This window comes from Staphylococcus auricularis, assembly GCF_051172115.1.
GTDB classification, from domain to species: Bacteria; Bacillota; Bacilli; order Staphylococcales; family Staphylococcaceae; genus Staphylococcus; species Staphylococcus auricularis_A.
On the sequence record NZ_JBPIZN010000005.1, the window covers coordinates 57,672 to 107,674 of the forward strand.

Annotated in this window: 49 protein-coding genes (1 of these 49 only partly in view); 25 read left to right on the plus strand and 24 right to left on the minus strand. The window is 37.3% G+C overall.

Features of this window, described 5'->3' with window-relative positions; all coding sequences use genetic code 11:
- A protein-coding gene (locus ACSBRB_RS09025) for a glycosyl hydrolase family 28-related protein (protein ID WP_435032510.1) crosses the window boundary here: on the minus strand, positions 1-38 show its start. The gene continues 1,078 nt to the left of window position 1, outside the view; the window shows 38 of its 1,116 coding nt (coding positions 1-38); its start codon is at positions 36-38; its stop codon lies beyond the left edge, outside the window.
- Between the two features lie 281 nt (positions 39-319).
- On the opposite strand from ACSBRB_RS09025, the gene ACSBRB_RS09030 reads away from it, so the two are divergent.
- The 3 genes from ACSBRB_RS09030 (at position 320) to ACSBRB_RS09040 (ending at position 3,507) form a co-directional block, all read left to right on the plus strand.
- Positions 320-874, plus strand: a complete 555-nt coding sequence (locus tag ACSBRB_RS09030) for a cysteine hydrolase family protein (RefSeq protein ID WP_435032511.1) — start codon at positions 320-322, stop codon at positions 872-874.
- Between the two features lie 56 nt (positions 875-930).
- Entirely contained in the window at positions 931-1,857 is a 927-nt protein-coding gene (locus ACSBRB_RS09035) for a manganese-dependent inorganic pyrophosphatase (protein WP_435032512.1), read from the plus strand.
- A 270-nt stretch (positions 1,858-2,127) separates the two neighbouring features.
- A complete protein-coding gene (locus ACSBRB_RS09040; RefSeq protein WP_435032513.1) occupies positions 2,128-3,507 on the plus strand; it encodes an aldehyde dehydrogenase in 1,380 nt (459 codons plus the stop codon).
- 68 nt (positions 3,508-3,575) lie between these two features.
- On the opposite strand, the gene pglS is transcribed toward ACSBRB_RS09040, so the two are convergent.
- Positions 3,576-4,613: a 6-phosphogluconolactonase gene (gene pglS, locus ACSBRB_RS09045; protein ID WP_435032515.1), complete on the minus strand. Its 1,038-nt coding sequence runs from the start codon at positions 4,611-4,613 to the stop codon at positions 3,576-3,578.
- Between the two features lie 208 nt (positions 4,614-4,821).
- Here pglS and ACSBRB_RS09050 point away from each other — a divergent pair, with 208 nt between their 5' ends.
- Entirely contained in the window at positions 4,822-5,226 is a 405-nt protein-coding gene (locus tag ACSBRB_RS09050; RefSeq protein ID WP_435032516.1) for a YolD-like family protein, read from the plus strand.
- Positions 5,227-5,408: 182 nt separating this feature from the next.
- On the opposite strand, the gene ACSBRB_RS09055 is transcribed toward ACSBRB_RS09050, so the two are convergent.
- Positions 5,409-5,579 carry a hypothetical protein gene (locus tag ACSBRB_RS09055; protein ID WP_103170803.1) on the minus strand — a complete coding sequence of 57 codons (171 nt, stop codon included), beginning with the start codon at positions 5,577-5,579 and terminating at the stop codon, positions 5,409-5,411.
- A gap of 532 nt (positions 5,580-6,111) precedes the next feature.
- Between ACSBRB_RS09055 and ACSBRB_RS09060 the strand changes: the two genes are divergently transcribed.
- The gene (locus ACSBRB_RS09060) at positions 6,112-7,152 is read left to right on the plus strand and encodes a C45 family autoproteolytic acyltransferase/hydrolase (RefSeq protein ID WP_435032518.1); all 1,041 of its coding nucleotides are present in this window, start codon (positions 6,112-6,114) and stop codon (positions 7,150-7,152) included.
- Positions 7,153-7,265: 113 nt separating this feature from the next.
- Here the strand turns inward: ACSBRB_RS09060 and ACSBRB_RS09065 are convergent, their stop codons facing one another.
- Both ACSBRB_RS09065 and ACSBRB_RS09070 read right to left on the minus strand, forming a co-directional pair.
- A complete protein-coding gene (locus tag ACSBRB_RS09065; protein WP_435032519.1) occupies positions 7,266-8,117 on the minus strand; it encodes a DUF4097 family beta strand repeat-containing protein in 852 nt (283 codons plus the stop codon).
- Positions 8,114-8,674, minus strand: a complete 561-nt coding sequence (locus ACSBRB_RS09070; protein WP_435032520.1) for an HAAS signaling domain-containing protein — start codon at positions 8,672-8,674, stop codon at positions 8,114-8,116. The genes ACSBRB_RS09065 and ACSBRB_RS09070 overlap by 4 nt, the downstream gene beginning before the upstream one ends.
- Before the next feature lie 496 nt (positions 8,675-9,170).
- Between ACSBRB_RS09070 and ACSBRB_RS09075 the strand changes: the two genes are divergently transcribed.
- Positions 9,171-9,731, plus strand: coding sequence for a thioredoxin family protein (locus tag ACSBRB_RS09075; RefSeq protein WP_435032521.1), 561 nt, complete (start codon positions 9,171-9,173; stop codon positions 9,729-9,731).
- Positions 9,732-9,819: 88 nt separating this feature from the next.
- Here ACSBRB_RS09075 and pmtD read toward each other — a convergent pair whose 3' ends face one another.
- The 6 genes from pmtD to ACSBRB_RS09105 all read right to left on the minus strand — a co-directional run bounded on the left by pmtD (position 9,820) and on the right by ACSBRB_RS09105 (position 13,851).
- Entirely contained in the window at positions 9,820-10,548 is a 729-nt protein-coding gene (gene pmtD / locus ACSBRB_RS09080) for a phenol-soluble modulin export ABC transporter permease subunit PmtD (protein WP_435032522.1), read from the minus strand.
- Positions 10,545-11,420, minus strand: a complete 876-nt coding sequence (pmtC, locus tag ACSBRB_RS09085; RefSeq protein ID WP_435032523.1) for a phenol-soluble modulin export ABC transporter ATP-binding protein PmtC — start codon at positions 11,418-11,420, stop codon at positions 10,545-10,547. The genes pmtD and pmtC overlap by 4 nt, the downstream gene beginning before the upstream one ends.
- A 25-nt stretch (positions 11,421-11,445) precedes the next feature.
- A complete protein-coding gene (pmtB, locus tag ACSBRB_RS09090) occupies positions 11,446-12,177 on the minus strand; it encodes a phenol-soluble modulin export ABC transporter permease subunit PmtB (RefSeq protein WP_435032524.1) in 732 nt (243 codons plus the stop codon).
- A complete protein-coding gene (pmtA, locus tag ACSBRB_RS09095; RefSeq protein WP_435032525.1) occupies positions 12,178-13,077 on the minus strand; it encodes a phenol-soluble modulin export ABC transporter ATP-binding protein PmtA in 900 nt (299 codons plus the stop codon).
- Positions 13,074-13,454, minus strand: a complete 381-nt coding sequence (gene pmtR, locus ACSBRB_RS09100) for a PSM export ABC transporter transcriptional regulator PmtR (protein ID WP_435032526.1) — start codon at positions 13,452-13,454, stop codon at positions 13,074-13,076. Before pmtR ends, pmtA begins: the two co-directional genes overlap by 4 nt.
- Positions 13,455-13,665: 211 nt before the next feature.
- On the minus strand, positions 13,666-13,851 hold the full coding sequence (locus ACSBRB_RS09105; protein WP_435032527.1) for an SE1626 family protein: 186 nt from the start codon (positions 13,849-13,851) through the stop codon (positions 13,666-13,668).
- A 192-nt stretch (positions 13,852-14,043) separates the two neighbouring features.
- Here ACSBRB_RS09105 and ACSBRB_RS09110 point away from each other — a divergent pair, with 192 nt between their 5' ends.
- Positions 14,044-15,333, plus strand: coding sequence for an aminotransferase class I/II-fold pyridoxal phosphate-dependent enzyme (locus ACSBRB_RS09110; protein ID WP_435032528.1), 1,290 nt, complete (start codon positions 14,044-14,046; stop codon positions 15,331-15,333).
- Positions 15,334-15,539: 206 nt separating this feature from the next.
- Here the strand turns inward: ACSBRB_RS09110 and groL are convergent, their stop codons facing one another.
- Both groL and groES read right to left on the minus strand, forming a co-directional pair.
- A complete protein-coding gene (groL, locus tag ACSBRB_RS09115) occupies positions 15,540-17,162 on the minus strand; it encodes a chaperonin GroEL (RefSeq protein ID WP_435032529.1) in 1,623 nt (540 codons plus the stop codon).
- A 49-nt stretch (positions 17,163-17,211) separates the two neighbouring features.
- Positions 17,212-17,499, minus strand: a complete 288-nt coding sequence (groES, locus tag ACSBRB_RS09120) for a co-chaperone GroES (RefSeq protein WP_059107751.1) — start codon at positions 17,497-17,499, stop codon at positions 17,212-17,214.
- Between the two features lie 181 nt (positions 17,500-17,680).
- Here groES and mroQ point away from each other — a divergent pair, with 181 nt between their 5' ends.
- On the plus strand, positions 17,681-18,424 hold the full coding sequence (gene mroQ / locus ACSBRB_RS09125) for an intramembrane glutamic endopeptidase MroQ (RefSeq protein ID WP_435032530.1): 744 nt from the start codon (positions 17,681-17,683) through the stop codon (positions 18,422-18,424).
- Between the two features lie 95 nt (positions 18,425-18,519).
- On the opposite strand, the gene ACSBRB_RS09130 is transcribed toward mroQ, so the two are convergent.
- A complete protein-coding gene (locus ACSBRB_RS09130) occupies positions 18,520-21,150 on the minus strand; it encodes an SdrH family protein (protein ID WP_435032531.1) in 2,631 nt (876 codons plus the stop codon).
- A gap of 195 nt (positions 21,151-21,345) precedes the next feature.
- Here ACSBRB_RS09130 and ACSBRB_RS09135 point away from each other — a divergent pair, with 195 nt between their 5' ends.
- Both ACSBRB_RS09135 and ACSBRB_RS09140 read left to right on the plus strand, forming a co-directional pair.
- Positions 21,346-21,975: a nitroreductase family protein gene (locus ACSBRB_RS09135; protein ID WP_435032533.1), complete on the plus strand. Its 630-nt coding sequence runs from the start codon at positions 21,346-21,348 to the stop codon at positions 21,973-21,975.
- A gap of 166 nt (positions 21,976-22,141) precedes the next feature.
- The gene (locus tag ACSBRB_RS09140) at positions 22,142-22,927 is read left to right on the plus strand and encodes a carbon-nitrogen family hydrolase (protein WP_435032534.1); all 786 of its coding nucleotides are present in this window, start codon (positions 22,142-22,144) and stop codon (positions 22,925-22,927) included.
- 294 nt (positions 22,928-23,221) lie between these two features.
- Here ACSBRB_RS09140 and ACSBRB_RS09145 read toward each other — a convergent pair whose 3' ends face one another.
- The gene (locus ACSBRB_RS09145; protein ID WP_103170786.1) at positions 23,222-23,296 is read right to left on the minus strand and encodes a delta-lysin family phenol-soluble modulin; all 75 of its coding nucleotides are present in this window, start codon (positions 23,294-23,296) and stop codon (positions 23,222-23,224) included.
- A 381-nt stretch (positions 23,297-23,677) separates the two neighbouring features.
- On the opposite strand from ACSBRB_RS09145, the gene ACSBRB_RS09150 reads away from it, so the two are divergent.
- The 4 genes from ACSBRB_RS09150 to agrA are packed head-to-tail and all read left to right on the plus strand — an operon-like array spanning position 23,678 to position 26,434.
- A complete protein-coding gene (locus ACSBRB_RS09150) occupies positions 23,678-24,247 on the plus strand; it encodes an accessory gene regulator AgrB (RefSeq protein ID WP_435032535.1) in 570 nt (189 codons plus the stop codon).
- Between the two features lie 2 nt (positions 24,248-24,249).
- Complete coding sequence (gene agrD / locus ACSBRB_RS09155) at positions 24,250-24,390, plus strand: cyclic lactone autoinducer peptide AgrD (RefSeq protein WP_107392671.1); 141 nt, start codon at positions 24,250-24,252, stop codon at positions 24,388-24,390.
- A 25-nt stretch (positions 24,391-24,415) separates the two neighbouring features.
- Positions 24,416-25,705 (plus strand): quorum-sensing sensor histidine kinase AgrC, encoded by a 1,290-nt coding sequence (gene agrC, locus ACSBRB_RS09160; protein WP_435032536.1) that lies wholly within the window; start codon positions 24,416-24,418, stop codon positions 25,703-25,705.
- A gap of 12 nt (positions 25,706-25,717) precedes the next feature.
- Positions 25,718-26,434, plus strand: a complete 717-nt coding sequence (gene agrA / locus ACSBRB_RS09165) for a quorum-sensing response regulator AgrA (RefSeq protein WP_435032537.1) — start codon at positions 25,718-25,720, stop codon at positions 26,432-26,434.
- 65 nt (positions 26,435-26,499) lie between these two features.
- Here the strand turns inward: agrA and ACSBRB_RS09170 are convergent, their stop codons facing one another.
- From ACSBRB_RS09170 to ACSBRB_RS09185, 4 genes are all read right to left on the minus strand, one after another.
- Positions 26,500-27,465 (minus strand): carbohydrate kinase family protein, encoded by a 966-nt coding sequence (locus tag ACSBRB_RS09170; protein WP_435032538.1) that lies wholly within the window; start codon positions 27,463-27,465, stop codon positions 26,500-26,502.
- Between the two features lie 5 nt (positions 27,466-27,470).
- Positions 27,471-28,946, minus strand: a complete 1,476-nt coding sequence (locus ACSBRB_RS09175) for a sucrose-6-phosphate hydrolase (RefSeq protein WP_435032539.1) — start codon at positions 28,944-28,946, stop codon at positions 27,471-27,473.
- Positions 28,947-29,018: 72 nt separating this feature from the next.
- The gene (locus tag ACSBRB_RS09180) at positions 29,019-29,987 is read right to left on the minus strand and encodes a LacI family DNA-binding transcriptional regulator (RefSeq protein WP_435032540.1); all 969 of its coding nucleotides are present in this window, start codon (positions 29,985-29,987) and stop codon (positions 29,019-29,021) included.
- 195 nt (positions 29,988-30,182) lie between these two features.
- Positions 30,183-30,824 (minus strand): redox-sensing transcriptional repressor Rex, encoded by a 642-nt coding sequence (locus tag ACSBRB_RS09185; protein WP_435032541.1) that lies wholly within the window; start codon positions 30,822-30,824, stop codon positions 30,183-30,185.
- Positions 30,825-30,962: 138 nt separating this feature from the next.
- Between ACSBRB_RS09185 and abc-f the strand changes: the two genes are divergently transcribed.
- The gene (abc-f, locus tag ACSBRB_RS09190) at positions 30,963-32,891 is read left to right on the plus strand and encodes a ribosomal protection-like ABC-F family protein (RefSeq protein WP_435032542.1); all 1,929 of its coding nucleotides are present in this window, start codon (positions 30,963-30,965) and stop codon (positions 32,889-32,891) included.
- Between the two features lie 466 nt (positions 32,892-33,357).
- Positions 33,358-34,980 (plus strand): MutS-related protein, encoded by a 1,623-nt coding sequence (locus ACSBRB_RS09195; protein WP_435032543.1) that lies wholly within the window; start codon positions 33,358-33,360, stop codon positions 34,978-34,980.
- 82 nt (positions 34,981-35,062) lie between these two features.
- Here the strand turns inward: ACSBRB_RS09195 and ACSBRB_RS09200 are convergent, their stop codons facing one another.
- From ACSBRB_RS09200 to tsaE, 5 genes are all read right to left on the minus strand, one after another.
- A complete protein-coding gene (locus ACSBRB_RS09200) occupies positions 35,063-35,485 on the minus strand; it encodes a VOC family protein (protein ID WP_435032544.1) in 423 nt (140 codons plus the stop codon).
- 103 nt (positions 35,486-35,588) lie between these two features.
- Entirely contained in the window at positions 35,589-36,611 is a 1,023-nt protein-coding gene (gene tsaD / locus ACSBRB_RS09205; RefSeq protein WP_435032545.1) for a tRNA (adenosine(37)-N6)-threonylcarbamoyltransferase complex transferase subunit TsaD, read from the minus strand.
- Positions 36,604-37,068, minus strand: a complete 465-nt coding sequence (rimI, locus tag ACSBRB_RS09210) for a ribosomal protein S18-alanine N-acetyltransferase (RefSeq protein ID WP_435032546.1) — start codon at positions 37,066-37,068, stop codon at positions 36,604-36,606. Before rimI ends, tsaD begins: the two co-directional genes overlap by 8 nt.
- Complete coding sequence (tsaB, locus tag ACSBRB_RS09215; protein ID WP_435032547.1) at positions 37,041-37,703, minus strand: tRNA (adenosine(37)-N6)-threonylcarbamoyltransferase complex dimerization subunit type 1 TsaB; 663 nt, start codon at positions 37,701-37,703, stop codon at positions 37,041-37,043. The genes rimI and tsaB overlap by 28 nt, the downstream gene beginning before the upstream one ends.
- A complete protein-coding gene (gene tsaE / locus ACSBRB_RS09220) occupies positions 37,684-38,145 on the minus strand; it encodes a tRNA (adenosine(37)-N6)-threonylcarbamoyltransferase complex ATPase subunit type 1 TsaE (protein WP_435032548.1) in 462 nt (153 codons plus the stop codon). Before tsaE ends, tsaB begins: the two co-directional genes overlap by 20 nt.
- 576 nt (positions 38,146-38,721) lie before the next feature.
- Here tsaE and ilvD point away from each other — a divergent pair.
- The 9 genes from ilvD (at position 38,722) to ilvA (ending at position 49,551) form a co-directional block, all read left to right on the plus strand.
- Positions 38,722-40,407 (plus strand): dihydroxy-acid dehydratase, encoded by a 1,686-nt coding sequence (gene ilvD, locus ACSBRB_RS09225; protein WP_435032549.1) that lies wholly within the window; start codon positions 38,722-38,724, stop codon positions 40,405-40,407.
- 114 nt (positions 40,408-40,521) lie between these two features.
- Complete coding sequence (ilvB, locus tag ACSBRB_RS09230) at positions 40,522-42,192, plus strand: biosynthetic-type acetolactate synthase large subunit (protein ID WP_435032561.1); 1,671 nt, start codon at positions 40,522-40,524, stop codon at positions 42,190-42,192.
- The gene (gene ilvN / locus ACSBRB_RS09235; RefSeq protein ID WP_435032550.1) at positions 42,189-42,662 is read left to right on the plus strand and encodes an acetolactate synthase small subunit; all 474 of its coding nucleotides are present in this window, start codon (positions 42,189-42,191) and stop codon (positions 42,660-42,662) included. Before ilvB ends, ilvN begins: the two co-directional genes overlap by 4 nt.
- 45 nt (positions 42,663-42,707) lie before the next feature.
- Entirely contained in the window at positions 42,708-43,712 is a 1,005-nt protein-coding gene (gene ilvC / locus ACSBRB_RS09240) for a ketol-acid reductoisomerase (protein WP_435032551.1), read from the plus strand.
- Between the two features lie 24 nt (positions 43,713-43,736).
- Positions 43,737-45,272 carry a 2-isopropylmalate synthase gene (locus ACSBRB_RS09245; RefSeq protein WP_435032552.1) on the plus strand — a complete coding sequence of 512 codons (1,536 nt, stop codon included), beginning with the start codon at positions 43,737-43,739 and terminating at the stop codon, positions 45,270-45,272.
- 1 nt (position 45,273) lies between these two features.
- Complete coding sequence (gene leuB / locus ACSBRB_RS09250; RefSeq protein ID WP_435032553.1) at positions 45,274-46,314, plus strand: 3-isopropylmalate dehydrogenase; 1,041 nt, start codon at positions 45,274-45,276, stop codon at positions 46,312-46,314.
- Between the two features lie 15 nt (positions 46,315-46,329).
- Entirely contained in the window at positions 46,330-47,700 is a 1,371-nt protein-coding gene (gene leuC / locus ACSBRB_RS09255; RefSeq protein WP_435032555.1) for a 3-isopropylmalate dehydratase large subunit, read from the plus strand.
- Positions 47,701-48,276 carry a 3-isopropylmalate dehydratase small subunit gene (gene leuD, locus ACSBRB_RS09260; RefSeq protein WP_435032556.1) on the plus strand — a complete coding sequence of 192 codons (576 nt, stop codon included), beginning with the start codon at positions 47,701-47,703 and terminating at the stop codon, positions 48,274-48,276.
- 6 nt (positions 48,277-48,282) lie between these two features.
- Positions 48,283-49,551 carry a threonine ammonia-lyase IlvA gene (gene ilvA, locus ACSBRB_RS09265; RefSeq protein ID WP_435032557.1) on the plus strand — a complete coding sequence of 423 codons (1,269 nt, stop codon included), beginning with the start codon at positions 48,283-48,285 and terminating at the stop codon, positions 49,549-49,551.
- Positions 49,552-50,003 lie beyond the last annotated feature (452 nt).

A 50,003-nucleotide genomic window follows, 5' to 3' on the forward strand; every position in this document is an offset into this window, starting at 1 on the left:
CCACCCTTTAAGCCAAAATCTCTGGCATTTATGATCATCTCATCCATTCTCCTTTAGTTGATTCGAATTCATTCAATCCTTGTCATACCCGTTTTAATACCTTATTTTACATGAAAATTAAAGATTTATCGCCCATATGATGTCCTCATTTTTATAGAAGCTTAACTCGGATTTGGTATTTCATTTTATTATAAACGAAAGGTTCTACATATCAATGAACAGATAAAATTACTCATTTTCAGTTAATTAGCAATCTTTATCAATCTGCGTTATGCTATTGAGTATAAAATTTCAAACTAAGATTGGGAGTTGAATTTTAATGGGAAATAAAGCTTTAATTGTTGTAGATTATTCTTATGATTTTGTTGCAGATGATGGACAACTCACAGCAGGAAAACCAGCACAAGATATTGAACCGTTTATTGTTTCACGCATGAAAGCATACGATGAAGCAGAACAAGATATTTTCATGATGATGGATTTACACTATGAAAATGACACCACACATCCAGAATATAACTTGTTTCCACCTCACAACATTGCCAATACACCAGGTCGTGAACTCTATGGTGAAGTGAAAGACACATACGAAGCGATTCAAGATCACGAACACGTCCACTTCTTAGATAAAACACGCTACGATTCATTTCATGGTACCCCACTCGACTCAATGTTACGTGCAAGAGATATTAAAGAAATCGAAATCGTTGGCGTATGTACTGATATCTGTGTCTTACACACAGCAGTTGGAGGATATAACCTCGGTTATCATATGACAATTCCGAAAAGCGGTGTAGCTTCATTCGACCAAACTGGCCACGACTGGGCATTGACTCACTTTGAAAATTCATTGGGTGCTACAGTAGAAGATTAACACCTAAACGTGATAAAATGAGAGCAATACAATAATAAGATAAGGAGAAGTTAACAATGACAAAAACTTATATTTTCGGTCACAAAAATCCAGATACTGATGCTATTTCATCAGCATTGATTATGGCAGACTTCGAACATCAAACTGGTAACACCGATGCAACTGCTTATCGCTTAGGTGAAGTGGGACCAGAAACACAATACGCATTAGATTATTTCAATGTCGAAGCACCAGAACTACTAACTGATGACCTTACAGATCAACACGTGATTTTAGTCGACCACAACGAAGCACAACAAAGTGCAGATTCCATTCAAAATGCGACAGTTCAACACGTGATTGACCATCACCGTATCGCTAACTTCGAAACAGCAGCACCCCTTTATTATCGTGCTGAACCCGTAGGCTGTACAGCTACAATTCTTTATAAAATGTACAAAGAACGCGGCTTCGAAATTAAACCTGAAATCGCTGGACTCATGATTTCTGGTATCATTTCAGACAGCTTATTATTCAAATCACCAACATGTACAGATGAGGATGTTCAAGCAGCAGAAGACTTAAAATCAATTGCCGATGTTGATTTGGAATCTTACGGTTTAGACATGTTAAAAGCAGGTGCATCAACAACTGACAAATCTGAATCAGACATCATCAACATGGATGCGAAAACATTCGACATGGGTAATTACAAAACACGTATCGCTCAAGTGAATACTGTTGATATCGATGAAGTATTCGATCGCCGTGATGCGTTAGAAAAAGAAATGTTAGAAGTCAGTGCCGATGAAAAATATGACCTATTTGTATTGCTCGTCACAGATATCATCAACAGTGATTCTAAAGTACTCGTTGTAGGTGCAGAAAAAGATAAAGTAGGTACTGCATTTGACGTTGAATTAGACAACGGTACTGCATTCTTACCAGGCGTTGTTTCTCGTAAAAAACAAGTCGTACCTCAAATCACTGACGCTTTAAAATAAGACATACAAAGTCATGTCTTAATATACAATTAAATTATCTTCGACATGACCGAGATGAAAAAGCTGTGTAAGATAGATAAATGAGGCAGTAGTCCCATTTTTATAGAATTGCTGAAACAATAGCATCAATTTCTAAATGATCACAGCTAGACATGTTATGAAGTGGAATACGAAATCTAATGCGGAATCAATTGCTGTTTAAACAGTCACGTTAGATTTCTGTTCCACTTCTTTTTATCACTATTGACTCGCATAAAGGAGGTATCTACGTTGACCTCAGTCGAACATTTATTTAAGCAAAGTAAACAGTATTTCAATACGCATGAAACGAAAGATATTAAATTCAGAAAGAAACGCCTTAAAGCTTTAAGTCACAGCATTCGTAATCATGAGAAAGATTTACTTGAAGCGCTTGCTAAAGATTTAGGTAAAAATGAAGTCGAAGCATACGCGACAGAAATAGGCTTCGTGTTAAAAAACATCAAAACTGCGCGTAAAGAACTAAAAAATTGGGCCAAACGTAAACAGATTAATACGCCTTTATATATGTTTCCAGCGAAAAGTTACATCATGAAAGAACCCTATGGCACAGTCTTGATCATTGGTCCGTATAACTACCCTTTCCAACTCGTCATCGAGCCACTGATCGGTGCCATCGCTGCAGGTAACACGGCAATCATCAAGCCATCAGAGTATACCCCTCACGTGTCTGCAGTCATTGAAACATTGATTAGCGAAGCGTTTGACTCACAATATGTAACGACGGTACAAGGTGATGCAGCAGTGACGGAGACATTGCTCGATCTTCCATTTGACTACATCTTCTTTACGGGTAGCGAAAAAGTAGGTCGCAACGTTTATGAAAAAGCGAGCAAACAGCTCACACCTGTAACTCTAGAACTCGGAGGTAAATCCCCTGTCATTGTGGATGAAACTGCGAACATCAAGGTTGCCAGTGAACGCATTTGTTTTGGAAAATTCGTCAACGCGGGTCAAACCTGTATCGCTCCTGATTACATTCTCGTTGATCGTAAGGTACAGTCACAACTCGTTCGCGCATTGAAGACAACAATTCAAGAATTTTATGGCGCACATCCGCAACAGAGTGAAGATTATGGTCGTATCGTAAATGACAAACATTTCGTGCGTTTAAATGATTTATTACAGACGCATCTTGCAGATGTTGTTTTCGGTGGTGACACTGATCGTGACGACCGGTATATCGGTCCTACACTGATTGAAAATATGACTGCCAATGCGAAGATTATGCAAGAAGAAATCTTTGGCCCATTACTCCCTATCATTACGTACGACACATTTGAAGAAGCCATTGAGTTTGTTCATAAATATCCGAAACCACTTAGCCTTTATCTTTTCAGTGAAGATGAAAATGCGACTGATCGCATACTCAATGAAGTGTCATTCGGTGGTGGCGCTATCAATGATACACTGATGCATATTACCAATCCTTCTCTTCCGTTTGGTGGCGTCGGTCATTCAGGCATAGGTGCTTATCATGGTAAGTATAGCTTCGATACATTCAGTCATAAAAAATCGTATACCTTTAAAACAACACGACTCGAATCGAGCTTACTCTTCCCACCATATAAAGGAAAATTAAAATACATTAAAGCCTTCTTTAATAACTAATAAAAAATAAAGCCATGGTCAACGACAGGACAATCACAATCGTTACCATGGCTTTTTTGCTTGTTAATTTATTTTAGGAATTGGACACATACCCCTTCAGGAGCGGTCTGTTGTTTATCTACTAAAGTCAATTCACCTGTATCTTTATTACGTTTAAATACAACTAATGCATAGTCGTCTTGTTGATGTGCACAGACGAGATAATCATCTGAGTCAGTGATATTAAAATCTCTAGGGAAATCTCCTTCACTTTTCACAATATCTACAAGTTCTAGTGCAGCCCCTGAATCTTGTACTTTAAAGATGGCTATACTGTTATCACCGCGGTTTGAGATATATAAAAATCGTTGGTCATGGGATAATCTCACTGCCGCAAGTTTTGTATCACTTGGTGCATCTTCAGGAATTGTAAGGTGTCGCTCAAGCTCTTCAAATGATCCATCCTCGTACGCTACAACACTCACGTAATTTGACAATTCATGAACGATATATGCATAATGTCCACCTTCATAAAAGGTAATATGACGAGGACCATCACCTGGTTCAAAATCAGTGACTTTATATTCATGTAAGCCATCTTCATCAAATTGATAGGTCACAACTTTATCTGTACCTAAATCCATTGCAACCGCGTAATCACCGTCTGGTGTTTGAGATAAGAAATGCACATGTGAGCCATCTTGGCGTTCTTTCGGCCCTGTTGAGTATTGATGAGCTACTTCCTGAATGAGTCGTTTGATTTCTCCTGTTTCAGGATCAGCTTCGTATATACGAGCCAGTCCGTTGCCATACACCGCTTCAAAAATAAAGCGACCATCTTTTGATACATCGACGTAGCATCCTGTACCACCTTGAGACGCTAAACATTGGTTAATCAATGTCAATGTGCCATCGTCGTTGATACGTAAACTTGCAAGTCCGCAATCCGCACCTTCTTTAGTAATTGCATACAAGAAAGATCCATGTTGTTGCACATATGTAGAAGCTTCAAGTTCATAACCTGTCGTAACCTCAGTTAATTTACCTTGTGCTTCATCGAGTTCAAAACGATAAATGCCTTTACCTTCTTTTTTCGTATACGTACCTACATATCCAGTTGTTGTCATAACTCATCACTCCAGTACCATTTCGTTATTTTGCTTAACTTTATCTTATCAACTACTGAGGATCAGGTCTAGTTGTGCCACTCTCATAAATGACTCAACACATATGGAGTTCGTTAAAGATATCGAGAATTAATTTCTCGTAATACCAAAAATATGTTGCAGAAATACGAACACGTGTTCTATAATAGACTTTGAAAGGAGAATAAAAATGATACCTGAACGTTATAAACATGAAACAGATTATCGTAAGATTCCGCGCCAATACTTGAATCCCAACATTCCTAAAGGGCGGGGTATGGTGAAATGGCAACCGTTCGCTACTTTACCCGAACAGTTCGAACGATTAAAACAATACGTTGCAGATCAAGATAAGATAGAACGTCCAGTGCTCTCAGATGATCAACTTCATGAACTCAACCTCCAACTCCATCAAGCTTTGCATCAGAACTACCCTGTACAAATTGAATACTACGAAGAAGGTTGGATCAGCGATATTGATATGTATATCATTCGCATCGATACTTTAAATATGGTCTTGGAAGGTAAATCTTGTGCTAATGGAGAAAAAGTCTGCTTCTCATTATTTGATGTCATGCGTATTCATCCACTTTGAGTAAAATAAGCAATCCAACTTCATTACGAACATAATCACTCCAAACATACAAAATGGCTGAAATTGGAACGCATTATATGACCATCGCTTCAATTCAGCCAACCTTCACTTTCATGTTATTAATATGTTAAAGGCTGGAACTTCATCAGTCCCAGCCTGCCCTATATGATATTCAAATTGTATTAGTTGTTTGATTCGATATCAGAAACAAGTTCTTTTGTTTTATTTTCAATATCTTCAAAGTCTTGTTTGAAGATGTAAGCGAAAGCAGCTATACCAACGCCAGTTACTACTGTTAAAGTGACAGCAGTAAAGAATACAAATTTGAATAAACCTTTAATAAAATTCCACATGTTTGATTCACCTCAATAAATTTCTAATTTAGCTATCGTTAATAATAGCATAAAAATAAGTATCGATAAATATATACCCTAATAAAAAGAATATAATCACATTTACACGAAACTATTTATTAAGCTTAACATTAAAGAAGTGTGTGTTGTCAATTTTATAAAGAAGTGATTCAAACATCACTTTAGTTCATTTCACCAATTGCTATAAGAATATTCGCTGTGTAAATGGTGTTTAATTTTTCCACCATCTTCTAAATACACCTTTGATCGTATTATAATAATTGCGCATTCATATCACCTCACCAGTGTGAAATATTTAATGTATATGTTTATTGTAAAGGCAGAGATGAAATAATACAATTACTAATCGCTTACATAAAATTACAATTTTGTAAGAAATGGCTAATATAGCGGCAGTATTGTAATTTGATTGCTTTTATATTACATTAAAATGCATAACTAATGAAATTGACAACGTATTTGAAAACGTATGATATAAACGTTGATTCTGATAATGGTAGGTGTTCAACAAATGCAAGATGTACAATCTGATGTCATGTCTTTTAGGGGCTCACATTATGATCTCGGTATCAAAGCCGCTCAATGGATCAAACAAACAAATATTTTAAAAAATAGAGAGAAAGAATGGAAAAAGCGCAAACCACGATTTAATGTAGACGTCGATGAAACGTATCACATATTCCAAATGTATGCACCACAAATTTGGGAAGAAATTAAAGGCATGGAAACAATCTTAGAATTGCCGATGGAACAAATGGTACTTAACTTTGCCAATTATCGCTTTGCACCTCAAAAAGAAAGTGGTTGTACTGTGTTTTTGGGGAATGATTACATGGTACGAAATTATGATTATCATCCAGCTACTTACGATGGCCGATATCTACTCTTTCAACCTAATGATGGTGGCTTAGCACAAATTGGTCCAACTTCCCGTATTACAGGTCGAATGGATGGCATGAACGAATCTGGTCTTTCCATGGGCTATAATTTTATGCACCGTAAAAATCCAGGAGACGGTTTCGTCTGTTATATGATTGGGCGACTCATACTAGAGTGTTGTAAAGATGTAGATGAAGCAATCCGCTTCTTAAAAGAACTTCCACATCGTAGTTCATTTAGTTATATCGTCATGGATCGTCAGTTAAATCACGCCATTATCGAGGCATCTCCACGTGCCATAGATGTGCGGTATGATAAGACGTGTACGAACCACTATAAGTTACTGACACACGAAAACCGTAACTACACGAAAGAATCAAAAGAACGATTACACCGTTTACTTAAACAAACATCCTCAGATTTATCGAAACAAGATGCTTTCAAAATTTTTAATGATCCAAAATACGAAATTTATAGCAAACAATTTCGAAGTTGGTCAGGTACGATTCATACAGCCATGTACGAACCTCAACAGTTAGTCGCTTGGCTCGGTTTAGGTGAAAGACAGACTCCCGCGCGTTTTGACTTCAATGCATGGTTAAATGGAGAAGAATTGACACAAGAAACAATTACAGGCACCATCGACACCCCTATCACTTTTGCGAACGACTAGACCACTCATATAACATAAAAAGACTTAACACTGTGCGTTTGTGTTGTTCAGTGTTAAGTCCCTATTTTAATGATTATGATTGATTTCTGTCATTTAACTGCAAGATATTATTTTTATTCTATGACAATATCTCCTTGTTCAGTATAAAGTTCAAGCTCATTTTCACCATTACCTACTTTATCATTAACGAAATGTTCATTTTCAACATAACTTTTACCTTCTACTGGATTGAGTTTCAGTATCATATTCTCAGGTTTATTTTTAAATGACACATTAATACTACTTTGATGTGTGGAGCCTTTAATGCTTTTTATACCACTAATACGTTCTAAATTAATATCCTCTTCCTTATTGATTAAAATCGCTTTTTGTAACACAGTATCAGTAATATCTAATGGTGCTTGATCTGACTTGATGTTAGCATCTTTAATCTTACTTTTATCAATGTTTAACGCTGTCGATTTTGCATTGAACCGTAGTTGATCAATAACTGAATCCTTAACAGTCACCCATTGTCCTGGTTCATTTTCATTAGATAGTACTACTTTTTTAATATCGATATCTTCAATATCCATACGTCCACCTGATGCCTTAATCTTCGCCACGTCTATTTGTTGTTTAGGTACTGTAATATCTACCGTGTTTTGGGAATTTCTAAATGGATTGAAGTTCAATCCATAATCATCATTCGCTTCTTTGTCTTCTTCAATTTTGACTGTCTGATGTTGTTTCTTTACGTTAACGGCCTTTTTCCCCTTATAGTGAACTTTGAATTTAGAGCCAGGATGTAATTTCACATTAGAGGTAGAAGCATCAATATTAAATTGACTTATTTTCGGATCTTTATACGTCTTTTCTACGACATTCGCTTTATTATCTTGCTTCTCAAAGCCAAACCATAAGATTGTCGCTAGTATGAAACACGTTAAGAAAATGCCCAAGCCAATTAAAAACCACTTTCTCATCTGAGCGTACCTCCTTTAATGAGGCCAATATTCCATCGTAGATATTTAATGATTAATTTATATATATACTGTACAAGTTTTAATATTAATACCAATATCATGATACCGAGTCCACTAAATGAAAATGCAAAAAGATAGTTACTCATCGCGACACTCATATTTTGATTCACAACACTGTGCACAATTAAGAACAGGGGTGCAGATATAAAACCAAACGCCATGAGCATAAAGGTTAAAATAATCAAACCCACAAAAATCATCGGTAATAAAATAATCAATAACGAGACAAGTCCCAAACCTAAAGAAGCGAAGATAGCCTTACCAATTGACTTCATACTCGGTTGTGTTTCCGCATTTTTAATCGCATGATTTGCTACGATTTTCTTACCAATTTGTTTAGGTGAATCTAGTTCTCCCATAATCTGGTATTCATTTTTCCCGTTGCTTTCTTGTTCGAAAAAATATCTCTCATAATCATACATTTGATTATCACGTGTTTTTTTAGACAACGGTGCGAGTTCTTGCTCTAATTCATTTAAAAACGTAATTTTATCCATTTGATTTCCATCCCTCCCTCTCTTAGAAACGGCATCATGTGAATGAAAATATTTAATGATTCCCTCAATACAATACTTGAAGTTTGAAAACGTTATTAAAAGTGGTGTTTACCTCAACCCTTTAATCGTGACGATGCCTCACTAAAAGATCAGCCTGCTCCCATACAAGCTTCAACGTGTTGATTAAAATGTTTAAGCAACTCCATCAGCTATACATCTTCAAACCCTTTCAATTTCGTATTCTAAAATATTGTTATTCCCCAAAAATATAACTTTATTTTTACAGTCATCATATTATGTTCTTTTAAAATACGAAATAATGAATGAATTTTAAGCTCAAAAATTTTAATTTTCCATTTTAATATAGCATAGAGTAAGGGTTGTTTCATCTTTTTGCTAAAAAAGAGAACTGTAGTTTGTATGTAAGCGCTTCACGTTTCTTTATTTTTTAAAAATTGTTATAATTAATACAATAAACTTAGAGGAGGGGTTTCAAATGACAACTTTAGAAAGCTATTATAAAAACAGTCAACCGGTGGAGCAATATATTGATGACATGACAGAAAATAAAGAGAATGTATTATCAATTTACCAAGCGTTTTCACTTCCTCAAGATGATGAACGTTTAGATCAATTGAAATCTTCGAGCTATAGTAAAGTACTTGTAATCTCAGAAGATTGGTGTGGTGATGCGATGATGAACCTACCTATTCTCAAACATATTAGTGAAGCTTTAAATCTCGAAGTACGTGTATTTCATAGAGATGAAGACACTGATTTAATTGATCAATACTTAACAAATGGAACGGCACGTTCTATTCCAATCTTTATTTTCCTTAATGATAACTATCGACAAAAAACAGTTTGGGGGCCACGTGCGAGAGAAGTTCAAAACTTTGTAACTGACATTCGCTCTGATTTACCACCCAAAGATGATCCAACTTATGAAGATCGTTCTAATGAAAAAATCGGCATCATGTTGAATCGTTATAAATCAGATTCTACCATGTGGAAAAATGTTTATGACTCAATTATTAACAAGTTATTAATCAACTAAATGGTATAACGAAATAGAAATAATTAAAAAAGCCATTAAATCATGTTCAATAGCGAATCACGATTTAATGGCTATTTTATATCTGGAGTTAAATATCTTTTTTAGAGACATAGAAGAGATTCACAATAAAGAGTACAACGATTGAAGCTGCTGAGATAAACCATTGCCAATTGGTGAAGGTATAATCCCCGTCCGTTGTCTTATCTGTTAAGTAACTAAACGGAATATATTTCAATGAATTTTCAATGTGTTCCCCTATTTTGGGGATCATCGGTAGGAATGGTTCAGCAAAAGGTACAAATAAGATTAAGAAAATACCTAATGTGAAAATCAATGCTGTTTTAGGTACGACAAGGGCAAAAAGATAAAGTAACAATCCATAAAACAGTTGGAAAATGATATAGAACCAAAGTAAATCTAAGAACTTGTCGCCTTTCACATTGGAACCATCAGTAACACCTTCGATGATTAAGATCGTCGCTGCAAGAATGGCTGTCATCAATACAGCGATAAAGACGATTGAAATGGTTTTGGCTATCACATAACCGATACGATGACTGGTTTTATTCATAAATAACTGCAACGTACCTTGTGAAATATCACGTGTAAGGGTTTTGATCACGAAGAGTAGACCCACTACAGAGAAGAACCAACTGCCCATTTCTAATAACATTTCAGCATCTACTTCATCATTTTGTTGATTTTGTAACACAGTAACTAAAATCATAGGTGCCCAAGTCAAAATAAGTGCTAAATACGTCAGAGGACTTTTAATTATACTGTAGATATCAAATTTAACGAGTTGTGCTATATTCATGATTTGCCACCTTTCTGATTAATGTTGAAGTAAGTATCACGTAAAGAGCTTTTACGTGTTTCTATGAATTTAGGATAGATATCGCGTTCAGCCAATCCTTTTAATATCGGTTGATAATCTTGTTGAGCTTGTAAAATGATTTCACCGTTTTCTTTTTGTGATTGTTTTACGTTAAAGTGTTCTGTTAAGTAATCGATAGCTGCACTGAAATCTGAGAGCTCAACTGTTAATACGGTCGCATCAGTTGGAGCACCTTCCGCCATGTCGACATCTTGTACAAACTGACCATCTCTTAAGAATACGGCGCGATCACAAATCAATTCGATATCTTCTAATTTGTGACTTGAAATTAAGATTTTCATGTCATATTCCTCAACGAGCGACTGAATTGTAGTAAGCACATCGATAGAACCGTCTGGATCCATACCGTTTGTGGGTTCATCTAAAATTAAAAATTTAGGTTTATTCATTAACGATACAGCTATAGCTAATTTTTGTTTCATACCCATAGAGTATTTTTTAACTTTCTTTTTCACATAAGGTCTCATACCAAAGGCATCGATGATTTGATCTGTATATTGTTTATCAAATCCTGCACCGAGGACTTGCGCAAACAATTTCAAATTATACAATCCTGAGTTATTATCATATAACTTAGGATGTTCAATTAGATAGCCTACTTCATGTTCCTTACTCAAACCTACTTCTCCAGAATAGTTAACAATATTACCATTCATCACTTTCATTAAAGTCGTTTTTCCGACACCGTTTTTACCAATTAAACCAACGATACGACTCTGTCCAAAATCAAAGTCAATATGGTCTAAAACGGTATGTTCGTTGTATTTTTTAGTTACACTTTTTAGTTCCATATGTCTCCTCCTTCTAGTTGACGAATTATTTTAACTTACGATATTGAATGAAATAATTAATGATGAAACTGAGTCCACCAATAATGAGATAGGCATACGGTAAATATGCATTATCGACATAAATGTTTATTCCTAAAGCATCACCACTACCGAAAAAGATATATAAAACATATATACCTAACTGAATTACAGATACTGCAATCGGTATGAGAATAAACGCTATGATTAAGTAGAAAATATAAGATACTTTCTCGCTTTTCTTCTCTGTGAATTGTCTAAGAGCGAGAGGAACAGCGAATAAATTAATTCCGATATATAACAGGATTGAATTAGTAAGCTGAGAACTCACATTCTCTTGATTGCCTAATACGTTATACAAACCAAATATGGCCGCTCCGATAAACGTAAACAATAACACTGTAATATAATTTGCATTTAACATATCCTTTTTAGATACAGGTAAACTACCAAAAAAGTTGTAAACTTTATTGTCTCCTAATTTACTGTGGAAACGGAAAGCATGCCCTGCATCTTTGATGATTAATATCGTCATAGCAGCTGTGATGAGTAACAGAAAAATTACGATTAAAATATTAATTGGAGTCGCTAAATGACTAAGGTGATCTTCATTTTCACTCACTGCTTCGTATGCTGCATTATTGATCCATACATATATCGGTAGCAATAAAAGTAATATGCCATAAACAATAAGCGTAGTTTTGCGTAATTTTATATTTCTAATAATAAGTTGTTTCAATTAAATCTCCTCCATAGAAGGTTGTCTAGTTTGGCGGATGACCGCATTATCTGTTTTTCCTAAATAAACCATTAACGCTTCAATAGTAGGTTTAGTCACAACTACATCACTGCCAAACAACTCTTTAAATGCGTTGCTTTCTGTAGTGAGTGACGTATAACCAGTTTGACTATATTCAATATGTGTTGTGAGTGCTTTTAATTCACCATCAAGTTGATTGATATTACCTTGTACAATTTGGTAATTGTCTAACAGTTCATCGATAAAGTTATCGACCACAATTTCTCCATCTTTCAAATAGACTAAGTGATCGGCAATTTTCTCTAAGTCTGAAATAATATGTGTTGAGATAAATACTGTTTTATTCTCATCAATTAACTCTTCTTGGATCATCTCGAGCACTTCATTTCTCACGATTGGATCAAGACCGGAAGTTGGCTCATCCAGAATGAATAACTCTGCATGATGACTAAACGCAATCGCTATGGAGAGTTTCATCTTCGTTCCTGTTGAAAGAGATTTAATTTTAGCATCTTCATCTATCCCAAATCGTTGTAAGTAGCCAGCAAATATAGAGTGATCCCATTGTGAATAAAACGGAGCAATGATATTTTCAACTTTTTTAACTTTCCACTTGTCATTTAAATACAGTTCAGAGTAAATAAAACCAATTCTATCTTTAATATTCACTGCGTTATCTTTCATTTGGTGTTCAAATACTGTAATTCGACCCGTATCTTGTTGTAACAGGTCCATGATCAATCGTATAATCGTTGTTTTACCTGAACCATTGGGTCCGATAAAACCAGTTACATAACCTTTTGGCACTTTAAAAGAGATATCGTTTAATTCAAATTTTTTCTGATGATAACTCACGTGTTCTAACTCTATCGCATTCATTCTTCTTCCTCCTCATAAATCATTTTGAGAATTTCAATCATTTCTGATAACGGCATATCGATTGTTTTAGCTTCTTTAGTCATTGATCGTGCTAATGACTCAATCACGACAAATTGTTTTTCTTTGAGAATGTCACTATTTTGTTTATTCACAAATGTGCCCTTTCCTCTTATGGTATAAACAAATCCATCGTTTTCTAAGTTTTCATATGCGCGCTTCGTTGTAATCACACTGACGCCGAGATCTTTCGCTAATTCTCTCATCGAAGGAAGATGTTCACCGAGTGAAACTTGCCCTTTCAAGATGTTCTCTTTAATTTGTTGTGTAATCTGTTCATAAATAGGCTGTTCACTATTATTTTTCAATAATATTTTCATGATGGCCTCCCAACTAACTGTATATACTTATATATATACAATATATACATTTTTGTAAACCCCTTTTTTAAAATCGGCGTAAATAAAGGACTTAAAAGCTATCATCTGTATATCTTGTATATATACAGTGCAGTAGTTTAACCTATACAAGCTCATAAAAAAATACCTAAATAGTACGATTAAGTACTACTTAGGTATGCAATATCAGAGCTTATTTTTTATCTCGATTGCGTTTTTTTCTTTCATTATTACGATTAATGAACGCGCAAATCATAAACATAATAGAAGCGATTAATAATTTTATTCCTGCATCTTCATTATCCGTCGCTTGTAAATAGTAGCCAAAGACAAAGAGTGCAAGGGCTAAGATGACAAATATTTTGGTTAAATGCTTCACGTTTTCACCTCGAACACCTATATTATAAAATAAATTCTACTTAAACATATACAGTACTATTGTCACATAACAACATGAGAAAGAAAACCGCCATACATAAAATCATTGTATCAAATGTGCCTTGACTTTATCTTTATGACAGTTCAAGATAAGATATAATTATGAATAAAGATAAGGAAGGTTGATGCCACGATGAACCCTCTAGCTATAGAGTTAAATGAACAATTATACAAAGCTTCCCCTGAAACATTAAACATGTTATCCGACCTAGGTAAAAATATCTATTATCCCAAAGGTATACTCACACAATCAGCAGAAGCGAAATCTACTTCATATAATGCGACGATAGGAATGGCAACTTACAGCGATCAAAAAATGTACGCAGATACACTCTTTGATGTATTTAATCACTTGAGTTCAGATGAAGTCTTTCCTTATGCACCCCCTCAAGGTTTAGAACGTTTGCGCGAATTATGGCAACAAAAAATGTTGAAAGAAAATCCTGATTTAGATGCATCACAAATCAGTAAACCACTTGTTACCAATGCTTTAACACACGGTTTATCCTTGATTGGAGACTTATTTGTAGATCGCGGAGATACCTTATTATTACCAAACCATAACTGGGGTAACTACAAACTCGTTTATACAACACGCCACCAAGCAGAAATCAGCACCTACCCTATATTTGATCAATCAGGTCATTATACAACAGAAGCACTAGTAGAGACACTCGATCATTTTAATAAAGATAAAGTCATTTTATTACTAAATTATCCGAATAATCCTACAGGTTACACACCTACGACAGATGAAGTCCAAGATATCGTAGAAGCGGTTAAACGTCTTGCAGAACGTGGTACTCACGTCATTGCAATTGTCGATGATGCTTACTACGGTCTATTTTATGAAGATGTATATACACAATCTATCTTTACTGCCTTAACTCAAGTCGAGAGCAAAAATTTACTCCCTATTCGTCTAGATGGTGCTACAAAAGAATTCTTCGCTTGGGGCTTACGTGTAGGCTTTATCACATTTGGTACTGAAGACGAAACAACGCAACAAGTGTTAGAAGCTAAACTCAAAGGTCTTATTCGTTCTAATATTTCAAGCGGTGCCATGCCTTCGCAAAGTGCAGTGAAATATGTGTTAGAGCATCCTGAAACATTTGAAAAGGAAATCCAACACAGTATTGATACATTACAAGCACGTTATGAAGTCACTAAACAAGAAGTTTATGACGATAAATATCAAAATTACTGGCAACCTTATGATTTTAATTCAGGCTATTTTATGGCGATTAAAATTAAAGACGTTGACCCAGAACAACTACGTAAACACCTTATTGAAAACTATTCAATCGGCATTATCGCACTGAACGATACTGACATCCGTATTGCTTTCAGTTGCATTGAAAAAGAAGATATTCCACACGTATTCGAAAGCATTGCCAAAGCCATTGATGATTTGAAAAAATAATTAATTAAGCTTAGATTACTATCTTGAAATGTACAAACTCGTAAGTAATCATTATCTTAAGACATCACTTTACAATACATGCGATGTCATCACGATCTATAAGAAATAGATTCAAGACGCAAAAAGCTAAAAAAGCCAATTTCTATCGTTGAAAGATAGAAATTGGCTCTATTTTTAGGGCTATATTTTAAATTTAGAAGTTAAGATTACATCATACCTGGCATGCCGCCGCCCATACCTTGTTGTGAATCGTTATCTTTTTCAGGAATGTTTGCGACTACTGCTTCTGTTGTTAAGAACATTGCAGCCACACTTGCAGCGTGTTGTAATGCAGAACGTGTCACTTTAGTAGGGTCAACGATACCTTCATCTAACATGTTTACCCATTCGTTTGTTGAAGCGTTGAAACCAACACCAGTTTCTGCATTTTTCAATCTTTCTACAATGATTGAACCTTCAAGTCCAGCATTTTCAGCGATTTGACGTACTGGGGCTTCTAACGCTCTGAGTACAAGGTTTACACCTGTTTGTACGTCACCATCTGCATCGATATCTGCAACTTTATCATAGATATTCATGAATGCTGTACCACCACCGGCAACAATACCTTCTTCAACTGCTGCACGTGTAGAGTTTAACGCATCTTCAATACGTAATTTACGTTCTTTCAATTCAGTTTCACTTGCTGCACCGACTTTCACGACTGCAACACCGCCAGCTAATTTAGCAAGACGTTCTTGTAATTTTTCTCTATCGAAATCTGAATCAGTTTCGTCGATTTGTGATTTCAATTGACTGACACGTGCGTCGATGCTGTTTTGATCTCCGTCACCATCAACGACTGTTGTATTGTCTTTAGTGATTTCAGCTTTTTTAGCTGTACCAAGCATATCTAAGCTTGCTTCTTTAAGGTCTAAGCCAAGGTCATCAGTGATGACTTGAGCACCAGTTAAGATAGCTAAGTCTTCTAACATTGCTTTACGACGATCACCAAATCCAGGCGCTTTAACCGCAACAGCTGTGAATGTACCACGCATACGGTTTAATACGATGTTTGTTAATGCGTCACCTTCAACTTCGTCAGCAACGATAAGGATTGGACGGTTCGTTTTAACCACTTGTTCTAATAATGGTAAAATATCTTGGAATGAAGAGATTTTTTTATCTGTGATTAAAATGTATGGTTTATCTAATTCTGCGATCATTTTATCTGAATCAGTTACCATGTATGGAGATTGATAACCACGGTCAAATTGCATACCTTCAACGACTTCTAATTCAGTGCTTAAACCGCTTGATTCTTCAATTGTAATGACACCATCATTACCAACTTTTTCCATTGCTTCTGAAATGTATTCACCAATTTCATCATCTGCTGCTGAAATTGAACCAACTTGAGCGATGTCATTTTTGTTTTCAACTTTTTGAGAAATATCTTTGAGTGCAGTTGTTGCAACTTCAACTGCTTTGTCGATACCTTGGCGAATGCCTACTGGATTAGCACCGCTTGTTACGTTTTTAAGTCCTTCTTGAATCATTGCTTGAGCAAGTACTGTAGCAGTTGTTGTACCGTCACCTGCAATTTCGTTTGTTTTATTTGCAACTTCTTGTACGAGTTTTGCACCCATGTTTTCATATGGATCTTCTAATTCAATTTCTTTAGCGATAGTTACACCATCATTTGTAATTAATGGAGAACCATATTCTTTATCAAGTACTACGTTACGACCTTTAGGGCCGATTGTTACTTTGACAGCATTTGCTAATTTATCTACACCTCTAAGCATTGCTTGACGTGCATCTTCTGAGAATTTTAAATCTTTTGCCATGATAGATTAACCTCCAACCTGTTTATTGTTATCTTTTTTATTACTTTAATTAATCTTCAATGATAGCTAAAATATCGTTTTCGTTTATAATTAAATAAGCATCTTGTCCATTTTTAACTTCTGTTCCAGCGTATTCTTGGAACACGACAGTGTCACCTTCTTTAACTTCTGGTGCCACGCGTTCGCCATTATCTAATAAGCGACCTGAACCAACCGCGATGATTTTCCCTTCGTTTGATTTTTCTTTAGCGCTATCAGTCAATACGATACCGCTTTTTGTTGTTTGTTCTCGTTCTATTTTTTCAATAACCACTCGGTTTCCTACTGGTTTTAACATGCTTATTTCCTCCTTGTACTCAAAACTTTAGCACTCAAATAGCTGGAGTGCTAACTTACTTTCAATAATAATCAAAGTTGGTCAATATTTCAAGTCAAAACACTTATATATTATTCTTTGTCCCTACCCGTAAATTACGCTACAATGAAGGATAAAGAAAAGTTGGAGGTTAAAAACAATTATGTCTCGATTATGGATATCCATTTTAACCCTTGTTATCTATGCACTCGCTCAATTTGGTGTTGCGATTCTTCAAGCAACAGGTGCATATGGTGATTTACAAGGGCAAGACTTGGCCATCGCAGGTATCTACACCCAAGTCACTCTATTTATTATTGCAGCGATACTCATTATCCTGCTCCATCTCTTCACCAAGAATCCCACCCAACTCGAACAGCAACCTAAAGAAGAAAAACGATACATTGTATTATGGGCAATCGTAGGTTACATCGCTGTGATGATTTATCAAATCATTGCTAATATGATTAACATCTATATTTTTCATTTGCCACAAGAAAGTGAAAATACGACACAATTAATGGAAATTGCGCAACAAATTCCAGTGTTTATTGTGCTCATATCCATAGTGGGACCAATCTTAGAAGAATACGTTTTCCGTAAAGTCATCTTTGGTGAACTCTACAATGTGATTAAAGGTAATAGAGTTGTGGCATTTATCATTGCGACAACAGTCAGTTCCCTTATCTTTGGTCTAGCACACGGAGACCCAACACATATGCTTATTTATTTTGGTATGGGAGTCATTTTCAGTGGTTTCTATGTGTTGACGAAACGTTTATGGGTAAGCATTTTGATTCACATGTTCCAAAACGGCTTTGTCGTTATTATGCAATTTGCAATAGGTCCAGATAAAATTAAAGAACTGCAAGATCAAGTAGACTTTATTCTTCAATTCTTATTTTAATTTTTAAGTATATCTGAGTTCGATACAAAATAGTATAACCCCTAATATCGAGTGCTAAAAACACGATATTAGGGGTTATTTATATATCTGATGTCTTAATCTTTTTTCGTTTTTCGATATAAATAGCCACCCATTATACCTAAAAAGATAGCAATGATACCAATGATGAGAACAAAGTTTACACGTTGGAATGATAATCCTTTATGATCGCTATCATCATCTCTTTGAACAGTATATTCCCCACCTTTTGTATCATGGTATTCATACTTACTGTGTGATTTATCTTCAGATGGATGTCTAAGTTCTGGCATCGAACCAATTTCTCCAGTGATTAAAGCTAACACTTGTTTATCTAGATTTTTATAATAAGCGTCTGCATTTAATGGATTAAAATATTGGAATTTAAAGTAATTTGTTGATTGTTGTAATTCATTTAAATAATGATTATCTGCAAAATCTTGACGTTTTAATAAGCGATAAAGCTGTTGGTCGCTCACTTCTTCCTCTTTCTTGCTTAAACGTCGTACTTGGTCTATCACAAATGGATTATATTTAAACGAACCATAATTTAATTTGTTGAATCGTTTAATTAATCCTTGATTGTCATTACTTTCTTTACTCTGACCACTCTGACTTTGTGCCGACTCAGTATTTGCTGTTACCGTTTGTCGGTTATCAAATGATTGTTGTGATGTGGATGTCTGTTGAGTATTTCTTTGTGGTGACTGATTTGAAGTCTCGTGATTAGTATTAGATGATGTTGTGTTTTGAGACGTTTGATTATTTTGATCTGAATTTGTAGATGATGTCATTTCATTGTTTATTGGCCCTGAATGGTTCTGACTGTTCGTTGTTTGATTATTAGATTGGCTCGTTTGTGTTTGATTATTTCCATTTCCGCTATGTTCGGAAGTTTGCTGTTGATTCGTTTCATTTTGATTAGGTCGATATCCAGATGTTGATCCGTTCTGTTGACCATGTTGAGACGAATTTGATTGCGAGCCACTACCTTGTTGTGAATGTGTGTTTGAGACTGGTTGATTGTTTGAAGGGAATGACGGTTGACCTGTATGATTACCACCTTGATTAGATTGATGTGGTACGCCATTACCTTGTTGATGGTTATTACCCTGTTGAGAGGAATGACTATTAGAATGATGATTGCCTGGAACATTTGATTGATTTCCCTCTCCAGAATGATGTTCGTTGTGACTACCAGGTTGATTTGGTCGCGGTGTTATATCTTGGCCACCTGGTCTATTTGAAGGTGTATCGTCTGAACCTTGACCGCCATCATGGCCGCTTTCGCTTGGACGATCGCCAGGTTTAGTATGATTGGGTTCATCATGAGATGGATGGTCACCGTCAGTCGGATTGTCACCTGGTTTCACATGGTTTCCATCTTGTCCGTCATGACCGGGGCCTTCATCTTCACCATCATGAGAAGGACCTTGCTGATCTTCGCCACCCTCGTGAGGTGGTTTATTATCAGGATTGTTTGGTCTAGGATCTTCATCATGACCAGGTTTTGATGGCTTATGCTCTCCTTCTTGATCGTCATCTTCTCCTGGTTTTGAAGGTTTGTGTTCTCCGTTTTGATCATCATCGTCGCCTGGTTTCGAAGGTTTGTGCTCTTCATCTTCATCATCGTCCCCAGGTTTTGATGGTTTATGATCTCCGCCTTGATCATCTTCTCCTGGTTTTGACGGTTCATGTTCACCATTTTCATCATGATGACCATGACCATTATCATCGTCAGATGGATGTTCTTCTTCACTTGATTCATCGTTGTCATTATTATGATCTTGGTCCTCAGATTCATGAGTTTCTGAATGGTTCGGATCTTCACTATCTGAACCTTCGTCTTCTTGATTATGATGATGGTCGTTTGTATCTTCATCCGCTTCATCGTTATGTCCCTCGTGCGGTTTGTCCTCATTTACATCATCTTCTGGTTTATCATTTTCTTCATTAGTATCTGCGTGATGATCCTCGGTAGATCCTTCATTGTCATTTGTTTCAGATGGATGTGAAGTTCCATCTTCATTACTGCTACTTTGTCCGGAAGCATTAGAACCTTCTTCTTCAGTATCATGATTTTCTTGCTCTGCGCCATTATCATCAGAATGACCACTTTCTCCATTAAGAGCTGATGATTCATCTGGCTGAGGCTGTTCAGTATGATTCGTTTCCTCATGCTCTAGTGAAGGAGTAGTTTGATCTGCATCTTGTTGAGCTGCTTCATCTTCTAAATGTGCGTCTGTTTGATCTGTTGGCGTTGGTTGATTATCTTCAAACGTTGCAGTTTCTCCTAAATCTTCCATTGTTTCTGAGTTCTCTTTGGATGAAGTACCATTTTGTGGTTCTGAGTTTGATGTATTCATATCAGCAGTATTCACGTCGTTTTCTTCTGAATTGGCATTTGACTCTAAATTATTTTTAGAATTTTCACGTTCCGCCTCATCTTCTTTATGATTTAATGGACGATTCGCCATATTATTATTCATATTCTCGTTATGCTCATTTTTATTTTCCAAAGTGACTGCATTGTCAAAAGCGTTATCGTTATTAGCTGAAGGAGCATCGTCTTCCATATGCGGCGCACCTTGAATATTCGCCTGCGCGTGAGATTGTTCAGCTGCATAAGTCGTTTCAGTCATAAACGTCGTACCTAATATCACTGCGGCACTACTTAACATGAATTTACCTTTATGATTAAACTGCAAAATGTCACCTCCTCATTTTCGTCTTATCGATTCACCGCTATTATATAAAATATTGTAGTATTTTGCATCCTTATCACCAATTTGATATCCATCAATTTTTAAAATAAATAAGTTGAAGCATTTCTATTTACTTTTGGAAGTATACTAATTATACTAAGCATTAGAAAAAATAACTTATTGGGAGGAATCAACAAAATGGGTTTATTTAACAACTCTAATAAAGACCTTAAAACATTCCAAGATGCAGTAGAATCACGTCGTTCAATTTATGACTTAGAAACAGAAGTTTCTATCTCAGATGATGAAATTAAATCTATCATCGAACACACAGTTAAACATGTGCCATCAGCATTTAACTCACAATCTACACGTATCGTATTACTCTTAAACGATAAACACGAAAAATTCTGGGACATCACTAAAGAAGAATTGAAAAAAACAATGGAACCAGAACGTGATTTCCAACCTACTTCAGATAAAATCGATAACTTCAAACATTCACACGGTACCGTGTTATTCTTTGAAGACCAAGAAGTAATCAAAGGATTAGAAGCTCAAATGCCTGCATATGCGGATAACTTTAATGTTTGGGCTAACCAAACAAATGGTATGCATCAATTTACACTTTGGACAGAATTTGCAATCGAAGGTATCGGTGCTACTATCCAACACTACAACCCACTTGTTGATGAACAAGTTGCTAAAACATTCGATATTCCTGAATCTTGGAAATTAGTTGCTCAAATGCCATTTGGTAACGTACGTGGTGAAGCACTTGAAAAAGAATTCAAAGATGTAGACGAACGCTTCATCGTTAGAGACTAATTCATTTCTACAAATCATTTTATAAAAAGTATATCTGGATAGCGCTTCTTTAAATAGGAGTGCTATCTTTTTTTATGCTTTAACTCTCCTCCTTTCTCTTTGCTTCAACGCTCTATTTTCTATACAGTAGTGATAATACATCATTCGGAAAATGGAGGTTGTGCCTATGAAACTAAAAATCTTTCAATTTGAAGTAAAGCCTGCAGATGTGGATGCGAACGAACAACAAATAGCTCACTACTTTGAAAATGATGTTACTGAGGAAACCGATTGTGTGGTGCTGCCTGAGATGTGGAATAATGGGTATGCACTAGAGCAATTAGAAACACTGGCAGATCAGAATTTAGCACGCAGTCTACCCTTCATTTCAAAATTAGCGCAACATTATCATGTCGATGTCATCGCTGGTTCTGTGTCTAATAAAATAGAAGGAAAGATTTATAATACTGCTTTTTCAGTCAATAAAGAAGGACAATTGATATCTACCTATAATAAAGTACACTTAGTTCCCATGTTAGATGAACCGAGCTATTTAACAGGAGGACAACAGGTCCCTGAACTCTATACACTCAGTCACAACACGAAAGTCACACAGATTATCTGTTATGACTTAAGATTTCCTGAATTATTACGTTTTCCTGCTCGTAACGGTGCACAAATTGCTTTCTATGTCGCTCAATGGCCTTCAGCAAGAGTAAATCACTGGCGTGCATTACTCCAAGCTCGTGCGATAGAAAATGATATGTTTGTTGTTGGGGCAAATGGATGTGGTGACGATGGCAATACGCGATATGCAGGCCATTCTATGGTTATTAATCCTAATGGAGAGATCATCGGTGAATTGGATGATCAATCAGGTGTGTTAACTGTAGATATAGATGTCGAAGAAGTTACAAAACAACGTCAAAGCATCCCTGTTTTCGACAATCTGAAGTTAGATTTATATAAATAAGATGCTCACCCATCATCAGATAGTTGAAACAAAATTAAGCCGTGAGCTTGGGAGGGACTCACGGCTTTTTATTTATTAAGGGAATATTTTTACAGTTATTTTTTCTATTTTTTGGGGATGTTTTTAATTATGAAAAATATTTAGTGAATTTACCGATTATTAATCAATTGAATGATGTTTACGATAGCTTACAAAATAATACTCCGCCTCTGTTTTAGGCTTTATACAATGACACTTGGTTTCTGCTGAGTTACAATAAATGCTTCAACTTATTGGGACATAAAAATTAAGCAATTAAGCAAATTTTTTCACAGTATCGAGAATCCATTTAACAAGACCACCGACTGTTTCAACGATATCTTTAGTCATGTGATAGACCTCCTTTGTTTATAATCAAAGGGTAACAAACGTAATCCATAGGTCACTTCAAAGGAAGTATCGTAGAAGTTTGTATGGCAGATTTATAAAATAACTACTCAAACTTTTATAAATCTTGTTTGGGAATAATCAACCTGCTGTCGTTGATTATTGTTTACCTCTTTGTAATACAACTTTATTAAAACACGGAATTTAACGTTCATGTGCGATAATACCTAACTCGAAAATTTTCATTCTAAAGTGTAAACCAAAATATGTTAAAATGATTTTACTAATACGAATTGAACAGTTAGGCACTCAAAATAAACATCCGAGCAATTAAAATCACAAATATTGTTTTAAATTGTATACTGTGGGCAAGGAGAGAAGCATATGACAACTATTATTGATAATTATATTGATCGTTTTGCGAATTATCTGCAAGAGCGAAACAATTTAGACCGCATTGCCTACCTAAAAGTACGATTAGGTTTGCAAGTGGTAGTGAGTAATATCATTAAATTGGTTGTCACTTATGGTATTTCTTTCCTCTGTGGTTTATTTTTTTACACACTCGCCACACACTTGAGTTATTTTGTAATTAGGCAATACGCCCATGGGGCACATGCTAAATCCTCGATTCAATGTCATGTGCTGAATTTATTACTATTTGTTTTATTACCTTGGTTAATTGTGTATACTCAAATTAGTCAAGTTATAATGTTTTTAGTTGCAGTTTTCAGTTTTATTATCTTATGTATTTACGCACCGAGTGCAACTAAGAAACAACCAATACCTCAACACCTAGTTAAGGGGTTTAAAATAAAAACGATTGTTGTCTCCTTAATCGTCATAGCAATCTCATTTTTATTCCCTGAACCTTACCCACAACTTATTTATACAGGTGTTTTTCTTATAGCTGTTTCACAATTACCAATATTTTCTACTAAGGAGGACGTTTAATTATGAAATTATTAGATCTTTTACTCAGTTCAACAACTAGCTTTTTACAAATGGTAGGCAACAGATCAAAAACAAAAACTTGCACAGTTTTATACGATGAACCAGAAGTACCTAAAGAATTAATTCAAGAATTAGAAAAATAAAGCAATCTTAGAAAGTGTGTAAAAATTGGAGATATTTTCTACTTTTTTAACGTTATTCGTACAATTTGTAATCATATTTGTATTAATGAAAATATTAAATAACTTTCATTATACTGTAAGGGATTATCTTTCCATGCTTGGGATTTTAATCCCTTCTGGTATTTTATATATCTTTATTGAGGAATATACAATTTTTTTCTTGATAGTTGCAGTAGGTATATTTGCATACCATAAAAACAAATGGATGGGTATCACTTCGCTAATCATCGCGCTGGTAATCTCGTATATTACGAATTTAATCGCGACTTCAATAAATATTATAATTGCAAGATTTATATATACAGCACCAGTTGTAGATCTGATGTATTTAGTATTATTTATTTTAACTAGTGTTATTATTGCGTATACCCTAACCTATTTTATTAAGCAACTTTCAGGTTCTTATTTATCTTTAAGTAAAAAGTACTTGATTTTCCTCAGTACTTTCTTACTCATTTCATTTATTGTATCTTATACATTTATGCCATCAACATTAGATACTAATAGATTCACAGAAGTTACTATTATCACAGTTGCTTTATTTATTTTCGTAGCTATTGCTATTATCAGTTTTTCTTTCATTTTGTTACGGCAAATTCAGTATAAAAACAATATGGAAGAAATCGAAAGTTACTACAAATATACGTTACAAATTGAAAACATTAATCATGAGATGCGCAAATTCCGTCACGACTATGTCAACATTCTAACGACGTTATCTGAATTTATTCGTGATGATGATATGCCCGGTTTACGCGAATATTTTAATAAAGAAATTATGCCTATTCAGGATAGTCTTCAGACAAAATCAATTAAAATAAATGGTATAGATAATTTGAAAGTTCGTGAGATCAAAGGCCTAGTTACAACTAAGATTTTACAAGCACAAGAGAAAAATATACGAATAAGTATTGAAGTGCCTGAGCACATCGATCATATCGACATGAACACTATTAGTCTAAGTCGCATCATTGGTATTATTATTGATAATGCGATTGAAGCTTCTGAAAAAGTTGAAGATGACCCTAATATCATCATCGCTTTCATCAAAGCAGAAGCCTCTATCTACTTTGTCGTTATGAATAAATGTGCACCTGATACACCTCAAGTCCACCACCTATTTAAAGAAGGCTATTCTACCAAAGGTGAAAATCGAGGATTAGGTCTCGCCACATTGAAAGAAATTACCGACACGACATCTAATGTTTTATTCGATACCGTTATCGATAATGGCTATTTCGTACAAAAAGTCGAAATATTAGATACTGATGCATAAGGACGTGATGAAGTGAAAATCTATATTTGTGAAGATGATCCAAAACAATTAGAAAATCTAAAGACCATCATCAGCAATTACATTATGATTGAAGAAAAAGAAATGGAAATCGAACTTGCGACAGATGATCCTGAAGCTATACTTGAACGTGCAAAGGATACAGATGAAATTGGTTGCTATTTCTTAGATATACAATTGAATGCTGAAATGAATGGGATGAAATTAGCTACAGAGTTAAGAAAAGCGGACCCTGTTGGCAATATTATCTTTGTCACAAGTCACTCCGAACTTACATACCTCACATTCATTTATAAAGTCGCTGCGATGGACTTCATTTTCAAAGATGATCCTGAGGAAATTAAAACACGTGTCATCGATTGTTTAAAAACAGCAGAAACACGTCTTAAATTGTTATCACAAGAAAGCAGTGTTGAAACGATTGAGCTTAAGCGCGGCAGCAATTCGCTCTATGTACAATATGATGACGTGATGTTTTTCGAATCATCTAGTAAATCACATCGTCTAATTGCGCACTTAGATAACCGTCAAATCGAGTTCTACGGTAGTTTGAAGGAATTAAGTAAAATCGATCAACGTTTCTTTAGATGTCATAATAGCTTCGTCATTAATCGTCATAATATAGAATCCATCGATTCTAAAACACGTACGGTCAACTTTAAAAATGGTGAATGTTGTTATGCTTCTGTACGCAATATCAAAAAAATTTAACACACTTAAAAAGCGTAGTCACTGGTATATCTCCCATCCGGTCACTACGCTTTATTTTTGCCCTACTATTGATCTAATGCTTGGTTAACTTCATCTAATGTTGGGATGCTTTCTATCGCACCGTGTTGTGTCGTCACTTTCGCCGCAACAAAGTTACTAAATTCAAGTATTTGCTGCCCTTGTGCTTTTAATATCTCAACTACATCGTGGGTATCCGTCGCTAATAAACGACTGATGACTGCACCAATAAACGCATCACCCGCACCTGTCGTATCTACAGGTGTCACTTTAAAACCTTCATGTGAAATCGTTGTGTCATCTTTCAAATAAATCGTTGCCCCTGCAGCACCTTTTGTATAGATTACCGCTTCTACATGACCTTGAAACAGCCACTGAATCGCTTCTCTCTCATCTTCTATGCCTGTAACAAAGCTTAATTCTTCATCAGAAATTTTAACGATATGCGCTTTCGGGATAAATTGTTGGATCGTTATTCTACAAGCATCTTCATCTTTCCATAATGGTAAGCGCACATTAGGATCGAACACGATTGTACCATCCGCCTGATGCATGCGTTCAATAATCGCTTCATGTGCAGCTTTCATTTTACTTTCTACCAAATCTACCGAACAAAAATGAAGGATATCTTCAGCTGTTAATTCGATATCATTGATATTAGAAGGATTATATAACATATCGGCTGAAGGTTTGCGGTAAAATGAAAAGTCGCGTTCTCCCTCTGCAGTTAAACTGACGAAGGCTAAGGCGGTATTTGCTTCTGCCGTACGTTCAACATATTGGGTATTTACACCAATCGACTGCAATGTCTCAACGATTAAATCGCCAAATGCGTCTTCTCCGAGCTGTGTCACTAATGCCGCTTCACCGCCTAATTTCTGGGTTGTTGACGCCACATTACAAGGTGCTCCGCCGACTCTGCGTGTAAATCCTTGTACATCTTTCAATTTAATATCTGTTTCATTTGGGATAAAATCTATCAAGGCTTCCCCTATTGCGAATAATCTTCTCATACGTCTCAACCTTTCAATTCGTATTTCGTAAACTTGAGATACGCTTGACCTGACTCAGTAGATGCTTTAATTCCAGTCGCCCCTTCTGGTGGGAAAATGCGTGACGTCAACACGCGTTCACCATCATTACAGAAAATCTCAATACTAGAAGTGTCGACAAATATTTGTAGCTGTGTAAGTGGCGTAATAAGTCGTGTTGTTCGACGCGTACCATCTACAGGTTGTGGTAACGGCCCACTTTCAGACCGATCTAACACGATTTCCTGTGTGCGTGTATGATATTCAATGACTGTCGTTGCTGTTTTAGAAGTGCGAAGTTCAAAATAAATCGCAGTCGCTTCATTATCCAACACATCGATTAACATCTCATATTGTTTACCTTCGTAAGGGTGTAATTGTCGCTGGAATTTATTCGCATACCCGAGTGCTGTCTCTTCATTTGTTCGTAAGTGTTGTAATGCTTTGAGAGGGCGTTGCTTCAAGATGCCATTATCTACTGAGAGTTCACGAGGTATCGTCAGACAATGTGCCCAACCCTCTTCATCAGTTGGATATTCGGTATCAGGTAGTCCCATCCATCCAATCAGTATACGTACGCCATCTTTACCTTCAAATGTTTGCGGCGCATAAAAGTCAAAACCAGCATCTAATTCTGTGAAATCGCCGTGTTGCATCACATGAAGATCTATATCGAATTGCCCCACAAGATACCCAGATTGATAAATATTTTTGAAACGTTCACCTTCAGCGTCGATTCCTTGAGGACAAAACATGATGATATCGTGATCATCTATTCTGAAATAATCCGGGCATTCCCACATATAACCAAACTGGCCTAAATTTGTTTCAACTTGCCCTTCAAACGTCCAATGTATCGCATCTTCACTGCGATATAATAACAAGCAACCTTCTTCTTGAACTGTCTGTGCACCTATCACTGCGTACAGTGCCCCATTATGACGAAATACTTTTGGGTCACGGAAATGTTGCGTGTAGCCTTCTGGTGGACCAGCAATGACTGGTTTCGGGAACTTATGTATCGAGCCATCGTTTTCCACCTTCGCTAACATTTGGCTCGCATGACGCTGCCACTCATCGTCTCGATGATTACCGGTATACATATAATAAATTTGATCTTCTAATAAGAATGCACTGCCACTATAAACGCCGTGACTATCATATTGAGTATCAGGTTTTAATATAGGTCCTTGTGGCGTAAAGTGTATCAAATCTTCACTTGTATAGTGGTACCAGTATTTCAATCCATGCACAGCTCCTAATGGAAACCATTGATGTGAAACGTGATACGTGCCATTGGCAAAAATTAAACCATTGGGATCATTTAATAAACCTGTTTCAGGCTGTATGTGAAATGTTTGTCGATAAGGTGATCGATTTACTGTAGATTTTAAGTCGATTAATGCTTCCGTTGAAACATCTTCGTAACGTTGATAACGTTCCTCTCTTGTCCATTCTTTCATGACACAACGTGCCTCCATTTATATCTTAAAATTAGTTTACCATGTGTATAATGTTGATGGTATCGGTTCCATCTATAGGCTTTCTTTCGCTAATGTTACATCTATTTCTATCCGTTCTTTGATGTCATGACCTTGTATACATTCTGCAAGTTGATGCATCGCCACTTCTCCAGCTTCTTTATAATGATAGTGGACAGTTTGAATTGCAGGTGATACGACCTCTGTCATCGGGTCACCGCCAAAGCCAATGATATGTGGTTGACGTGTTTGATGCGCATTTTGCATCGTATATTTATGGATGGCTAAAGCGATAGTGTCCGTCGCACCAATGATTGCTTCAGTCTCTTCGTGACTTTGATTTAACGTTGCTGACACATCATCTAATGCATCTTCATATTTGAATGACGTTTCGGTATACCGATAATCAATGTCATGTGTATTTAGTACATCCAACAATCCTTGCTTTCTGATTTGACCGGCAGCAACGTCTGTTTCGGGAACCCCAAAGAAATGAACTGAACGTGTGCCTTGATTGACGATGGCTTCACCGACGAGTCGCCCCGCTTTATAGTCATTATGCGTAATACAATACAAATTCTTATCTTCTTGACCTAACACGATGACGGATACATCAATCTCATCAATGACTTGAAGATGGGCTTGTGTGGGTTCTGTCGCCATGAAGATAATGCCATCTACTTTACTTCGATTAAACATTTCTAAGGCATCGAGTTCAAGCTGTGGATCAAGATTGGTATTGTTCAGTAATAGTTGATAACCCAGCTCGTCACATCTGGCTTTAACACCTTTAATCGTATCGTCGACAGCAAACGAGTTCATACGCGGTATAATGGCACCAATCATCTTCGTACGATTCGCTCTCAAACTTTGCGCAAATTGGTTAGGCTGATAATTATAAGTTGAAATAATGCGGTCCAACTTCGCTTTGGTCTGTTGGCTGATGGGACCATTATTCAAATAACGTGAAACCGTACTCTTTGAAACACCAGCTATTTTAGCAATGTCAGCGATTGTTTTCATTCCATTTCACTTCATCTTTCTTTGGGATACAACAATTAATGCTATTCTATCATATGTCGTGGCATGCGCCTATGTAAATTATGACAATCTCCACGCTTACCCTTGGTTTATTTAGAGTGGCTATAGCGTTTAAAAGTTTTCATTTTATGTTCCATAATAAAAAAGCTAGCTCCTAGTAAGAAGCTAGCTTAGTGTTTATTTATTTTGATAGTTGCGCATAAAGAATAATAATGATTGTAGCTCGATGCCTAAATCAATGTGATGTACATGTACTTCTTCAGGCGCTACAACTCTTGATGGTGTAAAGTTTAAGATCCCTTTCACGCCCGCTTCAACTAATTGATCGGTCACTGTTTGCGCAGCATTTTCCGGTGTAGTAAGCACCACGATATCAATATTGTCATCACGTAATGTTGCTGGCATATCACGCATATCTTTGACTTTGATATCACCCACTGTTTGACCGATGATATCTTCTCTAATATCAAATGCTTCAGTAATTGTTAATTCATCATGAATTGAAAAATTGTATGTGAGTAATGCTTTTCCCAAGTTACCGACACCCACGATAGCAATTTTAATTTCATCGTTATCACTAATTTCTTTTTTAAAAAAATGTAGTAAACTATCTATATTATAACCGTAGCCTTTTTTCCCTAATTCACCAAAATATGAAAAATCACGTCTAATCGTTGCTGAATCTATATTTAATCCTGCACTAATAGTTTTAGAATTCACACGTTCAATCCCTTTAGACTTCAACGTGTTTATAAATCGATAATAAAGCGGTAATCTCTTTAACGTAGCGCGAGGAATTTTTTCATTATGAGTTGTCACAACTCGTACCCCCAGACTAATATGCTTTTCTAAGATAATACTTCAATATTATAACTTATAAAACGATAAAAATAAACAAACCCATTTTATCGACTGTACGAATACTGTAAAATAATATTGGATGGAAAGGAGAACGCAATGATATTATTACAACTCAACAAAGTATCAAAATCGTTTGACGGCGAAACCATTTTTTCAGATGTTGATTTTGAAGTTAAAACAGGCGAACGTATCGGTATTGTCGGTCGTAATGGTGCTGGTAAATCCACCCTGATGAAACTGATTGCTGGCATCGATGAGTACGATGAAGGACACATCGCAAAACAAAAAGATTTAAGCATTGGTTATCTCACCCAACAGATGACACTAGATACGGCCAATACGGTATTTGAAGAAATGGCTAAACCGTTTGAACATGTCCAACATCTGGAACAACAAATGAATGACGAAACCGAATGGCTCTCAGCGCATGCAGATGAATATGACACCGATACATATCAGTCACACATTGAGCGTTATGAGCTTCTATCAAATCAATTTGAACAATTAGATGGATACCAATATGAAAGCAAGATCAAAACTGTGCTCCATGGATTAAACTTTACAGAAGAAGATTTTAATCGTTCGATCAATGATTTTAGTGGCGGTCAAAAAACGCGTTTATCCTTAGCACAAATGTTGTTGAGTGAACCTGATCTCTTGCTACTGGACGAACCAACCAACCACCTCGACATGGAAACAACGCAGTGGCTAGAAGGTTACCTCAATTATTTTAAAGGTGCGATCGTCATCATCAGTCACGACCGTTATTTCCTAGATAAAATCGTTAATCAAATCTATGATGTCGTGTTAGGTGGCGTTCAGCACTACAAAGGTAATTATGATCAATTTATTCAACAACGTGATCAATATTATGAAAAACGTATGCAGGAATATGAGAAACAACAAGAAGAAATTAAACAATTAGAAACGTATGTAGAAAAAAATATCGCGCGTGCATCAACCAGTGGAATGGCTAAGAGTCGCCGTAAAATGTTAGACAAAATCGAACGGATCGATAAACCGATGATTGATGCCCGAAGTGCTAATATTCAATTCGATTTCGATCGCAATACAGGAAACGACGTCTATCATATCCGTCAGCTTTCTATCGGCTATGACCAACAACCGATTACAAAACCGATTAATTTAGAAGTGACTAAGGGAGATCATATTGCAGTGATTGGACCTAACGGGATTGGTAAATCTACCTTCATTAAAACAATTGCTCAAAAAGAAACAGCGATTGACGGAGAAATTATCCCAGGTGCGAATTTGCGCGTAGGTTATTACGATCAAAAACAAGCAGAATTCACCTCTAATAAAACGATTCTTGATTTTGTTTGGGATCAATATCCAGATATGAATGAAAAAGATATACGTGCGGTGCTCGGTCGTTTCCTCTTTGTGCAAGATGAAGTTAAAAAAGTGATTACAGATTTATCTGGTGGCGAAAAAGCACGACTTCAACTCGCCCTACTTATGTTAGAGCGTAATAATGTACTCATTTTAGACGAACCGACGAACCATTTAGATATTGATTCGAAAGAAATGTTGGAACAAGCATTGTCAGATTTTGATGGCACATTAATCTTTGTTTCTCACGATCGTTACTTTATCAATCAACTCGCGAATAAAGTGTTTGAAATGGATGCTGAAGGTGGTGCGCTCTACCTCGGTGATTACCAATACTATATCGAGAAAAAAGAAGAACAAGCCGCTCTAACTGCTAAAGCCCAAGCATCTGAGGCTGAAAACGAAAAAAATCAACATACAGAAACGAATTATGCACAGCAGAAACAACAAAAACGAGAACAGCGCCAAATTGAACGCCAAATCGAACAGTGTGAACAAGAGATCTCAGAATATGAACAACGTATTGCTGAACTAGAAGAAGCGATGACCCAACCCGATGTGTTTAGTGATCCTGAAAAAGCCAATGAACTCGCGACTGAAAAAGTCAATACCGAACAGCAACTCGAACGCGTCATGAAGCAATGGGAAGAATTACAAGAATCATTATCATAATCACTTATTATTACATTTGAGAAAGTAACTTTTGCAGTTACTTTCTCTTTTTTTACGTCTGATTTTCAACAAAACTATGCACAGTGAAAAAAGGTTAATCACAGCTATCCACAGAGTTATCCCAATTATCCACAGGTAAAAGTACACCTTTTGCTGTAGTTAATATTCAGATATCCCACACTATCCACACGGTTAACCACTACTTATCCACAAGTTGTGCACGAAATGTTAATAAGTACGCACGTTCCCTATTAACATATACACATGAACCCCTTTATCACTAACTTTGTAAAAATATATGATTTCACACAATCGTGGATTTGTTGTGAAAAATCATAATCCTTGTCCCACAAACGAAGCAATAGTCATTTGCTTTCAATATACAAATTCACTATACTTTAATTGAATTTATTTATATTGTTCTTTTTATTAATCATTAAAGATTACATCATGAAAGGGTTATTTTATGAATCAAGTATTATTTGTTATCCTCATCGTTATCGGGATTACGCTCATACTGAATATTGTGTTTACAATTATGAAAAATCACCGCATGACTACACAAATTAAATCATTGTGGGATCGACAACTCCCCCTCGAAAATTACATTCGAGCGAATCACTGGTACGACAATCAATACCAGACGTATAAACATCGTTATAACGAAGATGAACTTATCGATGACAAAACTTGGTCTGACTTAAATCTCGATACGGTCTTCCAATATATGAATTTTAACTTTACAGCTATCGGCGAAATGCGACTTTATGCGACACTTCGCAAGATGCATACCGTCGAACCTCAACATTTAATCGCAACCTTCAAAGAACATCGTGGTTTTAGAGAAAATGTGTCCCTTATTTTAGCTAAACTAGGAAAAGCCATTTATCCTATATTTCCAGATCAACTCACAGTACGTTCTAGCAATCCTCTATTTTTGATTGCTACTTATATTCCTTTTGTCGGCGCATTCATTGCGATTTTTGCGCATCAAGTTGGATTAATCATCGTCATCGTTAGTATTCTATTTAATATCATACTTTCGATGGTACTACGTCGGACATACATTGATGATTTAAATTCATTATTTTATACATCTAATGTGATTATCAGCGCTAAAAAGCTCAGTGATTTAGAAGGTGCGCCAGATATTAATGTAAACTTTAATCACTTTATTTTCGCACGGTACTTTAGTCATTTACTCGGTCGTATCTCTTCCAATGATGAAGCAGGCGCCTTTAATATAGCCTTCAAAGCTATTTTTAATCTCGATTATCAACTGTTCCATTTAATTCAACACAGCATTAAAAATTATGAAGATGAAGTGATGGCTTGTTATGACTATGTCGCTGAAATCGATAATCACTACGCAGTAGCCTTGTGGCAAGAAACATTACCTACATATTGCCATCCAAAAGTTCATGAGCAAAAAGCAATTCAGTTTGAAGGTTTAACACATCCTTTAATTGAAGATGCAGTACCAAATGACTTAACGATTGATCAACATATTTTACTCACGGGCTCTAACGCTTCAGGAAAATCTACGTTTATGAAAGCTGTGGCGCTGAACCTGTTGTTAGCTCAAACGGTCTACACAGCTACAGCAACCTCATTTAACTATAAGCCTGGTGTCATCTATACTTCCATGGCAAATGCTGATGACGTGCTGACTGGCGATAGCTACTTTATGGCTGAGATTAAATCAATTAAACGTTTGTTCCACCTTTCCACTTCATTACCGGTTTATTGCTTTATCGATGAAATCTTTAAAGGAACAAATACGACTGAACGAATTGCTGCTTCTGAAGCTGTATTGAATTATTTAGATGCAAATCCATCTTATTTCGTACTCGCTGCCACACATGATATTGAACTCGCTTCATTGTTAGCGCAAAAATACGATAATTATCATTTCAACGAAACCATTTTAGATGATGAAATTCACTTTGATTACTTGATCAAACCAGGTAAAGCAGATACACGTAATGCAATCGAATTGTTACGGATTACAGATTTTCCAATGGCAATTTATGAAAACGCCAAAGCACTCGCTGAAGCACAAGATCAAGCTAATTCCTCATCAAATTAATTTGCTCCAAATAAAAATAGGACTGAGACAAAATCTCATCGTCTCAGTCCTATTTCTATATTTTATTTTTATCTCAATCACATTAATTTGCGTTAATCATCCATGTTACACCAAACGGATCGTTGAATAAACCGTATAACTTAGACCATGCTGTAGGGCCTAATGGGATAGCCGCTTCACAACCACTTTCGACTGCTTGGTTGAAAAAGTCTATCGCTTTTTTACGTTCTGTTTCATTTTCGTAATCAAAGGTAAAGGTCACGTTTGCTCCACTATTATCCGTGCGTTTATTTTTCATCGTATCACTACAGAAAAATGTTTGCCCCATTATTTCAAATGAAGCATGAAATGTGAAATCCTCGTCTACTTGATAAGCCTCAGGTAAATATTTGAACATATCACTATCGCCGCCGATACGTTGGATGTTGGTTGCACCTAAATATTTTTCATAAAAGTTTAATGCAGCTAAGCTTTTTTGAAAGTTAAAATACTGAATCGATTCCATATATGAACACCTTTTTTCTTTATAAGATATCCATACTATACCCACATTATTTTACTTTCAAAGATATTCAATCAATCAGGAAAAAATGTCTTAATGTCCTGAACTATTGATTGATCATTTCAATATCCATGCCACTATTACCGTTTAATGTCATGTCAGCTGTCACACCAGCTTGATATAGATAATAAGCAACCGCACCAATCATAGCGGCGTTATCCGTACAGAGTTTAGGGCTTGGAATGGATAAGGTAATACCCGCTTCTTCACATGCGTGATTCAATGCCTGACGCAAGCCTTTATTACTTGCAACACCACCCGCAACGATTAATTGATTCACGTCATAATCTTTACAAGCTTGTACGGCTTTACCGACCAGGACTTCTACGACACTGTTTTGAAAGCTTGTCGCTACATTCGCAGGTTCGATTTCTTCATTTTTCTGTCTTAAATTATGCAACTTATTGATGACAGCACTTTTCAAACCGCTGAAACTAAAGTCATAGCTTCCCTTTTCCAACCAAACGCGCGGAAAATCATACACGTCTTCACCTTCTGCAGCAAGTTGATCAACTCGCGGACCGCCTGGATAACTCAAGCCAATCGTTCTAGCCACTTTATCATAAGCTTCTCCGACTGCATCGTCACGTGTTTCTCCAATGACCTCAAAGTCTAAATGATCTTTCATATGAATCAACTCCGTATGACCACCTGAAACGATCAGTGCCATTAAAGGAAACGTAAGCGGACGTTCTAAATGATTCGCATAAATATGACCCGCAATATGATGAACAGGAATAAGCGGTTTATCATACGCATATGCGAGTGCTTTTGCTGCGTTAATCCCTACAAGTAAAGCACCAATGAGACCAGGCCCTTCTGTTACTGCCACAGCTGTGACTTCTTTCATCGTGATACCTGCTTTTTCTAGCGCAGCGTCAATCGTCGTCGTAATGCCTTCAACGTGATGACGACTAGCCACTTCTGGCACCACACCGCCAAAGCGTTTGTGACTCTCAATCTGGCTTAACACTTCATTTGATACGATTTCTGAACCGTTCTTAATCACGCTGACACTCGTTTCATCACAGCTTGATTCTATCGCTAAAATTAATACATCATTAGTCATTTAAATTCACCCACATCACGATTGCATCCTCACCTTCACCATAATAGTTCTTTCTCTTACCTCCATATTGGAAGCCTAAATTCGTATAAACACGTTGTGCAACAGTATTGTCTACTCGAACCTCTAAACTCATTAATTCACATTTCACTTTAGCATATTGCATAACATATTTTAATAATAATTGCCCTAAGCCGTTACCGCGAAAATCTTCTTTAATAGCGATCGTCGTAATCTGTGCTTGATCAATCACTATCCAGCAACCGACATAACCAATCACACGATTTCGATATTCTATCACAAAATAATGTGCGAAATGATTCTCTTTTACTTCGTGATAAAATGCATCAATGGTCCATGAACTGTCTTTAAAGCTTTGGCGTTCGATATCAAAAACTTGTGGCACATCATCTTTGCCCATTAACCGAATGTTTAATCCTTCTTCTGTTGGTTTAACCAATTGCGCTCAGCCTCTGCTAATTTAATATAGTTTGGTACAAATGTGGCAATATCTTCTGGTGTTTCTACATAGGGTTGCATCGCACTTGCATGCGGTAATTGCTCTATCATTTCAGCATCTAATTGCGCTGATAATTTTTCAACCTCGTAGCCCACGAACACATAGGGCTGTTGCATATCATGTAATGCGTTGAGAAGTGCTTCGATTGGCATATATTGATCTGGCATGACCGTCACGAGCTTTCCATCTTGATATTGATATACACCGGTATAGACCGCTTCTCTACGTGCATCAAAGACAGGTACTAATAAACGATTCTCATTTTCTACAGTAGCTGCTAAAGCTTTAAGAGAAGATACACCGTACAATTTCGTGTTGAGTGCATAGGCAAGCGTCTTCGCAACGGTAACCCCAATGCGTAGACCAGTATACGAACCAGGGCCTTTAGCAACTACAATGTCATCTATATCCGCTTTCTCTATCGTTGATGTTTCGATGACTTGCGCAATGGCAGGCATCAATTGCACGGAATGATTCTTTTTAATATTTGTGTGATGTTCTGCGAGCACTGTATTATCCGTCATCACCGCGACTGATAAAGGTTGGTTTGACGTATCAATCAGTAGATAATTCATGTAATAGAGACTCCTTTATCTGTTCATAATGTGTACCTTGTGCTTCCAACTTAATCTGACGTTTTGTTTCACTTTCTACCTGAATATGAATCACCATATACGTCGGAGGTAAATAATCTTCGATAAAACGACTCCATTCAATCACAGTCACTGCCTCATCGTTGAAGTACTCTTCAAAGCCTAAATCTTCATCACTATCTTCTAAGCGATAGCAATCCATGTGATGAAATTTGAGTGTGCTTCCGTTATACGATTTAATGATATTGAACGTCGGTGAATTGATATTGCGCTTTACACCTAAAGCTGCACCAATCTTTTGACTTAACGTTGTTTTCCCTGCACCTAAATCTCCTTCTAGTAGCAGGACATCGCCTGCGGACAGTTTAGACGCTAATAACGTACCAAATCGTTCCAAATCATCTAAGCCATTAATCTCAATCATTTATGCTCGCCTCCTCTACGCACATACGCCTTTTTATATTGAATGAAGCGCGTAAATCTATCTTTATTTGTTCCAAATTTCAACTTTACTTCATTTGTACATTCACGCTAACTTTTTGCGTTTAGCTTGTTCAAAACCTCTTTAATACTATTGTACAACACGAAGCAAGTCGATAACGTTTCTATTTTAACAGACTTTATTTAAAAAAACTGCTCACATCTCTGCAACAAGATCTCGGGCTAAGAATTAAAAATCATGTGAATTAAAAGAAAATTCTTAAATATTGTTGACATCATTTGTGAACTATAGTAAATTAACTTTATCGACTTTTCAGACAATTAACACAACAACCATTCACTAACAAAGGAGCGTAATTAAAATGTTTAACTTCATAACCTTCAACGACACACAAATTCATATTTTAGACATTTTAATTATGTCCATAGGGCTGGAGCATTAGTAAGTATTTTAAACTACTAACTGTTTAAGTCCTATTTCTAGTTGAATGGGACTTAATAAGCGTCCCAATTTCAAATTGGGCGCTTTTTTTATTTTCAATTTTATGGGGGAATTAAAATGAGAAGTGACATGATCAAAAAAGGAGACCACCAAGCACCGGCTAGAAGTCTTTTACACGCCACCGGTGCACTGAAAGATCCAACAGATATGAATAAGCCGTTCGTCGCGATTTGTAACTCTTATATCGATATTGTACCTGGGCATGTACATTTGAGAGAGTTAGCTGATATCGCAAAAGAGGCTATTCGAGAAGCAGGTGCCATCCCTTTCGAATTTAACACAATCGGCGTCGATGATGGTATCGCAATGGGGCACATTGGGATGCGTTATTCATTACCCTCTCGTGAAATCATTGCAGATGCAGCAGAAACAGTGATCAATGCACATTGGTTTGACGGTGTATTTTACATCCCAAACTGTGACAAAATCACTCCTGGCATGATCCTTGCTGCGATGAGAACCAATGTTCCAGCGGTCTTTTGTTCTGGTGGCCCGATGAAAGCAGGACTCTCCTCAGAAGGTAAAGCACTTACTTTATCCTCTATGTTTGAAGCAGTCGGTGCTTTTAAAGACGGTTCAATGACGAAAGAAGAATTTCTAGATATGGAACAAAACGCCTGCCCTACTTGTGGTTCATGCGCAGGGATGTTCACCGCTAATTCAATGAACTGCTTGATGGAAGTCTTAGGTCTCGCCTTACCTTATAACGGCACTGCACTTGCTGTCAGTGAAGAACGTCGCGAAATGATTCGAAAAGCTGCTTTTAGACTCGTGGATAATATTAAACGTGATATTAAACCTCGCGATATCGTTACGAGAGAAGCGATTGATGATGCGTTCGCCTTAGATATGGCGATGGGTGGTTCTACCAATACAGTACTACATACGTTAGCCATTGCGAGTGAAGCAGGCATTGATTACGACTTATCACGCATCAATGATATTGCAAAACGCACGCCTTATTTATCAAAAATTGCACCTAGTTCTTCTTATTCTATGCATGATGTTCATGAGGCAGGTGGCGTACCAGCAATCATTAATGAGTTGATGAAAAAAGATGTGCTCCATGCAGATCGAATCACTGTGACAGGCAAAACATTAAGAGAGAATAATGAAGGAAAAGAAATCAAGAACGATGTCGTCATTCGCCACTTAGATAACCCTTACGATAAAGAAGGTGGGCTTTCTATCCTATATGGTAACTTAGCTCCAAAAGGTGCCGTCATCAAAGTGGGTGGTGTTGACCCTTCTATTAAAATATTTAAAGGTAAAGCAATTTGTTTTAACTCACACGATGAAGCGGTCGAAGCGATCGACAATCACACTGTAAGAGAAGGACACGTAGTCGTCATCCGTTATGAAGGGCCTAAAGGGGGTCCAGGCATGCCAGAAATGTTGGCACCGACATCCTCGATCGTTGGTCGTGGATTAGGTAAAGATGTCGCACTTATTACAGATGGTCGTTTCTCAGGTGCCACAAGAGGTATTGCGGTAGGACATATTTCACCTGAAGCCGCTTCTGGTGGCCCAATCGGACTCATTCGAGACGGGGATGAAATCACTATTGATCTCGTTGATCGTCGTTTAGAAGTCGATGTCGATGATGCGACTTTAGATGAGAGACGTTCAACAGTAACCCCTTTTAAAGCTAAGGTGAAATCTGGTTATCTCGCACGTTATACAGCACTCGTCACAAGCGCAAATACAGGTGGGGTCATGCAAGTCCCTGATCACCTAATCTAAGGAGTGATTAACATGGTAAAACAAAAGACAGTAACAGAGCCTGACATGTCGGTATCTATCGAAGATGTAACCTATGTGGAGGCAGAAGCACTGGAAACTGAGACAGTTGCAGCGATGCGATCTGGTTCAGAACTCCTCGTAGAAGCCCTCATTAATGAAGATGTAGATTTTATTTTTGGTTATCCAGGCGGCGCAGTATTGCCGTTATACGACACATTTTACGATGGTAAAATCAAACACATTTTAGCGCGACATGAACAAGGTGCGACACATGCAGCTGAAGGTTACGCAAGAGTTTCTGGAAAACCAGGTGTAGTTGTTGTCACAAGTGGTCCAGGGGCTACGAATACAATTACAGGCATTGCCGATGCTTATAGTGATTCCCTCCCTCTCGTTGTCTTTACAGGACAAGTCGCAACACCCGGTATCGGTAAAGATGCATTCCAAGAAGCCGATTTACTATCGATGACAACACCGATCACAAAACATAATTATCAAGTTACCGATGTCAATGAGATACCTAAGATTGTACACGAAGCATTTCATATTGCGAACACAGGTCGTAAAGGGCCTGTAGTCATTGACTTTCCAAAAGATATGGGCGTCCTATCGACAAATGCTGACGTGACAAACGACTTAGATTTACCAGGATATGATGATGTTCAACTTCCCCATCAATCAGACGTCGATCAATTAAAACAATACTTAAACAAGTCACAAAAGCCAGTCGTACTCGCAGGTGCAGGTATCAATCATGCGAAGGCTAACACTCTGCTCAATGACTTTGTCACACAACAACAAATTCCAGTCGTGACGACATTGCTTGGTTTAGGTGCAATCCCTTATAATCATCCCCTTTTCTTAGGGATGGGCGGTATGCATGGCTCGTACGCGAGTAACATGGCACTCACTGAATGTGATTTACTCATTAACTTTGGCAGTCGTTTTGATGATCGTTTAGCTAGTAATCCTGACGAATTTGCGCCGAACGCTACGATTGTCCATGTCGATATTGATCCTTCTGAAATCAATAAAATCGTCAACACCGATTTAGGGATCGTGGCTAATTGTAAGGACGTGTTAGATGTATTAATGACAGCCGAAAATCATGCTGAGCAACGGGAAGATTGGGTTAAAACTTGTCATGCGAATAAAAATGCACAACCTTTCAGCTATGAAGCAGATGACACATTTAGCAAACCACAACGTGCGATTGAATACATCGGTGAATTAACACATAGCGATGCGATAGTGACGACAGATGTAGGTCAACATCAGATGTGGGTCGCACAATATTATCCATTTAAAACATATGGTCAACTCGTAACAAGTGGTGGTCTCGGTACGATGGGCTTCGGTATACCAGCAGCAATTGGCGCTAAGCTTGCCCATCCAGAAAAAACAGTCATTGCTTTCGTTGGTGATGGTGGTTTTCAAATGACCAATCAAGAAATGGCAATCTTAAATGAATATGACATTAATATCAAGATTGTGTTAGTCAATAACGGAACATTAGGCATGGTGAAGCAATGGCAAGATAAATTCTTTAACCAACGTTTTTCACATTCCGTATTCAATGATCAACCTGATTTCTTAAAACTTGCTGAGGCGTATGGAGTGAAAGGATACTTAATCGACCAACCAGATCAATTAGAAACAACGCTTCAAGCGGCATTTAAACATGATGGTGCTACCCTTATTGATATTCGTATCTCACCAGGAGAGCCCGTAACGCCAATGGTACCAAGCGGCAAAGCAAACCATGAAATGGAGGGCTTATTATGAGACGAACGTTTAAAACACGTGTAAGAGATAAAGCAGGTACATTAAATCGATTAACTAGTATCTTTGTGAGACGTCAATTCAATATCGTCAACATCACTGCCTCTCCCACAACGGAGGATGGCATCACTGAAATTACGTTTGTAGCAGAAATTCCTGACGAACATGTATTACGGAATCTCATTTTACAAGTGAAAAAACAAATCAATATTTTAACGATAGAAGATATTACGGATAATAATACGTATAACCGAGAATTATTACTACTCAAACTTCAGAATCCCGAAGATAGAGAGACATTTGAACAAGTACTATCACCTTATAAACATGCCGTTACGATTTTAAAAGAAGCGGACGGTCAACTTTATTTACAAGCAGTAGGTGCACAAAAATTATTAGATGCCTTACTCGATGTGCTAGCGCCCTACCAAATTAATGAATACTCACGTACAGGGTCTGCTGCAGTACATTAATTTTCAAAATATTAGTATTTTTAAATCATTTAGGAGGTCTTTATTATGACAACAGTTTATTACGATCAATCGGTAGAACAAGACGCATTACAAGGAAAACGTATCGCAATTGTGGGTTATGGATCACAAGGTCATGCGCACGCACAAAACTTAAAGGACAACGGCTATGACGTGGTTATCGGTATCCGCCCAGGTCGTTCATTTGATCAAGCAAAAGAAGATGGATTTGAAGTCTATCCTGTAGATGAAGCGGCTAAACAAGCCGACGTCATCATGGTTCTCTTACCCGACGAAATCCAAGGTAAAGTCTACAAAGAAGAAATCGAACCTCATTTAGAAGAAGGCAATGCACTTGCATTTGCACATGGATTTAACATTCATTTTGATGTCATCAAACCACCTCAAAATGTTGATGTATTCCTCGTAGCACCGAAAGGACCAGGCCATCTCGTTCGTCGTACATTTGTAGATGGCAGTGCAGTCCCTGCCCTCTTCGCGGTTGAACGAGACGCAAGTGGTAACGCTAGAAATGTGGCGCTCAGCTATGCAAAAGGCATCGGGGCTACACGTGCAGGTGTCATCGAAACTTCATTTAAAGAAGAAACTGAAACAGATTTATTTGGAGAACAAGCTGTATTATGTGGAGGCGTAACGAAATTAATCCAAAGTGGTTTTGAAACATTAGTCGAAGCAGGCTATCAACCCGAGTTAGCATACTTTGAGGTATTACATGAAATGAAACTCATCGTCGACTTAATGTACGAAGGTGGTATGGAAAACATGCGCTACTCTATTTCTAATACAGCTGAATTTGGTGATTATGTCTCAGGTCCACGTGTCATCACTCCAGAAGTAAAAGAAAACATGAAAGCTGTATTGACAGATATTCAAAACGGAAACTTCAGCAATCGCTTCATAAAAGATAACGAAAACAACTTTGAAACATTTTATCAAATGCGTGAGGAACAACATGGTCATCAAATCGAAGAAGTGGGTCGCAATTTAAGAGAAATGATGCCATTTATCAAATCGAAGCGCATTGAAAAATAATTAAATATATAGGGGATGTTTACAATGTCAAGCCATATTCAAATTTTTGATACCACGCTACGCGATGGAGAACAAACGCCAGGAGTCAGTTTCTCCTTTGACGAGCGACTTAAGATTGCTAAACAATTAGAAGCTTGGGGTGTGGACGTGATTGAAGCTGGTTTTCCCGCTTCAAGTACAGGTAGTTTCAACTCTGTTCAAGCCATATCTGATACATTAACTACAACTGCAGTGTGTGGGCTCGCACGTTGTCATAAGAAGGATATCGATGCGGTATATGAAGCGACTAAAAACGCACAAAAGCCACGTGTCCACGTCTTTATTGCGACGAGTCAAATTCACTTAGAATCTAAACTTAAAATGACGCAACAAGAAGTACTTGCATCTATTAAAGAACATGTCACATATGCGAAACAATATTTCGATGTCTTCCAATTTTCACCTGAAGATGCAACACGGACGGAACTCCCCTTCTTGATTGAAGCCATTCAAACAGCAGTCGATGCAGGTGCAACCATTATCAATATTCCAGATACTGTAGGATTTAGTTATCCGATAGAATATGGACGTATCTTTAAAGAAGTGATTGAAGCGGTTCAAACGGATCGAGACATCACTTATAGTGCACATTGCCATGATGATCTCGGTTTAGCCGTTGCGAATAGTATGGCAGCCATTGAAAACGGCGCAACACGTATTGAAGGTACATTAAACGGTATCGGAGAACGTGCTGGTAATACGGCGTTAGAAGAAGTCGCTTTAGGTTTATATGTGCGTCAAGATCACTATAAGAACACAACACAACTCCGTTTATCAGAAACCAAGCGTACTTCTGATTTAATCTCACGCTTTGCAGGTATTCGTGTACCAAAAAATAAAGCAATCGTCGGTCAAAATGCGTTTAGTCATGAATCTGGCATACATCAAGATGGTGTACTTAAAAACCCTGAAACATATGAAATTATGACACCACAACTTGTTGGTGTAGAACAGAACGAACTCCCGCTCGGTAAATTATCAGGTAAACATGCCTTCGCTGAAAAACTAAAAAGTTTAGGTTACGATATTTCGTCTGATGAACAAGTAGAACTATTTAAACAGTTCAAAGCAATTGCGGATAAGAAAAAATCTGTATCCGATCGCGATATACACGCGCTCATTCAAGGTACAGAGCACGAACAAAATGCGATGTACCGTGTTGAAACGCTACAGTTACAATTTGTTTCTGAAGGGCTACAGAGTGCTGTGGTCGTCATCAAAGATAACAACGGCACGGTCTATCAAGATTCAAGTATTGGTACGGGTTCAATTGTCGCAATATACAATGCCGTCGATCGTATTTTCAAACGAGATAGTGTGTTGTTAGATTATCGCATCGATTCAGTAACAGAAGGACGTGACGCTCAAGCTGAAGTCCGTGTGGAATTGAACATTGAAAACTACAACGTCACTGGTATAGGTATTGACCACGATATTCTACTTGCTTCATGTAAAGCCTATGTTGAAGCACATGCGAAATATTCAGCTGCTGTTCTTCACAGCGTGGAAGTTGGTGAATGAAATGACTTATCACATCGTCGCCCTTCCTGGTGATGGCATCGGCCCTGAAATATTAACAGGAGCCTTAGATGTTTTAGAAAAATTAAGCCAAACGTATCATTTTGACTATGAACTCTCGACACACGCATTTGGTGGTGCAGCTATCGATCAATTCGGAACGCCCCTTCCTGACGACACATTAGCCGCTTGTCAATCTGCAGATGCAATTTTGCTCGGTGCTGTAGGTGGACCGAAATGGTCACATGCAGAAGTAAGACCTGAAAAGGGCTTGTTAAAATTACGCAAGTCTCTTGGCCTGTTTGCAAATATCAGACCGACGATGGTCTCCCCTGGTACAAGCGCTTTGTCACCTTTGAAAAAAGAACACGTTGAAGGGACAGATTTCGTTATCGTACGAGAACTAACTGGTGGTATCTACTTTGGTGAACCTAAACAGTTAGAAGCACATCAAGCACTCGATTCTCTAACCTATACACGTGAAGAGATAGAACGGATTGCACATGTTGCTTTTCAACTTGCCCAAACTCGAAAATATCGTCTCACATCTGTAGATAAAGAAAATGTATTAGCCTCTAGTAAATTGTGGCGTAAAGTCATTGATGAGGTTAGTGAAAGCTACCCTGACGTCACTGTCGAACATTTACTTGTCGATGCATGCAGCATGCACTTAATCACACGACCTACACAATTTGACGTCATCGTAACTGAGAACTTATTTGGAGACATATTAAGTGATGAAGCATCTGTGATTCCAGGTTCACTAGGTTTGTCACCTTCAGCGAGCTTTAGTACAGAAGGGCCTCGTCTCTACGAACCGATTCATGGTTCAGCACCGAATATTGCAGGCAAAGATGTCGCAAACCCATTCGGTATGTTGCGTTCATTAGCGATGTGTTTAAGAGAAAGCTTTAATGAAAACCAAGCAGCTACAGCCCTAGAATCTATCATTGATACGTGTATTCAGTCAGGTCAAACTACGCAAGATCTTGGTGGAACTTATCATACATCTGAATTATTCCACATCATTCAATCACAACTATAAAGGAGGAGATGTCGAATGGGACAAACACTATTTGATAAAGTATGGAACAAACATGTATTAACTGGCAAATATGGTGACCCCCAATTATTATATATCGACCTTCATCTGATTCATGAAGTGACGTCTCCTCAAGCATTTGAAGGATTGAGAATCAACAACAGACCGTTACGTCGCCCTGACTTAACCTTTGCGACACTAGATCATAACGTGCCGACTGTCGATATTTTTAACATTAAAGATGAAATTGCTAATAAACAGATAACGACATTGCAACAAAACGCAAAAGATTTTGGCGTTCACTTATTTGATATGGGGACTGACGAGCAAGGTATCGTGCATATGGTCGGACCTGAAACAGGCTTAACTCAACCTGGAAAAACCATAGTATGTGGTGATTCACACACTGCGACACATGGTGCATTTGGTGCCATTGCTTTTGGTATTGGTACCAGCGAAGTTGAACATGTCTTTGCGACACAGACGTTATGGCAGACAAAACCTAAAAACTTGAACATCCATGTCACTGGGAAACTCCCTCAAGGTGTTTACGCTAAAGATATTATTTTATATCTAATTAATCAGTATGGTGTCGACTTCGGTACAGGTTATGCGCTGGAATTTTCAGGTGAAACGATTGAAAACATGTCGATGGATGCGCGTATGACAATCTGTAATATGGCGATTGAAGCAGGCGCAAAATATGGCATGATGGCCCCTGATGAAACGACATTTGAATATGTGAAAGGTCGTCCTTACGCTACTCAATTTGATGCAAAGATCGATGAATGGCGCACACTTTATACAGATGAAGATGCCGTCTTCGATAAAGTCATCGAATTAGATGTCACAGATCTCGAACCTCAAGTCACTTGGGGCACAAGTCCAGAAATGGGCGTCAGTATCAATACCCCATTCCCTGAAATTAAAGATGTAAATGACGAACGTGCATATCAATATATGGGCTTAGAGCCAGGTCAAAAAGCTGAAGATATTGATCTCGGTTATGTCTTTTTAGGATCTTGTACCAATGCTCGAATCTCAGATCTCATTGAAGCCAGTCACATTGTAAAAGGCCAACACGTGCATCCTAAGATTACAGCGATTGTTGTGCCAGGTTCACGCTCAGTGAAAAAAGATGCTGAGCAGCTCGGATTAGATCGCATTTTTAAAGAAGCTGGGTTTGAATGGAGAGAACCTGGGTGCTCAATGTGTTTAGGTATGAACCCTGACCAAGTCCCTGCTGGTGTTCACTGTGCCTCAACGAGCAATCGTAATTTCGAAGGAAGACAAGGTAAAGGCGCACGTACACATCTCGTATCTCCAGCAACAGCCGCTGCTGCAGCCATTAATGGTAAATTCGTTGATGTGAGAAAGGTGGTCGTGTAAATGGAAATCAAACCTATTACAACGTATACCGGTAAAGTGGTCCCCCTCTTTCACGATAATATTGATACCGATCAAATTATTCCGAAAGTGCATCTCAAGCGAATCTCAAAGACCGGTTTTGGGCCTTTCGCTTTTGATGAATGGCGTTACTTAGAAGATGGTAGTGAAAACCCTGATTTCAATCCAAATAAGCCTCAGTATCGCGATGCGAGTATCCTAATTACAGGTGATAATTTTGGCTGTGGTTCAAGCCGTGAACATGCAGCATGGGCGTTGAAGGATTACGGTTTTAACATTATTATTGCTGGCAGTTATAGTGATATTTTTTATATGAACTGCACGAAAAATGCGTTACTCCCTATCGTATTAGACGAAGCTGCGAGACATCACCTCTCACAATATGAACAGATTACAATCGATTTACCAGAACAAACCGTTTCCTCTAAAGATCAGGCATTTTCATTTGAAATTGATCCTACATGGAAGCATAAATTTGTGAATGGTTTAGATGACATTGCGATTACATTGCAATACGAAAAAGAAATTGAAGCATATGAAAAAAATATAAAGGTGTGAATGTATATGTCTGTAAAAACGACGGTTTCTGTACAAGATATCGAGGAAGCCTTTTTACGACTGAAAGATATCGTGAAAGAAACCCCACTTCAAAAGGATCATTACTTATCCCAAAAATATAACTGTAATGTTTATCTTAAACGTGAAGATTTGCAGTGGGTCCGCTCATTTAAATTACGTGGTGCCTACAATGCGATAGACGTTTTACCAGACCAAGATAAATTAAAAGGTGTCACTTGTGCGAGTGCAGGTAACCACGCACAAGGTGTTGCTTTTACAGCGAAACGATTGGATTTAAAGGCCGTTATTTTTATGCCGATTACAACACCTCTCCAAAAAATCAATCAAGTAAAATTTTTCGGTGATACAAATGTCGAAGTTATCCTTACCGGCGATACATTTGATGATTGCTTGAAAGAAGCACTCGCTTATACAGCCCAACATGATATGAATTTCATTGATCCGTTTAATAATGTATATACGATAGCGGGTCAAGGTACAATCGCAAAAGAAATCTTAGCACAAGCCGAGGAAGACCAAGTTGAATTTGATTACTTATTTTCCGCAATTGGTGGTGGCGGACTGATTTCAGGTATCGGTACCTATTTTGATGCGTACGCACCTCAGACGAAAATTATTGGAGTAGAACCCGCTGGCGCTAGTAGTATGTATCAATCCGTCGTCGTAAACCAAAAGATCGTGACACTTCCAGAAATTGATAAATTTGTAGATGGCGCTTCAGTCGCACGTGTTGGAGAATTGACCTTCGATATTGCGAAACGTGTAGTCAGCGATTACGTTCAAGTGGATGAAGGTGCGGTTTGTTCAACTATTCTTGATATGTATACAAAACAGGCCATTGTTGCTGAACCTGCTGGTGCTTTAAGTGTTGCTGCGTTAGAACATTATAAGGATCAAATCAGAGGGAAAAATGTGGTTTGTGTCATCAGTGGCGGTAATAACGATATTAACCGCATGAAAGAAATCGAAGAACGTTCTTTACTATACGAAGAAATGAAACACTATTTCATTTTAAACTTCTCACAACGACCAGGTGCATTAAGAGAGTTTGTAAATGATGTACTCGGTCCAAATGATGATATCACGAAATTCGAGTATTTGAAAAAATCATCTCAAAATACTGGTACAGTGATCATCGGTATTCAGTTAAATGACCATGATGATTTAGCGCAACTGAAAGCACGCGTTAATGAATTCGACCACAGTAATATTTATATTAATGAAAATAAAATGCTGTATTCATTGTTGATATAAAGGTAAAAAAGACTCAAAGTGTTGATGAAACTTTGAGTCTTTTTTTATCGATTTTTATACTTTCGTCACTTATTATTTTTTGAGCTTGTGGCTCTCGCGTACGTAAGTCGGCTACCATGGGCGCTAAGGAGCTTCCAGTACTTGAGACAAGCGCTCGCATCATTATTTCTCCTTGCTCACTTACCACTTGTAATCTCGCTGTGTCGAAATCTTAACTCGTATGCTTCAAACGCTTTCTCTGCGTACGGACCATTCTATCTTAGTGTCGCTTAAAATCTTTGACCTTCGGTCTTTTTCTTTTTCTCTTGTTTCTACCTTACGGTTTTGTCTCTTCTTAAAATTAGGCACAAAAAAAGAGACCTTTCGGTCTCTTGCTTGCCTGGCAACGTCCTACTCTCGCGGAACGTAAGTCCGACTACCATGGGCGCTAAGGAGCTTAACTTCTGTGTTCG

Coding starts and splice junctions, on each gene's coding strand:
- pmtC (WP_435032523.1), bottom strand. CDS start 11,420: ATGGAACTAAAAAGTGTAACTAAAAAATACAACGAACATACCGTTTTA.
- leuC (WP_435032555.1), top strand. CDS start 46,330: ATGGGACAAACACTATTTGATAAAGTATGGAACAAACATGTATTAACT.
- ACSBRB_RS09050 (WP_435032516.1), top strand. CDS start 4,822: ATGATACCTGAACGTTATAAACATGAAACAGATTATCGTAAGATTCCG.
- ilvN (WP_435032550.1), top strand. CDS start 42,189: ATGAGACGAACGTTTAAAACACGTGTAAGAGATAAAGCAGGTACATTA.
- ACSBRB_RS09060 (WP_435032518.1), top strand. CDS start 6,112: ATGCAAGATGTACAATCTGATGTCATGTCTTTTAGGGGCTCACATTAT.
- ilvD (WP_435032549.1), top strand. CDS start 38,722: ATGAGAAGTGACATGATCAAAAAAGGAGACCACCAAGCACCGGCTAGA.
- ACSBRB_RS09200 (WP_435032544.1), bottom strand. CDS start 35,485: ATGGAATCGATTCAGTATTTTAACTTTCAAAAAAGCTTAGCTGCATTA.
- pglS (WP_435032515.1), bottom strand. CDS start 4,613: ATGACAACAACTGGATATGTAGGTACGTATACGAAAAAAGAAGGTAAA.
- ilvB (WP_435032561.1), top strand. CDS start 40,522: ATGCGATCTGGTTCAGAACTCCTCGTAGAAGCCCTCATTAATGAAGAT.
- ACSBRB_RS09140 (WP_435032534.1), top strand. CDS start 22,142: ATGAAACTAAAAATCTTTCAATTTGAAGTAAAGCCTGCAGATGTGGAT.
- tsaB (WP_435032547.1), bottom strand. CDS start 37,703: ATGAATTATCTACTGATTGATACGTCAAACCAACCTTTATCAGTCGCG.
- ACSBRB_RS09110 (WP_435032528.1), top strand. CDS start 14,044: ATGAACCCTCTAGCTATAGAGTTAAATGAACAATTATACAAAGCTTCC.
- agrD (WP_107392671.1), top strand. CDS start 24,250: ATGAAATTATTAGATCTTTTACTCAGTTCAACAACTAGCTTTTTACAA.
- abc-f (WP_435032542.1), top strand. CDS start 30,963: ATGATATTATTACAACTCAACAAAGTATCAAAATCGTTTGACGGCGAA.
- ilvC (WP_435032551.1), top strand. CDS start 42,708: ATGACAACAGTTTATTACGATCAATCGGTAGAACAAGACGCATTACAA.
- ACSBRB_RS09035 (WP_435032512.1), top strand. CDS start 931: ATGACAAAAACTTATATTTTCGGTCACAAAAATCCAGATACTGATGCT.
- pmtR (WP_435032526.1), bottom strand. CDS start 13,454: ATGAAAATATTATTGAAAAATAATAGTGAACAGCCTATTTATGAACAG.
- ACSBRB_RS09070 (WP_435032520.1), bottom strand. CDS start 8,674: ATGGATAAAATTACGTTTTTAAATGAATTAGAGCAAGAACTCGCACCG.
- ilvA (WP_435032557.1), top strand. CDS start 48,283: ATGTCTGTAAAAACGACGGTTTCTGTACAAGATATCGAGGAAGCCTTT.
- ACSBRB_RS09030 (WP_435032511.1), top strand. CDS start 320: ATGGGAAATAAAGCTTTAATTGTTGTAGATTATTCTTATGATTTTGTT.
- leuB (WP_435032553.1), top strand. CDS start 45,274: ATGACTTATCACATCGTCGCCCTTCCTGGTGATGGCATCGGCCCTGAA.
- ACSBRB_RS09055 (WP_103170803.1), bottom strand. CDS start 5,579: ATGTGGAATTTTATTAAAGGTTTATTCAAATTTGTATTCTTTACTGCT.
- ACSBRB_RS09135 (WP_435032533.1), top strand. CDS start 21,346: ATGGGTTTATTTAACAACTCTAATAAAGACCTTAAAACATTCCAAGAT.
- pmtA (WP_435032525.1), bottom strand. CDS start 13,077: ATGAATGCGATAGAGTTAGAACACGTGAGTTATCATCAGAAAAAATTT.
- ACSBRB_RS09170 (WP_435032538.1), bottom strand. CDS start 27,465: ATGAGAAGATTATTCGCAATAGGGGAAGCCTTGATAGATTTTATCCCA.
- groL (WP_435032529.1), bottom strand. CDS start 17,162: ATGGCAAAAGATTTAAAATTCTCAGAAGATGCACGTCAAGCAATGCTT.
- tsaD (WP_435032545.1), bottom strand. CDS start 36,611: ATGACTAATGATGTATTAATTTTAGCGATAGAATCAAGCTGTGATGAA.
- leuD (WP_435032556.1), top strand. CDS start 47,701: ATGGAAATCAAACCTATTACAACGTATACCGGTAAAGTGGTCCCCCTC.
- groES (WP_059107751.1), bottom strand. CDS start 17,499: ATGTTAAAACCAGTAGGAAACCGAGTGGTTATTGAAAAAATAGAACGA.
- ACSBRB_RS09180 (WP_435032540.1), bottom strand. CDS start 29,987: ATGAAAACAATCGCTGACATTGCTAAAATAGCTGGTGTTTCAAAGAGT.
- tsaE (WP_435032548.1), bottom strand. CDS start 38,145: ATGATTGAGATTAATGGCTTAGATGATTTGGAACGATTTGGTACGTTA.
- ACSBRB_RS09175 (WP_435032539.1), bottom strand. CDS start 28,946: ATGAAAGAATGGACAAGAGAGGAACGTTATCAACGTTACGAAGATGTT.
- ACSBRB_RS09150 (WP_435032535.1), top strand. CDS start 23,678: ATGACAACTATTATTGATAATTATATTGATCGTTTTGCGAATTATCTG.
- ACSBRB_RS09195 (WP_435032543.1), top strand. CDS start 33,358: ATGAATCAAGTATTATTTGTTATCCTCATCGTTATCGGGATTACGCTC.
- ACSBRB_RS09065 (WP_435032519.1), bottom strand. CDS start 8,117: ATGAGAAAGTGGTTTTTAATTGGCTTGGGCATTTTCTTAACGTGTTTC.
- ACSBRB_RS09075 (WP_435032521.1), top strand. CDS start 9,171: ATGACAACTTTAGAAAGCTATTATAAAAACAGTCAACCGGTGGAGCAA.
- pmtD (WP_435032522.1), bottom strand. CDS start 10,548: ATGAATATAGCACAACTCGTTAAATTTGATATCTACAGTATAATTAAA.
- mroQ (WP_435032530.1), top strand. CDS start 17,681: ATGTCTCGATTATGGATATCCATTTTAACCCTTGTTATCTATGCACTC.
- ACSBRB_RS09245 (WP_435032552.1), top strand. CDS start 43,737: ATGTCAAGCCATATTCAAATTTTTGATACCACGCTACGCGATGGAGAA.